The organism is Peribacillus sp. YIM B13481 (genome assembly GCF_042787985.1).
GTDB lineage: Bacteria > Bacillota > Bacilli > Bacillales > DSM-1321 > Peribacillus > Peribacillus simplex_A.
Window position 1 is genome coordinate 1 of the sequence record NZ_JBHZPE010000009.1, and the last position, 57,671, is coordinate 57,671.

Sequence of the window (57,671 nt, forward strand, 5' to 3'; positions counted from 1 at the left end):
AGTATCGAATGAGAATCGTCTTTTTTTAATTTGATTTACCGTACTAGTTAGAAAAACGTGAGTTTTTCAGCAGCCTCGTCGCAAACGCAACTGGTTTTTTTGTTTACCAATATAAATGACAAGCTACGAAATGTCCCGGTTTTTGTTCTTTCCATTCAGGTACAGCACTGGAGCATATCTCCATCGCTTTAGGGCAGCGAGTCCGGAATACACAGCCGCTCGGCGGATTTATCGGACTTGGTACATCGCCTTTAAGTACGATTCTTTCCCGTTTAATAGTGGGATCCGGAATCGGCACTGCCGAAAGCAAGGCTTGCGTGTATGGATGTAGCGGATCATTCGTTAAAGAATCACTATCCGAAAGTTCCATCATCCTTCCAAGGTACATGACTAAAATGCGATTTGAAATATACTTGACCATCGATAAATCATGTGCGATGAATAAATAGGTCAAGCCCATTTCTTTTTGTAGCTCTTTTAATAAGTTAACCACTTGAGCTTGTATCGAAACATCCAGGGCAGAAATCGGTTCATCACAAACGATGAATTTAGGATTTAATGCCAAAGCCCTTGCAATTCCAATACGCTGGCGTTGTCCACCGCTGAATTCATGCGGAAAACGAGTGATATGTTCCGGACTTAAACCAACCAGCTTTAATAGGTCTTCCACCCTTTTTCTTCTCTCTTTACCTTTTGATATCCCATGTATGGCAAGTGGTTCCCCAATCAATTCCTCCACCTTCATCCTTGGGTTCAAGGATGCGTAGGGATCTTGGAAAATCATTTGTATTTCACGGCGGATTTGTGACATTTCCCCCTGTTTGTAATCGAAAATATTTTTCCCCTGAAAAAGAACTTCGCCATCTGTCGGTTCATATAGCCTTGTGATTGTACGCCCTGCAGTCGATTTACCACAACCGCTTTCCCCAACTAGACCGACAGTTTCCCCCGGATAGATTTTGAGATCCAAACCATCTACCGCTTTCAGCGTCTGAGAACCAACGGGAAAATACTTCTTCAGATTCTTTATTTCAACAAGAGGAGAATTTTCGTTGACTGTCTTTTCTTTAACTGACTTATTTTTTAGTGAAACCATTGGTTCTCCTCCTTTATACATTAGTCGGTGCTTGTACCTGTATTGCTTTTGCCATTGGGTGGTGCAGCCAGCATGCAGCTGTCTGACCCTCTTCCACTACTTCAAGTTCCGGATCATGGTCTTTGCACACTTTCATTGCGGATTCACATCTTGGATAAAATGGGCATCCTTTTGGCGGATCCAATAAATCCGGTGGTGATCCGATAATGGGAACCAACGGAGCCGTTTTTTCCATATCCAGCCTTGGCACCGTTTTAAGCAGGCCTCTTGTATATGGATGCTGTGGGTTTGAAAATATAGCTCCTACCGTTCCCGTCTCCACAACCTTGCCTGCATACATGACGACTACCCGTTCACAAGTTTCCGCAACCACACCTAAATCATGAGTGATTAATATGATGGAAGTATCCATTCTACGTTGGATATCTTTCATCAGTTCCAAAATTTGCGCTTGTATCGTTACATCCAATGCCGTTGTTGGTTCATCCGCAATTAGCAATTTCGGTTCACAGGCTAAAGCCATTGCTATCATTGCCCTTTGGCGCATACCACCTGAAAACTCATGTGGATATTGTTGCATCCTTTTTTCAGGCTGAGGAATACCTACCAGTTTAAGCGTCTCCAACGCCCGTTCGTATGCATCTTTTCGGGACATATTTTTATTATGCTTTAAAATACCCTCCATGATTTGGCTGCCAATTTTTGTCGTTGGATTAAGCGAAGTCATTGGATCCTGAAAAATCATGCTGATTTCATTTCCGCGAATCTTCTGCATTTCCTTTTCACTCATTTTAATAAGATCTTTACCGCCAAAGTTTATAGACCCTTTTCCATACTCTGCTGGAGGTGTTTCCAATAATCTCATGATGGATTTCGCAGTAACACTTTTACCGCATCCGGACTCTCCAACAATGGCAACGGCTTCCCCTTTTTTCACTTCAAAGTTCACGCCGCGAACTGCCTGCACTTTTCCTGCATAAGTATGGAAGGTGATGTGTAAATCGTTGACTTCTAATAGGTTCTCCATCATCGTCCCTCCTATTCTAGTAATATCAAATCTTTATGTTAGGACTCTATTATTTCCGAAGTTTTGGATCCAGGGCATCCTGCAGTCCGTCACCAGCCACATTGAACGCGAACATGGTTAGGGAAATCAATATTGCCGGGATTAAAAGTTGATAGAAATTCCCTACCAAAATGCTTCCCAGGGCATCACTTGTCAATGTTCCCCAGCTTGCTTGAGGCGCTGGCACTCCAAGACCCAAAAAGCTTAGTGTAGCTTCGGCAAAAATCGCAGTGGGTACAGTCAACGTTAAATTGACCAGGATCGGTCCCATTGTATTTGGAATCATGTGTTTTCTTAAAGTCCAGCTCGTATTGGCTCCAGAGATGGTTGCTGCATGGATATATTCATTCTCTTTAAGTTGTAAAACCTGTCCCCTTACTAGTCGTGCCATGGGAATCCACCCTGTAATCGACATCGCAATGATGATCGGCAGAATACCAGGTTTTAATACGACCATCATTAAGATAACCATCAATAGGTAAGGGATTGCATAGATCACTTCAGCAAACCGCATCATGATATTATCTGTGCGTCCGCCACGAATGGCTGAAATCCCGCCATAAAGGACACCAATCAAGAAGTCAATCAGCGCAGCCATCAATCCAATGAACAACGATATCCTCGCACCATACCAAGCTCGCGTGAATAAATCCCTTCCTGAAGAATCCGTTCCAAACCAATGCTCGGCATTTGGACTAAGATTCTTTTTCTCGAAATCTTGTCCATAATAAGTATATCCGTTAATATATGGACCAAAAATCGCCAGTAAGACCAAGAGGATAATAAGTACGAATCCCGTCATTGCCAATTTATTTTCTCTAAAACGACGCCAGACGTCAGACCAATATGAAACTGTAGGTCTGGCAATTTTTTCAGCTTCCTTAAAGTTTCCTTCAGCGGGTTGGAACATATCTTCGGTTAAATGCACTTTATCTGCCATTATTTCTTCTCCCCCGTCACTTTAATTCTTGGATCAATCAACGTGTAGGCTATATCAACGATGAATATCAATAGGATAAGCACTGCACTATACACAATTGTGGAACCAAGAATGACCGGGTAGTCTCGGTTGGATATTCCCTTTACGAACATATCTCCCATGCCCGGAATACCAAAAATACGTTCAATGATGAAGCTTCCTGTAACGATATTAGCCGTCAGGATACCTAGAATCGTGATAATCGGCAATAATGCATTCCGAATAGCATGTTTGATTATGACACCGCTCCGTTTTAATCCTTTGGCCTTTGCAGTCAAAATGTAATCCTGCCCCATTACTTCAAGCATGCTTGTCCGCATCAATCTGGCGATGAAAGCAAGAGGCATCATTGACAGGGCAATGGATGGTAAAATGGTATGCTGCCATGTCGCCCATGTAGCAACTGGGAATATATGCCACTTTATTGCGAAATAATTGATTAAAATAGTCGCCAAGATAAAGTTTGGAACAGAGATCCCTACGATGGCAATGACCATTGATAAATAGTCGGGCCATTTATTTCTTTTCAGTGAAGCAACTACACCCAAAATTAGCCCAAAAAAGATGGCAATCACCAATGCTTGTGCCCCTAAGTGCAACGACACTGGAAATCCCTTCAAAATGTAATCATTCACAGAAATGGATGAGGATTTCAATGATGGACCAAAATCGAATTGTACGACTTCCAATAAATAATTCCCATACTGGGTCAACAACGGCTTGTCCAATCCATAGTGGACTTGAAGGTTTTCATAAACTGCAGGAGGCATTGCTCCTTCTTTAGCAAATGGATTTCCCGGAATCGTATGCATTATGATGAACGTTAATGTAATAACCGCCCATAAAGTAATAATCGCCCATTTAAAACGGTTTAATGTATATCTCAACATGGTAATCACCCCAATCATCGATTTTCTAAGGAGTTGAAAACGGAAATGAATTCATGAAATATTCAAATTCGCAATTGAAAAATGGGGTATGTCCTTAATCGGACATACCTCCCATTTCACTTTTATCCTTCTCTTATTTTTTATCCGCGTAAATAAAGTTCGGATAAGCGTTAATTGGAGCAAAAACTCCAGTAACATTCGATTTAACCATATATGGTTTTGTATAGAAGTAAACCGGAAGGATCGGCATTTCGTCAATCATGACTTTCTCTGCTTTATGCAAAGCAGCCATGCGTTCTTTTGGATCCATTGTAGATTTTGCTTCTTTTAATAAATTATCATATTCTTTGTTGGACCAACCTGCATCATTATAGGCGCCGTCCGTTTCCCAAAGCATGAATGTCATCGGGTCAACATAGTCACCAACCCATCCGGCACGGGAAATTTCGAAGTCGCCAGCTTTTTCACGATCAAGCTTAACTTGGAATTCTGCATTTTCAAGTGTCACTTTAACACCTAGGTTATCACGCCACATTCCTTGAACCGCTTCAGCAATTTTCTTGTGTGAATCTAACGTGTTATACAAAATTGAAAACTCAGGTAATTCTTTCATGCCTTCTTCAGCAAGTCCTTCTTTTAACAATTTTTTAGCTTCGGTAACATCTTCCTTAAATAGGTCACCTGTATTTTCCTGGAAATCTCCAGATGCATCAGGAATACCCGGAGGGACTACGCCGAATGCAGGCTTTTGTCCGCCTTGAGCAACATTTTCGGTGATTTCTTTACGTTCGATAGCCATTGAAAGCGCTTTCCTTACTTTAGCATTATTGAAAGGTTTCACTTCTGTATTAAAGTTGTAATAGTAAACGGCAAGTTCTTTGCCCATTTTGAATTCTTTATCATCAGAATTGACCATTTGACCTTGAATATCCACTGGCAGTGGATAAGCGAGATCCAATTCGCCACTCTGATACATTTGCCATGCTGTATTTTCATCTTCAATTAGAGCAAAGTTAACCGCATCCAATTTGATTTTATCTTTATCGTAGTAATTTTCATTTTTTTCGATTTTCAGGCTTTCTTTATGTTTCCACTCCGTCAACTTGAATGGACCATTCGATACGTGTGTCTTTGCATCCAAAGCCCATTTTGGATTTTCTTCCTGTACCTTTTTATCGATTGGATAGAAAGTATAGAAGGAAGTCAAGTCAAGGAAATATGGTGTAGGCTGTTCCAAAGTAACGACTAATGTATGATCGTCTGTCGCTTTAACGCCTACGTCCTCTTCCTTACCTTTCTTGCTGTTGTAGGCTTCTCCGCCTTTAAGATAATAAAGCTGGTAAGCATAATCAGCAGCAGTTTCTGGTTTCAAGGCATATTTCCAAGCATATTCGAAGTCATTAGCTGTAAGCGGGTCTCCATTTGACCATTTCAAACCATCTTTCAATTTGAATGTCCAAGTTAATCCATCCTCACTGATTTCCCATGATTCAGCAGAACCAGGTACGATTTTGCCCTCTTCTGTTTTCTTAGTCAGTCCCTCAAACGTATGTTCAAGGATCCATGATTCATGAGTACCTTGCGCATTGGCAGGGTGAAGCGAACCAGGTTCACTTGAGTTGTTTACGTTTAATACTTTTGATCCGGATGAGTCACCCGAGCCGCCTTCTTTTTCATTCGAGGTTTCCTTCGAACCGCCGTTGCATGCCGCAAGCATAAGCATGATGGCCATAAGAAGAGCAAGCACTGAAAATTTAGACTTTTTCAAAAAATATTCCCCCTCATCTTTAATCTTTCTTAGAATATTCCCATTGAAGGGATTATCCTTATACCACCTATTAATTGTTGGTATAGTACATTCTGAATATCAGCGTGGAAAGTTAGAAGCATTCATAGCAGGAATTCACCGAAAAAAACTAGCGAACCGTTTGCATAAATCTGTGAATCTCCTAAAAAAACCAATTAATGCAGTTTACAAGTTAAAAAGCACACTCTTTCCAACCTCGCTAAGGGTACTATACCTCGAATTAAAGATGTTGAATTTTAAGTATATTACGAATAAACCGAAAAATCAATAAACCAATGAGTACTTTTTCACAACATAGTAATTATTTGCTAATCAATTCGATCTAGATATTAGGTAAAAAGAATGGAAAACCTAATTAATATAAAATGACTACCGACATCTTGTGGTTTTTTCAAACTCTTTTATACCAGTATTCATATAGTTTCGCTTGTCTTTTTTTTACTAAATATTCTAACAATTATAGTTAGTCCGGTTGCTAAGACCACTTTCCTAGCAAACCGATTCCTGATCAAATAATATATTTTAGTAGGATAATACTTTTTCCATTGAGGTCTTTTCAAGAAAATCCCAAATAACGGATAATAACTATGTAGGAATAAAGTTATTCATCAGTCTCTCACCTATATGTACCCTGTAAATCCAATGATGATGACCATTCCTCATTTATGATTAAATAAATATAATGACACGAAAAGTAAACATATTCCTGCAACCTTTTTCGCATCCAATGGGATGCGAACCCCGCCGAATAAACCGAAATGGTCAATGAGGGCCCCAATCAGTATCTGGCCTGCGATAACCCCAACCAAGGCAGGAGCCACTCCAATCTGAGGGGTAACCACTATTATAACAATGACATAAATGGCCCCTAGAAGTCCGCCTATCAATTGCCATTTTGGTACAGACGCGATGGCGGAAATGTTTCCATTTCCCGCGAACAAAACAATAAATAATAAAGCGAGTGTCCCGATGCCAAACGAAATGAAAGAAGCTTCAATAACCCCCACTTTTTTCCCTAATCCACCATTGATTTGCCCTTGTATGGCAATGGTGATGCCACCTAGGACCGCAAGCAACGGAAATAATATCTTCACAATGATTATCCTCCTTTTTATGTCCAACCGGACTGATTAACTGACTCCGCTTTCTAATTTTAACATGAAGAATACGTATATTTTCCCTACAAGTGGAGAAACATTCTTTAACTTAAAAAACTGGCACTATTGGCCAGCTGCTATCTTCTGTCAACTTTTTTGAAAATGAATCCTAAACGCTTTGCTGTGGTAACTGACTATACTCTGTGCTTAACAAGGAAAATACTAGGGCATCATGCGATTGTTTACGAAGAAATATATAACTTCTGAGACTTCCTTCCTCTTTAAAACCAAATTTCTTCAAGAGGTTTCTGGATGCAAAATTATCCTTGAAAGTTAATGCAGCCATTCTGTTTAGTTTCAATTCTCCAAATGAATAGCGTAATACTTCGTTGACAGCCTCGGACGTAAAGTGTTTTCTCCAATATTCAGGATGGATTTCATACCCGATTTCAGCTCGTTTGTTGGCAAGGCTCAATTGATTCAGGCCTACGGTACCAATGAATTCACCTGAATCTTTCACAACAACTCCCCACCGTATCCCCCGTTTGTTTATATAAGCACTTTTAAACGAGTCGATTAAACGGCGGGCATCTTCAACTTGTGTTAAACTTTCTATCCCATCATATTTGGTCACTTCATCTTTAGACAAAATGTCAAACAGACTCTCAGAATGCTTGTGACCTATTTCAATTAACTGCAGCCTTTTTGTTTCCAATTCCCTAAACCCCATCGAGAAACCCCCCGTATATTCAACTGTCTACTTAATTCTATTCCTGAAGAAGAGATACCTGTTTTAAAGAACAATACTTTTTGATAAACTCCTTTCCTTTACATACAATGCCGTGTCCTTAAATCCGTCCTTTATAATTAAAACCCGAATGAATTTGTTAAAGAATGATACTGAAGGCCGTCCGGGTTTCCGCATATTCTAATAAGAAATAAGATTTAGGCTGATCAGGATAAAACTCCTGTTGTCCGTATACCATCATGGGTCCCGCCGTAGAAAACGAATCGATTCATTAAAGCCACTTATTTAATCCCGTCATCATTTTTTCTCGCTTATAAATAAGTCCGTGCCGTTTCCCAAATCATCCTATCCTCAAGCCATTTGATTTGTTGTGATGGCAAATAACTGAGAATAACAGCATTTTATCCTTAACTTCTCCCTTGGCTTCACACCCATTTGCAAAAATGATCGCCAGTGCAAGTATCATATCCGTGGTAAATGACTGAGTTTGCTTCTCTAATAAAATCTTTTCGTTTTTGAATATTCGCATACGCCTTTCAAAATGCCTTTTCAATCAATGTGCATGTACATAAGGATTGATTTCGGCATCTCAAACAGTGATCTTGATTTGAAAACGAAAACTTGTCTCAAATCTCTTTTTCAGGATAATATTTCACAGGAAAATATCCCCTATATACTTAATATCTATCCTTCCCAATACCCTCCCGGCCTTAAAATCCATAAAGCTCAACCATTAGGGCAATTTATTATCATTTCCACATTATTATAATTACTTCCATTTAAATGCTTTTCGTTTTGATGTCCATATTATTTACCCTGACAAACATATCCCGCAAACGAAAAATGATTCTTTTTTTACATGAAACAATTCTTCCCGTCTATCAAAAGGCCCTATGATTTTGGTTTACTATAACCACTCTCAGGTCATATGGACCCTCATCATGCATACTCCCATTCGCTACCTTCTGCCCATTCCAATAAAGAATGGGCATGACCTAATTTTACATACAACAATTTTTATAGGATACTAGACTTCCAATCCAGATATTCTACTAGGAGGAAACAAAATGAAGAAAATCATCCTTTTATCAGCACTTTCCCTATCCCTATTATCTCCAACAGTTGCTCAGGCAGCCAATACTTACGTGGTTGCAAAAGGGGATACCCTAACGAAAATTGCGTCTGAATATGAAGTCAGCCTTTCCGAATTACTTAAGACGAACAGTGCTATAAACAATTCAAATCAAATTCAAATCGGACAAATCATAAATCTTCCTTCAACCATCCACACAACTAATCAAGAAAAAGGTCAGTCAGTTGAGCAGCAGGTTCTTAGATTAGTTAACGAAGAACGTTCAAAATCGGGCCTCCCTTCCCTTGAAATGGATACCGCCGTTTCCAACATTGCAAATATGAAATCTGAAGATATGCGTGATAATAATTATTTCAATCATACAAGCCCAAATTATGGATCGCCCTTCGATATGATGAAATCCTTTGGGATCGGCTACAAATACGCAGGGGAAAATATCGCAGCAGGTCAACCTAGTGCGGATGCTGTCATGAAATCTTGGATGAACAGCCCTGGACACAAGGCAAACATCCTGAACAAGAACTATACCCATATTGGAATTGGGCATGCGACAGGAGGGAAATACACCCACTATTGGACTCAGCAATTCATTGGGAATTGAGATCGTAAGAGGTGGCAGATTGCCGCCTCTTTTTTTAACCTATTTCCAATTCCAAATCTAGGGCTTCCCCTCATCCGTTATCATGAATTAATATTCACCATGAATATTAATATTAATTCTCTGTCAATAAGATAGAGTGACCTTTCTCACTTAAATCGAAAAGATGTCATGCAGTTTGATAACTTCAATAAAAAATCGAACGTCATTATTTTTTTGTTGGGCGGATATACAGGAAAAACACTTAAAGTAGTTATATCATACTATTTTTCAATTATTTTACTGATAAAAATAAAATTATGTTAAAATAGAATTCTAGACATAGGTATAAAGGGGCAATTGCAATGAAAATAGAGGTTGGCTCTGTTATCAACGAGTTAAGAATCAAACAAAATCTTACAAGAGAAGAACTGGCAAAGGATATATGTGAACCTAATACCCTGTTAGATTATGAAAGGAGCATCACTTCTCCAACAATTGATGAATTGGCACTTTTTGCGGATAAACTTAAAGTTGACCTGCCGTATTTCTTCACTACCAAAAATGAACCAATATATAATTACATAGAAACCATTAAACTTTTGATAAACAAATATAAACGTACACGTAATTTTGAAGCAATCTATGAAATAGTCCAAAAAGAAATGGCAACGGCACCGGAAAAATCGATATCTTTTTATCAATTCTTGAAATGGCATGAAGGTATATCTTTTTTTTATTTGTACAATGACAAACAAAAGGCTATAGACTTATTGAATGAGGCCATTCAGATTACAATGGGTAAACGTGTCATTTTTCATCAACAGGAGATAGAAGTTTTAAATAGTATTGGAATTATCCATTTTAAAACAAAAAATTATGAAGAGGCCATCACCATCTTCAATGAAGCACTGGAATTCATCGAGAATATTCCCCATGTGAATCAAGAAGGTACAATTGTCGTGAAGATCATTCATGGATTGGCACTGACTTTGTCTGAACTTCATTACTATCAAGAATCGCTAAATTATACCCTTAAAGGGATCAACATTTGCAATTCGACAGAATCATTATATTTATATGCAGAACTCCATCTTTTAACTGGTAAGAATCTGATTCATCTTCAGCAACCTGACGAAGGACTGCAATATATAAATAAATCCAAGAGCATTTTAAGACTTCAAAAAAACGAAGAGACTATACAAATCGTCGACCATGAATTGGAAATCATTTTACAATGCTTGTGAACTTCAACTAATAAAAAGATAGAGATTGCTGTGAATCTCTATCTTTTATAAAATAGTTCGATTCGAAGGGAAATCTCTTTAAACTATGTTATACAACCTCGTCTTTACCAAAACATATATGGTTTAATGTTATCCTCGTCCCAACCAGCATGTACCATTCACTTCATTCTGAAATCCCTTCACTTACCAAGTGATTTTTGGGAATGCCTAATTGTTTTTAGGTCATTCTGAAAGGGCCATTCAAAATGACCTAAAAACAATGCATCACACTTCCAATCGCTATCCTATGTCAGCTATAATAGATGAATGTAACCCAACTGGAGGAAAAAAAATTGTCTAATAGAATAGGTTTAGTGCTAGACGTAGAAACAACTGGTTTACGTCCCTCTTCTGATGAAATTATCGAGCTTGCCCTTATACTGTTTACCTATAACAGCGAAACCGGGGAAATTATTAATCTTATTGATCAAGAATCATTTTTAAGGGAGCCTCTCTCCTATCAAGCAAGAATGAATTATGATCAAGCATACAGGATTCATGGAATTCCATATAGCACCGTGGAAGGAAAAAGTTTTCACGATGAAAAAATTAAATCCTTCATTGCCCGCACTGATTCGATTTTCGCACATAATGCTTCTTTCGATAGAAGTTTTCTCTACCAAATGTATCCGGAAATCAATGATCAAAAGTGGTTCTGTACGATGCGGAATGTTCCTTGGAAGCAATATGGGTTTGAGAATAGTAAACTCTTAACATTACTGCAGGCACATAATATTACCAATTTCCAAACACACAGGGCTTTAGACGATATTTCTTACCTAATGGAACTTATGAGGAAACCGGGTCCTTCAGGTCTTCCTTATTTAAGAGATGTCATTGCTAAAAATCCGATGAAGAAATATGCACCTGCTTCTCAAAAGACAAGGGTATAGCTGTTAACAACATATACAAGTGATTAACATGGTTTTGTCACTTTAAACGTTTTTTACATATTTCCCTTTCCATGGGAGCAGCAGTATATTTACGAGTGTGATTAACGGGGGCTTTTTTCACGCCTTTCTTGGAAGCGCTTGGCAAATAGGATATTAATGAAAAAACAGCGACCATCATGGGTCGCTGTTTTTTCATTGTTATACAGTTGCCTCGTTCTGTTTTTCATCTAATGCACCATTCAATCTTTTATACCGGTAAATAAAGTAAATGAGTGATAATATTAATGCTACAACAAGGAATATGGCCAATATGCTAAGATTATGCCACATGAAGCTATAATCTCCTGTTGAGATGACTGCCCGAAAAGCATTAATAGAATAAGTCATCGGTAAGAATGGTGTGAATCCTTGCAGGAAGCCAGGAACCAATTCATTTGGGAATGTTCCGCCACTGCTGGTCAGTTGAAGAATCAAAATTAATAATGCTATGAACCGGCCAGGATTATCAAAGGCTGAACCTAGGAACTGAATGATAGCCATGAATGTGCAGCTAGCAAGAATGCTTACTGCAAAAAATAGCGGCAGGCTCGTAACATGAATTCCAAGTCCTAAAATTAAAATCGAGTCAACCAATATGGCTTGACAGATTCCTATGACAGCCATGACGCTGTATTTACTAATAAACCAGCTAAATCCACTTGAAGGCTTAACAGCAGGATCTCTTAACGGGAAAATGATTGTCAGGACGATTGCCCCGATAAATAAACTCAATGAAATTAAATATGGTGCAAAACTAGTGCCATAATTCGGTACATTATTAATTGGCAATTTATCCAGTTTAACTGGGCTTGCAAACATGTCATATACTTCTTCATTGGATTTTATGTTGCCAGCTTCGTTTGCCCCATCCTTCAATTCGTCATGCAATTCTTCAGATCCATCTGAAAGTTTAGCGATTCCATCTTGTAACTTAATAGCCCCATTAGCCAGTTCTCCCATACCACTAGTAAGGCTGGATGAACCTTCTTTCAACTTATCCGTTCCTGTAACAAGACCTTTCGAGCCTTCCGAAAGCTGTGAGGTTCCACTTGATAATTGCTTTGAACCATCTTCAAGCTGATCAAGGCCGCTCACCAAGTTATTGCTGCCTTTGGTTAACTGTCCAAGCCCACTCTGTGCTGAATCTATACTGGCGCCAAAAGTTGTCAATCCAGACACCAATTGACCTTGACCATTTTTCAGTTCATTCGCTCCATTGGCAAGTTTATCCTGAGCTTGCTTCAATTGAGTAAAACCACCGCTTAGCGCACTTGTGCCTTCACCTACCTGATTTGCGCCATCACTAAGACTGTTTGAGCCTTTTGCAATATCAGATGCACTGGCTGATAGTTTTCCCACTCCTTCAGAAACACCTTTACTACCTTCACTGATGCGGGATAGAGAAGCAACCACTCCATCCAAACGCGCTTTCTCGGCTGGATCATCCGTAGCTTCTGATTGTTGTTTCAATCCGGAAATAACTTCTTCCAAACCTGCTGAGACTTCAGATGCCCCCGCTTTCGCTTCGCTCGATGCTGCACTCCATTCAGATAATGCACCTGACAGCTGATCAGCACCTGCAGCTACGCCATTTGCCCCCGCTGTCAAAGCGGGCAGCTTTTCTTCTATTTGATTGAAGCCCTCTAGTGACTGTTGCAGTCCAGAAGCCAATTCACCGGTTCCCGCTTCAGATTTCTTGGCCCCTTGCAAAAGCTCGGATTGGCCATCTTTCATTTGTCCAACACCTGAGCTAAACTGTTGTAACCCTTGATTGAGCTCTTTTGATCCTGCAGCTGCCGAACCGACCCCATTCGAAAAGGTTAATGATTTTTCAGCTAGTTTTTCCAGGTTTTCATGGATCTCCACGGAGCCTGAATGAACGGAATCAATCCCTTCATCCACTTTTTTGGAACCTTCTTTAGCTGAGTTGATCCCATCACCAAGTTCGCTTGTTCCGTTCTTCACTGTATCTGTTCCATCTTTCAATTCTCCAGCTCCATCACTGGCACTTTTGAGTCCGTCAGCCACTTCGTTCAAATTGTCGAACATTGACTCCGCATAGGTTTTCGTAACGGCAGACGAAACTTCCCCTTTGATTCTCTCTGAAGCTGCGTCACCTATTTTAGTAGATATATAGTTGAACCCTTCATTAGACGTGTAAATTAAATCAAGTTTTTGCGGATTGTCCTCCTGTAAGGTCGTTGCATTTTTCGAAAAGTTTTTCGGGATTTCTATTTTCATGTAATAATCTTGATTTTCCAGACCTTCATTGGCTTCTTTTTGACTGACGAAATGCCAATCGAAATCCTTTTTGTCCTTTAACTCTTTGACTAAATCTTTTCCTATTGTTAGTTCCGAATCATTGAACTCGGCTCCCTCATCCATATTGACAATGGCAACAGGCAATTGGTCCACCTTACCATATGGATCCCAAAATGCCCAAAGAAACGTACCGCTGTATAATAAGGGGATCATTATGATCCCTATTATAGAAATGAGTATCATAGGATGTTTTAGTATGGCTAAAAATTCACCCTTAAAAGATTTTAACACGCCTAACAATTCCTCCTTTACGACGAATATGCCGTTTAATTTATCTATTTCAGTGATAAATGGATTGAAGAATACATAATTAAATCATTTGCTTCTGCAATATATATTTAATGATTTTATCTTCACCATTAATATATATAACTTTCAAAACAAATAATGACTATTTTGTTCATTCGGTCATTATCACGAAAATAATATAACACTTATATATTCTTTTATCAATATTTTTTCACTGTCCCGCATCCTATATTTACTATTTTATATTCTATTCACATTGTATTTTTTTAAGAGAAGAGACTTTTATCATCAACTGAAAAAATCAGCCCTGTTATCATGCAAAAAAGAGCATCCATTATGGATACCCTTTTTTACGTGAAAATAAACTATATTTGCATAATTAATTGAAGCGCTTTCATATCATTTGGATATAATGCCTTTTAATTTTTCCGCCTGCCCGGTCAATGTCTCTAAAGATTCATGATATTCTCTTTCTAATTGTTTGATGATGCCGGCAGCGGTATCTATTTTTTTTATTGCCCCTACACCATGACCTGCCGACCAAATATCCCGCCACGCTTTAGACTCAGATGACTTCGACATGCTGTCAAAATCGACCTTATCTTTTTTTGCTAATTGATCTGGGTCCATGCCTTCCTTTCTGATGCTCGGTTTCAGCATATTACAATTAACGCCGGAAAATGCATCAGTCAAGATGATGTCATCATGATCAGAATCGACAAGCATTTCACGATATTCATCATTTGCCCTGCTCTCTTTTGCCACGATAAAACGTGTACCCATATAAGCAAGATCTGCTCCCGCAGCCTGAGCTGCCAAGATACTGTGACCAGTACTAATGGACCCGGCAAGCAAAATGATTCCGTCCCAGAACGTCCTTACGCTGTCAACGAAAGCAAAACTATTTATCTCACCCGCATGACCACCGGCTCCAGAAGCAACTAAGATCAATCCGTCCACACCTGACTCAGCAGCTTTTTTTGCAAATTCCACACTGCTTACATCTGAAAAGACCAAACCACCATAGCTATGTACGACATCCACTACGTGTTTTGGTGAACCTAATGAAGTAATGATGACGGGAGGCTGATGCTTTTTGACCAGTTCCAGCTCTTCTTCAAGACGGCTATAAGTACGGTGGACAACCATATTCATTGCCCATGGAGCAATCTTGCTGTCTGGTTTTTTAACCCTTGCAGCAATCAGTGTGTCGTTTATGTCACCCATCCATTGATCCAGTACCTCTATCGGCCGCGCATTCGGAGCTGGAAATGAGCCAATCACTCCATTTAAACAGCATTCTTTCACTAACTCAGGACCAGATATTAAAAACATGGGTGCTGAGATAACTGGTAAAGACAATTGATTCCACCAATGTTCAGGCAAACTTCTTCTCATCTATGAAACCTCCCATTTTTAATACATTACCAAAATATAACACTACTAGATTATCTTACTTCTAAAATACACAATTTTCAAGAAATTAATTCAGGAGCTAATTTTCATATCGTTCAGGCCATTTCAATAAAAAACACCCCGTAAATGTTTGGTGTCTAACATTTACGGGGCAGTTCAAAAACGTCCCATATACAGTTTCGATTTAGTTTGAAAGCACCCATTTACGAATGGCTTTGGCCACACCGTCTTCTTCGTTTGTTGCTGTAACCCAATCTGCTTTTTCTTTCACAATTTCTTGGGCATTTCCCATTGCAACTCCCACTTTTGCTTCAGAAATCATGGCAAGGTCATTAAGGCTGTCTCCTACCGCCATAACATTATCCATAGTAATATCGAGCAATGAACAAACAAGCTCTATAGCTTTCGCTTTATTAACGCCCATGGCATTCACTTCAATATTCGTTGGACTTGAATTGCTTATTTCAAAGTTTCCTTTTGATATCAATTCATCCATGATGATTTGGCGGGTGGCTTCATCATTTGTATCAAAACCGAATTTAAGCCATTGCGAATCATGGATTTTTTCAGGCATTTCAGCCCTGTAAATTTTATCGCAACTTATTGCCCAAAAATGTGTGCCATGTTTTTGGCTTAATTCCCACATCCATTGTATGGACTCACTATCAACGGTATTCCTTTCCACCAGTTTTCCTTGATTATCGTAAATTTCACTTCCGTTTACCGTTATGAGGTATGAGCGGAGTTCCATTGACTTTGCGAAATCACTGCATGTCGCATAGGATCTTCCTGTGCTCAATACAACAAAAATCCCTTGATTTTCAGCTTCTTTAATCGCTTTCCGGTTTTCTTCAGAAATCGCTCCCGCGATATTCAGAAGCGTGCCATCCATGTCAAGTGCAACTAATTTAATATCTGGTTTCTTCATCTCATTCACCCTTCCTTAATCCTTCTTTATGTATCTAAGTCCATGATAGCTTATTTTGCTTACGTAAGGAAAGAACGTGAAGAATTGAACAGAGATTCCTATGAAGGAAGGTTATGCTTTCTCCATTTTCAAATGAGATATCAGACCTTGATGTTTTTGGATCTGAAAAAGGTCACAAAAATTTTTGTGACCTTTTTCATCAGGTTCCACTGATACTAATCAATCATATATATCCTAATCCGAACACTTTATATTTTACCAGTCAATCACCTGCTACTCCCTTTCCTTTTCCTTTTCAATCTGACCTTCCCATTTTGGGACACCATCATTTTCATCAAATTCTATAATGACATCCGTTACTCCTCTTTCCTTGAATATCTCATCAAACAGCCGGTCTTTAATGTCATCAGCCTGGGCAATTGAAATATTGGGATCAAGTTCCACTTCAAGTTCTACATGAAAGTCTTCCCCTTCTTTTAATACTGCCAGTTTCTGTATATCTCTTACATCTGGGTCATCCATGACCAAAGTTCCAATCTTTTGACGCATTTCTATATCCGCTTCCCCAAGAGCACCCGCAGCATTGTCAAGGAACACCCTTCCAACTACATAGAACATACCGAGACCAATCATGACAGAAGCAACACCTTCCGCTTGAATGAAGGGCGTAAAGTTTGCTAATAAAATGGCAATTATCGCAAGCACCCCACCCCCAGTTGCCACCATATCTTCCATGAATACTAATTTCGTAGCTGGTTTTGCCCGTTTTAAACCATTAAAACTCTTAAAGATGACGGCTACTCCTTTTGCTTCAATTCCAGTCTCATGTAACACTTCTTTCATAGCTTTAAATAAAACATATGATTCCAACACAACCGCTAAGGAAAGGATGGACAAATTAATAATGATTCCAGTTGATTCTACAGGGTGGAATATGTGATGAAACCCTTCTTTAATCGTTTCATAAGACATGATCCCGACAACCAATACCGCACCTAATAATACGAGGTTTACTAAACGCCCAAAGCCATCGGGGAATCGATCAGTTGGTGACTTTTTACTTAGTGCTGAACCAATGAAGACGAAAAACTGATTCGCAGCATCACCCAAAGTATGTAATGTTTCAGCAAACATAGCGACATTCCCTGTCATGAAATAAGCAATCCCCTTAAGTACTGCGACGATACTATTCACACAGGCAGCAATGAACGCCGATTTATTTCCTTGTTTTAATAACTGAAATAACTCTTTCAAATAAAAGCCCCCCCTTATCTTTATAATTATCTTAATGTATTATCCCCAACACTGGAATATATGAAACCACAAAAGGGAAAAACCCCGAACGATACGAATGGAGAATGATCTGGCATTACTTTGGTGTTTACATGTTGTACCTACCACACACGAATATATTCCAGATCACAAAAACCTATTTGAAACTGATTAATGCAATGAGATATGCATACAAAAAAGGGAGTCAGCAGCGGCTTACTCCCTTTTTTGTATAACTTCATGCATTTTAAGCGTCCATCCCCTTTTTCACTAACTTGGATGGATTATTTACTTTATATCGTATTTCTTTATTGTATTTTTTATCGACCACTTTTCCATCAAATTCGATTTCGTCCCCTTCTTCGAGCTCAGCTTTTTTTAATGTCTTGCTATATCCACACCATGCATCACCGATTGTAAGTTCAGGTTCCGTTGTCACTTTGACATTCTCCAAGAGTATGACTTCATCTTCTTCACCAGTGAAATGGTTCATTTTCGCCGTGAACTCCTTGACGGTTGCGGTGAAATGAACTTTTTCTCCAGGTAACTCCAATTTAGGTTTTGCTGTGGTCCTTTTACTTTTGGTTTTTGCCTTTTTTGGTTCTTCACTTAGCTGATCGGAAGTTTCCGTTATTGGAGCATCTATTACCTGTTCCTTTTCACTTGGTACTGCGGATGTCTCGGAAACCGGTCCACTCAACAACTCTTTTCCGAAACTGGAACTTTGCATTTCCTTTAAATAGGAAGGGTGAATGCAACTAAGCTTACCATTTTCAAATTCAACGACTACCGTGTCTAGACCGTTGCCATATTGTTCATACCCTGCTAATTTGACTTTTCCTTGAAAGCTACCGCTTTTATATAATAGTTCCCTTTTTACCGAACGGGCAGTGAATAATTTCCATTCCAATCCTTTAGCGATATAGTCCGTATCATCTAAAAAAGGGATATACTCTCCTTTTGGTGCGATATAATGAATCAAATCTTCAGCTGGAGTTTCAGCCACAGTAACCACTCCTAATCTTTTCTATAGATTATATTCTAGCAAAGGATTTCAAAGTTGCAAATGAATGAGTATCATAATCACCGTCTGCACTAAAAATCAGCCAGAAATGAAGTGATAGAAAACCGTTTATATCCAAATTTCCAACAAGTTTTTCTTCGGTATAATTACCATCCTTTTGGACCTATCAATAAAGTAGGGAAACCACTCTCGTGTCTTTCCCCTTATCAAACCGTACGTGCCCTATTAAGGCATACGGCTTACCCATATGTTATAAGTGTTTATCAAGAGGATGCGTTCCAGGCATTTTGCAACTTTTGGAGTCGGTGAGGAGTATAATATTTCTCACCTTTTACTTTTATTCGCTTAATTTCATTTTGCACTTTACGTTTAGATTTACTTATCATCTCATTTAGGTATTGCTCTTTTGTGTATCCATAGACTTTATTTAAGTAAAGCCAGTAAGAAGGAATCAATTGAATCTTCAAGAAGAACGAGTTGTTCCATAAATTACGCATCTTTAACTCTTTCCTTTGTGACGGATGTTTATGGATAAAGGCCACCCTCAATCTCTTCCTTGTATATCCATCTATGTCAGACAGTGTTCTATGAACCCATCTCGGTAGACAATGGTTGGGGCTTCCTAATTCTGTATTTGCTTTTATGGCTTCAACCACTGTCACATAGTAGTTGCCCTTTCCTCTTATGATTGGATTCACACGATCTATCCACTCATCTTTACTTAGAGTGAACGTTTTCCTCGTTTTTTTCTTAATCTATAGTCGAAAATCCTTTATAGGTTCTTTCTTTGGCGTCACATGAAAAACCGACTTTTTGTCTTTCCTTCCTTCTCTCCAGTGATGAAACGTAAATCCCAGAAAATCAAGGTTATCCTTTTGAAAGTTGATGACTTTCGTCTTTTCCTTTGAAACTTCTAACCCTAGTTCTTTTAGCTTTTCTTTTGTGATATAGGCTGCTTCTTTGATATGCTTCTGATTTGGCAAAAAGTAGAAAGTCATCCGCATAACGAACAAAGCGTATTCCATGCAAATCCCATTCCCAATCCATTTCATTAGATACACGTTGGCAAGTAACGGAGAAATGACCCCTCCTTGGGAATGGACTTTCACCATCTGGGATTCAATTTCTTCCTTCTTTTTCCAGTCGATTCATCGAAATGACGTCTCTGTCGAATAAAGAAAAAATGAGGGACGCTGACAGTGTCAGCATCCCTTACGACTGCCCGTCGCACAAAAAGCTGCCCACTAAGAGCAGCATTTTATTAGAATAGTCAATCTTTTCTTTCTATAATTACACAAAATCGACTACATCCGTTACCCTTCCTTAACGTGAATTTTTTTTAGTGTTGCTTCTTGTTCAGGAGTTATTACCTTTTTCTTATGATAAAACAGAAAGTATGACCCAATTACTAGAATCGTGAGAAGGGTTGTAAGAAAGAATTGCAATCTCATGGAATCAATAAACGCCTGAGCAACAAATATAATAAATAATACGGCAATAGTCGCGTAGGTTAAATAAGGGAATAGCCACATTTTCACTTTGAGTGTTCCGGGATTTTCTTTTTCCGTCTTTTTCCGTAAATATAGATGAGAAAAGGCGATAAAGATATACATGATCATAGTGACTCCTCCAGAGCTGTTTGCGAGAAAAGCAAACAATTTATCAGGAGATACAAATTTAAATGTCGTGCACACATAAGCAAAGAAAACACTTGCCATTAACGCCCAAATCGGGATTCCCCTCTTATTCACACGAGAAAGGATTTTCGGTGCATCACCTTTTTTTGATAAAGAATATAACATACGAGAGCTTGTATATAACCCTGAATTCAAAACAGAAAGCAATGAAGTGAAGATTACGATATTCATGACTTGACCCGCTGCTGGGAGACCTGCCATATCAAATACGGTGGCATAGGGGGTTTTTAGTAAATCTTCAGCCCCCTGGGGGATTACGAGAACCAACACGGTCACTGAACCAACAAAGAAAAGAAGGAGACGCCATACAACACTGTTTATGGCTATAATAATATTTTTTTCAGGGTTTTCAGACTCTCCTGCAGCAATGGCAGCTACCTCACTTCCCGATAAAGAGAAAGTAATGAATATCACACTAAGGAGGACAGGCAGAAAACCTTTTGGAAAAAATCCTCCATCCCCAGTAATGTTTGAAAGGCCTGGTGAATCAAATCCCGGAACAAATCCAAAAATCATGGCGGCACCCAGGAAGAGGAATATTACAATGGCAGCCACTTTCATGAAAGCTAGCCAGTATTCAAATTCCCCGTAAGCTTTTACTGAATAGATATTAGTAATCGTCATTAATATAGGGAAAGATAGACTAGCAGCCCACATAGGTATACCAGGAAACCAATCATGAATCATAGTACCCAATAACGTAGTTTCAATAGCAATGATGATAACCCAGTTGAACCAGTATAACCAGCCGATCGTGTATCCGGCCCAGGGACCAAATGCTTGATGCGCATATGTTGAAAAGGATCCACTATCAGGATTTACTACAGCCATTTCACCCAGCATGCGCATTATAAGCACTATCATCAATCCTGCGATTATATACGATAAAATAGCACCAGGTCCTGCTGAATCTATTATTGTTCCGCTTCCGATAAATAGTCCTGCCCCAATTACCCCGCCAATAGAAATCATTGTGACATGCCTGGTCTTGAGACCATGTTTCAATTCATTTGTTTGAAGTGCCACTATCGTCACCTTCCTTTAATACTGTCTATTTACCGTTTTGTAAGCAGTAAACCACTGCCCATGGGTACCCTAGTAGAAATCTCTCATTCAAAAAATGTTACAGTCTTATCCCGTTTCATCATTAGTTTTAATAAGGCCAAATTCACAATCGATATATGTATATTGCACAGCATATACTCTATTAACTGTATCCGCTTTCTTTTTATATTTTATACTCCTTCTTTACTACCATCAGCCCCTCAACGAAATACACGGAAAGTATAATGTTCCTGGGTGATTTTGCACTTTTTGCTTTTTGTTGAGTGAAGTCCTTTTATGTAAAAATATAGTTAGCCAGCTCTATTATTCCTTCCTATCTCTTCTTTTTTTTATAAAGGCACCCTTTCTCACTAAAATTTTATACTTATATAAATAAAAGCAATATCCATGCCAAAAAAAGGATAGTCATTTTAGTAGGGTTTAACGCTTTTATAAATTTAAAACGATTCGATACTGAATCATAAATTCAATTTTCGATTCACATATTAATTATTGACCCTTTTTGATTCACAATCGAATTAAAAAATGACAATTTAATTGTTTTCTTTTAAAATTCGACACACATATATACTGAAAAATAACAGGGATAAAAAAAAGATGCTAAAATCCAAATTATGATTTCTTGGCATCTTCCAAATAGATTTATTTCACTGAGAATGATTTTATGTAATATACCGGCAAACCCGGAATGCCCTTCCGCTATTAATCAAAGATCTATGTACAAGCGTCGAAAATATCGGTATGTATATAATGCTGTATGTAAAGTCACTATATGATATGTATTAACCCCTAATAAATTCAGTTCTGAACATTGGGGAAATGGATGCTGAATGTGGTTAAATTTTCATTAGAGACACAATTCATATACCCATCATTCCTTTCAATGATCTTTTTACATACATATAATCCAATTCCCGTTCCTAACTCTTTTGTTGTGACAAAGGGCTCAAAAATTGATTCGATCAATTCACTGGCAATGGCCGGTCCATTATTAGAAATTCGAATTATTTTCTCATTCGCCTCAATTAAAGAGTCTATCTTCAAAATTCTAGGGTGTTCCTTATCCTTTAATGCATCAATGGAATTTATAAAAAGATTCAAGAACACTTGTTTCAACCCATCCTTGTTCGCTGTCATGACTAAGTTTGGATAAATATCTAATTCCACGTTTACGCTGGCATCCACAATATTCGCGTATGTCAGTTCTTGTATTTCTTCAATTAACTTTAACACGGAAATTTCTTCTCGTTGTTCCTCATTAAAATCAGATTTAGAGGTGTGCAGGAATTGGGTTATCCTGAAATTCAACTGATTTAATTCATAATCAATGATATCCAAATACTTTAAGCCTGGATTCTCCCTCTTCAATAATTTATTGAACCCCATGATAGCTGTAAGCGGGTTTCGGAACTCATGTACAAAGCTTGATGATATCTGTCCCAGTACCGCTAATTTATCTTTATGGTTTTCACTGATATAAGACTTTTTTTCCTCAATCACTTCATTTGTAAGATTCGTATATCTCGTTACGGCATGATAACTGAACGTATCAAAGTGCAAATTGATATCATTAATGAATTTCTGCATATAATAAATGGGGATATTGGCACCAAAAACATTCCTGATTATGATATTTCGCCCTAAATTAATATTATAAAGAAAATCCCCGATGTTGATATTAGCTTCAAGGCGTTCTTTCGCAACCTGGTAAGCTAATTTAATCAACACATCTTCAAACAATTCCTCCTTAAACGTTTGGATGACCAGCGAGTACATGCCATATCCATTTTCTTTAATTCTTTCTTTGTAGGGGTCTATTTCATCGATTTTAATGGTCTTGTTCCATTCATTTAAAAACAAAGATTCATTTTCTTCCAGATATTGAATCAATACATTTTTATACTTCATATGTTCAAATGACAATTCCATACTTTTGACCACCACATCCCCTTGCGGAATTTTAGATACTATATCAATAACATCATTCTATATGAGATTTTGATTTTCTGCACTTCATAAATTATTGTTTTTGAGGTTGAAATGTAGCTTGTTTTGGTAGTGCTTGCGATAACAAAGAACCAACAAATCAGGCGGGGATCAGAAATGGCAATAAAAGGAAACCGCTTCATTCCCGCTTTTTATATCCTATGAAACTCTTACTTTTGAAAGGCGATTCCATATTTTTTCATTTTTCTATAAAGTGTATTTCGGCCGATGTCAAGTTGTTTTGCGGCGGTACTAATATTTCCATTTGTTCTTTCCAACGCTTTTCTAATAAGTTGGGTTTCATGTTCTTGAAAGTTTCTTGGTCCCCGATCGGCATCTGCCCTTTCTTCCAGTGTAGTTGAAACAGGGCAAAGTGCCCTAAGCATGCCCCTTGTAATCGGGCCATTATCAGCTAGGAATACTGCCTGCCCGAGCACGTTTTGTAATTCGCGGAAATTTCCTGGCCAAGAATATTCCAAAATGAATGATTTAGCATCGTCCGTTAGTTCGGTATATTCATTCTTATAAGGTATTTCAGCTAAAATATATTCTGCTAACAGTAATAAATCTTTACGACTCCTTAAATTTGGAAGTTTTAAAGATAATCCACACAGTCGGAAAAATAGATCGGCACGGAATTCTCCCGCTTCCATTTCTTTTTGTAAGTCTTTGTTGGTGGCGGCGATGATCCTTACATTGATTGGAATGGAAGCATGTCCGCCGACACGCGTCACACATCGTTCCTGAAGCACGCGAAGCAGAGTCGCTTGAGCTGAAAGCGGCATGTCCCCGATTTCATCCAAAAATAGGGTTCCGCCATCAGCAGCTTCGAATTTCCCCTTATGTCCGCCGCTTTTTGCGCCAGTATAGGCACCCTTTTCATACCCGAATAACTCACTTTCCAATAAGTTTTCGGGTATTGCGCTGCAGTTGATCGCGATGAACGGTTTATCACTTCTTAAGCTAACCCCATGAATGGATTGAGCGAACAGCTCTTTTCCCGTTCCACTTTCTCCTGTAATTAGCAGGCTGATATCAAGCATTGCAGCTCTTTTAGCAATGGATATGGTTTGATTCATTTGTGGATCATTACTGATCATATCGGTAAATTGATATCGATTAGTTAAACCATCATTTAATTTTTGTTTTTTTAACCGTAGGATCACGGAGGATTGATGTTCTATGTTTTCACCAAGGGTTTGAACTGCGAATTCCTGGTCTTTTATTGAAATCCTTTTTCCTAAAACAAGTGGGTCTAATCCTGATATTATATTCGATATGGGTTTTTTCAATGTGCCAATAATATTTGACGCCGCAATATTGAGATTTGTAACTTTGCCCTCTTTATCAATGGTAATTAGAGGATCAGGGTATTGATCATATATAAAATAAAGGTTTTTCTCCCTTTTCTGAGTATGGGACAATTGGAGTGCCTGTTTGATACTATCAGCCACCCTCTGAACTAAACTAATGGAAAAAGGATGATAATTCTGTTGATGACTGCTTAAGTTCAAAACACCTAGTAGATGCCCATCAGGGTGATAAATGGGGGAAGCGGCACAAGTAAGGAAATGGTTATCCTGATGAAAGTGTTGATTGCCGTGAATCAATACAGGTTTTTTCTCTACTATGGCCGTTCCGATTGCATTTGTCCCTTTTGATTCCTCTAGCCAATTGGCCCCTTTTCTGAGGGAAACATTATCTGCATGCCGTATGAAAGCTGGATCGCCAACTGTTTCAATGATATATCCTTCAGGAGCAGCAAGTAATAAAATCGACTCCATGCCATTGATCGAACTATAAACTTCTTCTAAAAGGGGGGAAGAATGGTACAGGAGTTCTGCGTATTGATCGTGATATTCAGCCAACTCAAATTCGCCAAGCATATCTTCCTTATCCATCATGCTTGGCTGAAGTCCTTTTGAATGGCACCGCTTCCATGATTCTTGAATAAATGCCGGAATGGTTTCTTTACCTGCGTTAATATTAACAGACATTGAATAAGTCCTCCCATATGTAAAATCCAATAAACGGCAACGGTTATTTTGATTCAATTTTTCATTAAGGTCACTATAAGCTCTCTTCAGTTTCAGAGCATTAAAGGTTCATCCATATAATTTAATCATAACAGAAAATTCAGATATTAACCAAAGTGAAAACTGAGTTATACCAAATATTATACTTTTTTGTTCCAAAATGGAACACATAACTTTTCCATTTTGGAACAGTTATATGCCTTCCTTCGCTCCACTTCGATTGATTTCATTGTTTTTTTGTTATTGGCATATGACTTGCATAATTACAAGACGAGAAATTTATTCCTTTTTGATGAGGAGGGAAAGAATTCCAAAAAATCGAGAACCTTAGATTCCAATGACTAAAGAAATTCATGCATGCCACAGATAGCCAAAGATAAATTGAAGACATAAACATATGCCTGATCCTTATACTTAGGGAACGCCATGTCCAAACAGATTTACATGATCGAACTTTACTTTGAAAAGGGGTATTATACATGGAACAAACTATTAAACTTAATCCGCGAGTGCAAGATTTCTTAAAAGGCACTAAAAAGCTTTTGATTAATGGGGAATTGGTGGAAGCTGCTTCAGGAAAAACCTTTAAGACCCTCGATCCTTCAAACGGCAAGGTTCTGGCCATTGTGAGTGAAGCAGGACCAGAAGATGTAGATAAAGCCGTCCAATCAGCCCGTAAGGCTTTCGACAACGGTCCTTGGAAAAAAATGAGTGCATCAGAACGCAGTCGCCTCATTAATAAATTAGCGGATCTTATGGAGGATCATAAAGAGGCGTTAGCACAATTAGATACCCTGGATAATGGTAAGCCAATTGGCGAAACCACAAATGCAGACGTCCCACTTGCAATCGATCACTTTCGTTATTACGCTGGATGGACCACTAAAATAGTAGGTCAAACAATACCTGTTGCAGGGAATTACTTTAATTATACCCGTCATGAAGCAGTTGGAGTGGTAGGACAGATCATCCCTTGGAATTTCCCTCTACTTATGGCCGCATGGAAATTAGGTGCAGCCCTTGCAACCGGATGTACGATCGTTTTAAAACCAGCGGAGCAAACGCCGCTTTCAGCATTATATTTAGGGCAATTGGCGCTTGAAGCAGGTTTTCCTCCTGGCGTACTTAATGTGATACCTGGATTTGGTGAGACAGCAGGGTCACCGCTTGTAGACCATCCTGATGTCGATAAAATTGCGTTTACAGGTTCAACCTCAGTAGGGAAAATGATCATGCGCCAAGCATCGGGTACCGTGAAAAAAATCTCGTTGGAATTAGGCGGGAAATCACCTAATATCATTTTACCGGATGCAGATATGAGTAAAGCCATTCCTGGTGCTTTAATGGGCATCATGTTTAATCAAGGACAAGTTTGCTGTGCCGGTTCCCGCCTGTATATTCAGAAGAAATCCTATGATAACGTAGTAGCTGACTTAGTGTCCCACGCAAAAAATATTAAACAAGGGGCCGGTCTTGATCCATCTACCCAGATAGGGCCTTTGGTATCCAGTGAACAATTGGAAAGAGTGGGCAGTTATATCGAAAAAGGGAAGTCTGAAGGAGCTGAAGTGGTTACAGGGGGCAATTACGGACAAGGAGAGGGTTATTTTGTAGCACCTACAATATTTGCTGGTGTTGAAGATGATATGACAATCGCTAAAGAAGAAATTTTCGGTCCTGTTGTAGCTGCCATGCCTTTTGACGATTTGGACGATGTGATAAACCGTGCAAATAACTCTGAATACGGATTGGCTGCTGGTTTATGGACACAAGATGTAAAAAAAGCCCATTATGTGGCTAATGAATTAAAAGCAGGTACAGTATGGGTAAACTGCTATAACGCCTTTGATGCAGCATCTCCATTTGGTGGTTATAAACAAAGTGGAATCGGTCGGGAAATGGGCAGTTATGCATTGGATAATTATACGGAAGTTAAAAGTGTATGGATTAACTTAAACTAATAAATACGCACTATATAAAACAGGGATCAATTGACCCAGATAGATATAGTAATCTGAATGCAGCTGGAATTTTTAAGATTAATCATATTCTTTTCATGGATTAAGACAAAAGAGCATATCATCGTTTCCTTAAATAGTTGCAAAAGGGTGTACCAAAGTCCTGACTTTGGTACACCCTTTCCTTGTTTTGGTAACTTATATCAATTCGGGCTTAGACAAAAAGATGAGACCTTTCATTTACGAAAGGTCTCTTGGTCCCCATTATCCATTACGTTCAATTTGCATTTTATCGCTGTTTGCTTTCTCTTTTTCTATCTTTTGCTGTCTTGAAGTCCCAGCAACCAGGATTCCAATCACGACAATTGCTTCAAATCCATATTTGATGAAGGGATTTACAAAGTAGTCGTGCATGAACGGTTCAGCTACAATCATTTTAGAAGCTGTCCAGCCTAGAATTCCCGCACCAATTATTATGATGAATTGGAAGCGTTCAATCAGTTTCAAGATCAAAGTGCTTCCATACATCACTACTGGAATGGATACAAGTAAACCGATTACCACTAAAGTGAAGTTACCATGAGAAGCTCCTGCAACCGCTAGGACATTATCCAATCCCATCAAAGCATCTGCAATAATAATGGTTTTTATGGCAGCCCACATGGAGTCTGCAGGCTTCAAATCGTGTTCTTCTTCATCGATAAGGAGCTTATAAGCGATCCATACCAGAAGTAATCCCCCTATTAAATGCAGTCCAGGCACCTTTAAGATTACGACAACCAGCAGCGTTGCAATGATCCTTATCACGATTGCCCCGACTGCTCCCCATATTATCACCTTTTTTTGCTGATCTTTTGGAAGCTTTCTTGCAGCCAATCCAATAAGGATCGCATTATCACCAGCAAGAACCAAATCTATCATAATGATCGCTAAAAGTCCTGAAATAAATTCACCTGATAAAAAATCCAATACATTTTCCTCCTTTATACAAAAATAAAGAGACCTCTGCCATAAATGGCAAAGGTCTCGCTAAGCACTAAATGAATTAGGCCAATAAAGCCGGTGGAATTCCCACGTAATGACGACTTTATTTCAGGTTATACCTGACGCTACTCCCCTTCACGGGAATAAAGTATATGTAATTCTTTTGATATCTTTCCATTAGGAAACTACCAATAAAATTTATCACTAATCAATTATACCAAAAATACAAATAAAATAAAGTAAAAAATAAGGAATGTTAGTGCACATTCATTTTGGAAAACATATGTTCATTTCACTTTTACTGATCTTTCAAGTGCAAACATTCACCGCTGACGGGCTATAATATAAGAGATTGGAAGGTTATTCATCAACTTTACCTACCCAACAACTATAATTTCAGTCCATCACCCCTTCCAAATATCGACATAATTCGTTTCCTAGGTTCGTGATATCGCTCAAATCCTTCCCCCATAGATATTGATTACTTAAGGTGGCCTCTATCAATTGTCTAAGTAAAATTTCTCCCATCACATAGCGAACCAAAGCTTTTACCTATATAATTCCCTTCACTTCTTGAACCTTATAAAATCGAATCTGGCCCGAAAAACCTCGTCTGATACAGTCAGGCCTGCAATTTCGCCTGTGTTGCCACAGTATTCGCCTAGGACAATTTTGTTCATAGTAACCTCAAGGGTTTACAGTCCAATTCTTACAACTTTATTATCATTATTATTGGGTTTATCACTTTATGACGAGTGAAATTAAATATCTTATTTTATATTTGAACTAAATTTATAACGGTATTATGCGAGTATGAAACTTCAAAACTAAACGACTTTATTGTTGCTGGACCGTTTTTGCATGCTGAACTCTAATTTCTGTCCAAAAATATTGCTTTAAGGATTTGGCCTCTATACTATCATAAGTGATATGAGTTTTTACCATTATAAAAAGGAAAATTTAGGTAGTTTATTTAACCTTGCATACAAATTAACTAAAAAAGGCCACTCCCTTAGTGCTTATAGAAGTGGCTGGTACACATTATTATTTATCCAATATCTTTTATCTGTTTCATTTTAGGTACCGCTCTTTGCTTATTGCCTCGGACTCTTTATTTTGGGTTCTAATGACATAATCCACATAAGCACTATTCTTTGCTGTAAATTCAACTTCTGCACTAGATAGCATAACAGAACCGCTTAGTGATACCTCATAAAATATAGACCTTAGTAACCTTAGTACCATTTGGTATTTGTGTCTTAGCTTCAGCGATATTGAATGTTACAGATTTATCCTCATTAGCAACATCTAGTACATAAATCTTTCTAGCCTCATCATATGCTTTGTCTTGATTTTATTTTTATTTCACCTTTTTCCGAGACATCTTTAAGCTAACCAACGATGAAAACCATATTACGGAAAACGGAAGGGACTTTAAATTGATTAGCGGTTTCTGATTTTTCATCTTAGGACTTTTATTTCAAATTTTACTCTTTGCTATTAATTTGGAGAAAGTTGTATAATGTATTGTTAAATAAGTTTGAAAGGTTGTTTTGAATGAGCTATGTGAAAATTTACATCTTACTTTCCGGAATTATGATCACATGGGGATTAAACGTTTCAGTTATTAAAATTTTAGTTGCGAATACACAGCCAATAACAATAACTTCTTTGAGAATTTTTACAGCTTCCCTTGTAGTAATTCTTATCCTTATCATTCTTGGACTAATACGTCTTCCTAAAAAAAGTGAACTTTTTTACGTTTTTGGTGGAGCACTTTTGAGTGTCGTTTTTCATCATTATTTTTTAGCTGAGGGATTAACGAAAACTTCCGCGTCGAATGCTGGGCTGATTTTGGGCATGGGACCTATTTTGACTGTCATCTTGACTATGATATTCTTTCGAAAAAAGCCCACTTTAATCAGGCTTCTTGGCTTTATTTGCGGTGCGCTAGGTGTGAGTTTTACCGTCATGGCAGGAAGTGGAGGAATTCATGCTATTAATCTGGGGGATGTGGATATTTTGCTATCCATTCTTTCACAGGCGTTAAGTTTCATACTCATAAATAAAGCCTCAAAAACAATGGACCCACGATTATTAACCGGCTACATGATGCTGATCGGGTCTTTCATTCTATTTGCCATTAGCTTATGGAAGGAACCTGATGGCTTATCTTCCCTGGCAACTGCACCGCCTTCCACCTGGGGAGCGTTCTTTTTCTCAGCTATTTTGGCCACTGCCCTTGGACACATGAGCTATAATTATGCAATTGGTCAGGTAGGCGCAGCCGAATCATCCATATTTCTTAACTTAAACACCTTATTCTCTCTGTTAGGGGCAGCATTTTTTCTTAATGAAGCCATTGTGCCTGCACATTTCATTGGTCTGATCTTCATTGTTTCAGGTGTATTGCTTGGCTCCGGGGCAATGGAAATTTGGATTCTTCAAAGGAAAAATAAAGGTATATCTGCCTAGCGCAACAGCATTACCTGATTCCATATCTTTATACACTAATACTATAGTGGATCATCGAAAAAAATAAGAGATGCTAAGACACTACTACTATTTCTATTAAAACATGAATTGTAGTGTCTTAGCTTCTTAAATGCTGGTACTTTAAGGTATTTCACTATGGTACCTGCCAAACCATCCTCCATCTACAGATAATAATCAATCTTTAATATTATTTCAGCCTCATTAATTAGAGCTTCATTCATATCCGTTGGAATATAATCCGGAATGAAGGATTTTCTCTGTTTCACAATAGCTGTATACAAGAGAAACTTTAGTTTAAATAGGAATTTGTTATTTCATTAAGGTTTTACTGTTATTAAAGAGTATAGATTAGTATCAAATGAAACATCATTTTGGTACATATAATTTCTCAATATCCCTTCTTTTTTGAAACCTAAATTTGTCAACAACTTATTGGATGCTTTATTTTCAATAAAAACAATTGCTCCAATACGCGTTAGGTCAATCTCTTTAAAACCATAAGAAATCACCTCACTGGCAGCTTCTGTTGCATAACCGTTACCCCAATCACTTGGGAAAAGTGCATAGCTCAGTTCTGCTCTCTTATGTTCATGAGACCACTCTTGAAATCCAATTGTTCCAATGATGCCATCCTTCCCTTTCAATTCAATTCCCCATTTAATCCCACGTTTTTCATCGAAATTCTTTGAAAAATTCCTAATAATTTGCTTCACCTGATCTGTATTTGTTAATGGAGTTTGACCATAATACCGTAATACATCTGGATTGGAAAAACATTTTAATATATCCCATGCATCACCTTCGACCAATTCTCTCAAGACCAACCGTTCAGTTCTTAATATAGGAAACATTTCTCCACTCCTTAAAACTAGATTCCTCTTAGCCATTCAAATTAGTTTAAACTTGGATAAATCCTTGAGAAAAACCATCTTTATTTGTTTATGAACATTTATATAAATAACCGCCCCAGGCCCTTGAAATTACTTTCGATACACGTCCCTTCGCATTGCCCTACTTAGATATGCATGAATTTTTGTGCATCCCCATTTTTTTATGTCCCATTAATTTTGATCAACTACCTTTAGGCCTCCATAAATTTGTAGCGCAACACCCGCACGTACTACCCTAGCTACTGATATATCAGACTTCCATTCAAAAAAAGGTCAACCAGTATAAAAATCCGGCTAACCCTATAAAAAGAACGCAAACTTTAGCTTTATAAGGGCTTGATATCATAGTTTCCCAATCCATAAACAGATTACATGATATATAGACATTCAATGAATACATTAATTGAATATCCTCTGCCCTAATTAGGATTTGCTGTTATGTTCCACAGTTATTACGACATTTCCCTTCTTGTGTCCTTTCTCGACATATCTATGGGCTTCAACTATCTCTTCAAACGCATAATATCTGTCAATGACCACTTTTAACTTCCCCGCTTCAACAAGTTCTTTAAGTAAGTTTAGAGCTTCGGGGGTTTCAGGTGAATTCCGACTCAATATTAGCTTCTTGCCGCTTGTCAATTTAGTCCATAGCATTCGAACACCTGGTAACGGTACAGTGACATTTAGATAAGTTCCGTCCTTTTTCAGCAATTTCATACAAGCTGAAAACGAACTCTTATCTACCGCTTCAAATATAACATCATAGGTCTCATCCATTCTGGATAAATCTTCTTTAGTGTAGTCGATTACTTTATCGGCTCCCAGAGATTTTACCAATTCTAAATTTGTGGTACTGCAAACCCCTGTAACTCTTGCTCCGAGATACTTGGCAATCTGAACTGCATAACTTCCGACACTTCCTGAAGCACCATAAACAAGAACCTTTTGACCACTCTCTATGTTAGCTTTTCTAAGATAAAACAATGCTGTACGTGCCCCTATTGGAATGGCTGCGGATTCCTCAAATGATAAATTATTGGGCTTAATGGCTACTGATCCGTCTTCAGGCAGACACTTATACTCGGCATAAGCACCAAAACCCACTTGGGAAGCTGCAAATACATGGTCACCTGCTTTAAACAGCTTGACATCCTTACCTACTGACTCAACTTCCCCAGATAACTCCAAGCCTAATATGGATTTTTTTGGACGTCTTAAACCAATTATGACCCGAGCAGGCAGCCAAACAGAGAGAGGAACTTTAAAGCTACGTGACCGAATATCCCCCATTGTTACCGTTGTCGCTTTTACTTTTACCAGTATTTCATTATCTTTAGGAGTAGGTTTTTCTACCTCTTTTAGTTGAAGAACGTGGGGGGGACCGTACTTTGTGTATACAATTGCTTTCATTTACCCTCCTCCAATTCGATATATTCACTTAATATCTACGAATCGTCAAAAACTGTTCTTAAACCATCCTGCTCCGTTATTTTAATAAAGAATAACCCAAACCCTAAATTTTGGCAATCCAAACTAAAGTGAGAGCCATTTTTATAGGAATGATGTTAACAGGATTCTTGAATGTTATGCTTTGCACTTTCATTGCCTTATTCCGGATCCTATCCAAGAAGCGAGTAACTGTTGAATAATCTCTAAAGGCGTTTACAATAGCTTACTCACCTTCATTTCTCTTCATGCCTCTAATAAGTACCTCAGCCACCTCAGGACGCGTAAATTCAAGTGGCGGGATAAGTCCCTTCCGAAGCATTTCCCTGACTTTGGTCCCACTTAATATAAACCTGTCTTCATCTTTATGGGGACAGGTTTTCATGGAAGCCATGTTCAAGCATTTTTTGCAGAAAAAGCTATGTTCAAAGAACAGGGGTTTTATCCCTATTTTCAGAGGGTCAAACTGGTTAAAGATTTCTTGGGCATCATATGTGCCGTAATAGTCGCCTACACCTGCATGATCTCGGCCGACAATAAAATGTGTGCACCCATAATTCTTACGAGCAATTGCATGAAATACTGCTTCCCTTGGCCCTGCATAGCGCATTGCCGCTGGGTATATGGCAAGCAAGACCCTATCCAATGGGTAGTATCCTTTTAGTAAAGCTTGATAACTTTCCATTCGAACATCGGCAGGTATATCATCTTTTTTCGTTTCACCGACAAGAGGATGCAATAATAGTCCATCAACAGTTTCCAAAGCTGTTTTTTGCAGGTATTCATGGGCCCGGTGTACAGGGTTCCTCGTTTGAAACCCAACCACAGTATTCCAACCTAAATCCTTGAATATCTTTCTCGTTTCGGAAGGGTTCAAATGAAATTTTTCGAATGGCTCATGTGATGCCCCATTTATTAAATAAATAGGTCCTGCGACATATATATCCCCTTGTCCAAACAGCTTTTTAACCCCAGGATGGTTGGGATCTGCTGTTTTATATACGAGTTCGGCTTCCTCCCGTTTATCGTATTCAAACTTCTCTTCCACCTGAATGATACCAATAAGTTCCCCTTCATCACTGTATAAAGCAACTTCATCCCCAATGTTCAGCCGACTTGCCTCCTCCTTCGTGACAGGAAGAGTGATCGGTATCGTCCATGGTAAACCATTTGCCAGATGCATATCTTTGATGACGCTCCGGTAATCCTCTTTTCCCATGAATCCCACAAGCGGGCTGAATCCGCCGTTTGAAATCATTTCCAGATCGGAAACATTCCATTTCGAGATGCTCAGGGACGATAAGGATTTACACTTTTCCAAGTACTCTTGACGGTCAGTTCCTGATAATTCACGTTGAATCAATATCCCGCCATGTGGATCGATAATGTTCCTTTGTGCCTGCATTTATAACCCCTCAATCATTAGATTTGGTTTGTTTCATATTCTCCTTTTTCAAATTCGGACATGTACATGTTAAAGACCATTATCCTTTAAATATTTCATGACCTGCTGCACGCATTCTTCAATGGTGTAATGATTGGTTTCTATAAGAATATCTGGATTTCCAGGTTCTTCATAAGGATCCGAAACGCCTGTGAAGTGAGTGATTTCCCCATTTCTAGCTTTTTTGTACAATCCTTTTGGATCCCGTTTTTCGCAGGCTTCGATGGGACACTTTACATAAATTTCAATAAACTCATCTTGTTGTACCTTTTTTCTTACTTTCTCCCTGTCACTGGCATAAGGCGAAATGAAAGTGGCCAACACAACGATTCCGCTATCCACAAAAATTTTGGAGACTTCACCGATTCTCCTTATATTCTCTTTACGGTCATCCGAGCTGAAACCAAGGTCTTCATTCAATCCATTGCGTAGATTATCTCCATCTAAAATATATGTCGAAATTCCCATCGCATACAGTCTTCCTTCAACCATATTTGCGATGGTAGACTTACCCGACCCTGATAACCCTGTAAACCAAAGAATATAGCTTTTATGTCCGTGCAGAGTTTGCCTTAGCTCTTTCGTAATGGAAAAAGGATGTTGATGGATATTCTCTTGTTGACTCACACTATCTCCCCTTTATTCTTTATGGGACCCCTTTTTGTTGTTCCTGATGACAAAGACTAAAGAACCTGCCCACGCAATTAAAATAATCATATATATATAGGGTGTCCAATGATCATGGTTGGTCCAAGTGGCAATCAACGTCCGGGCATTCGTCAAGATGATAAAACCCCCAACAAGGACGCCCAATAAATAAGATGGCAATTTCGTAACGATCCATGCAGCAATCGGGGCAGCAATAATCCCGCCTACCATCAGGGAGATTACCCAAAACCAGTTGACTTCCTGCCAACCTAATGCAATGAGGAACCCTAAGGTTGCGGAAACAGCAATAGCAAACTCGCTTGTGTCAACGGTACCAACAACTTTTCTGGCAGGAACACCTTCTTGGGATAATAGGACAGGAGTTGTGATGGGACCCCAACCTCCCCCACCGGTTGCATCTGCGAAACCGGCTATCAATCCTAATGCTATCGATTTTTTTCTGGATAGATTAATTGATTTCTTTTCATTTATTTTCTGAGACGTTTTTAAAAAGCGAAAAAGTACATACACGCCAAGAAACAGCAAAAATATTGAAATGTATGGTTTTATCACATCTCCTGGTAAATTACTTAAAAAACACGCTCCTGCAAATGCCCCAACAGATCCTGGGATGATTAATTTGAAAAGGGCTTGACGGTCCACATTTCCGAATTTCAAATGAGAAATGCCTGATGCCGCAGTTGTCACGACTTCTGCCAAATGAACGGATGCCGAGGCCACTGCCGGTGCGATTCCGAATGTCAGCAACAATGATGTGGATGTAACCCCATATGCCATACCTAATGACCCATCGATCAGCTGAGCCAGAAATCCGATAAACGCGAATATAATGAGCTTTCTCATTTTCTCCTCCTACATGAGCATTCCCTTATTTTTATAACCTACATGTTGCCAAGTTTCTGTAACTTACCAATGAATTACGCTCGTCCAATGTCGATTATCAGTATTAAGTCTTGCTAACAAAAGCTTTTTCCAAATGGCGACAATCCCCTATTATTAAGGAAAAATGAATGATTTCTATAAGATATGCAAAGAGCTTTATGTATGTTAATTGACTTAAGAGGAAGTTGGAAAATTAATTTGGGCACTCTCGAGGTCTGGTGATGATATCCAAGCTTAAGAAGCCCCTGTTTTATAAACAAGGACCTTCACTATCCATCATGTTCATCTATTGTTTCCTAAGTTCATTTACCAATAATTGCTTCATTTTGGCATGATGTCGATTAACCACAAGCCTATTTTCCAATTTGATGCTACCTTCATGTTTTTTAGAGCCCATTTCTGTATGAATCCTATAAAGTAATAGGGGTTGAGGCACAAAGTGAAATTTGAAGTTTTGCAAGATACGCAACCATAAATCATAATCATGTGTGTATTGAAGCGTTTCATCAAAAACTCCGATGAGCTCGAAAACCTTCCTGTGAATCATGACCGAGCAGCCGTTAATAATGTTTCCTCTGATCATTGCTTTAAAAAGTTCAAGTTGATTAGACGGGTATATCCCTATTATGGGAGAAATGATCTCTCCATCATCATCCATGCAGTAATAACTGGTATAACTAAAATAGGCATTCTTCCTTTTCATTAGATCCAACTGGACTTCCGTTTTTTCTGGGTAAAAGATGTCATCAGAACTAAGCCAGCATAAATAATCACCTGTTGCTTTTTCGATGCCGGTATTCAAGGCACTGGCCGTCCCGCCATTTTCCTTTTTAATGTAAATGATTTTATCTAGAAACGGATCGATTTTTTCTGAATATAATGTAGAGCCGTCATTGACTACGATAATTTCAATATTTTTGTAGGTTTGATTGACCAAACTCTCCAAAGCTTTATCGATATATGGACAATTATAAAATGGAACAACAATCGACACTTTAGACATTTATGAACCGCCTTTCAAATAATCACCATTTATTTCATGAACATCCGGACTATCTGTTTATAAATAATGATTCATTTTCATTCTTATATTTATTCACACCTAGTAAGAAATGTACTATTCCCGATGAAGTCATCACAAATTAAAACGGCTATAAATCCGAATAGTTAGTCATACGTATATTACATGGCTATTTGTCACATCCATTCAAAATGGAAGGATCTATTGTAACTGTTTCCTTGATAAGTAGGGTCGAGCCTAAATATGAGACCTGTTGCTCCATTATTAATGAGGAGGGGAAAAATGAATATATTGTTTGTTTTTTATGTTCCAAGTGGTGGAGTGGAGACATTAAATCGACAACGATTTGCCGCTCTGAAAAAATACGGTATCGATGCTCATTTTCTTTATTATGAAAATAGAAGGAATTTCTTGAATGACCACAGTGCCCCAACATTTATTACCAACGATGATGCTGAAATCAAAAAAGTATTGGAAGATGGAGATTATTCCGCGGTTGTTGTCGTTTCAGACTTCAAAACTTTACCTAGATTCAGGTCTATGGGTTATAAAGGAAAGATGATTATAGAAATTCAGGGATACGGACCGAAAAAAGTTGCAAGAGAGGCACTAACAAATGCAATCCCACTTGTCAATTCCCATGCCGACGGATTCCTTAACCCAAAGACTCCTCACATCATGCAATTAATGGATGAACTTTACCCTTCGTTTCCAAAGTTCAGTTTTAATAATTGTTTTGATACAAGTCAATTCTCTTACAAACCTTCACCATTAGATGGCTTTAGAAAAGTGGCCTGGATAGGAAGGGTCGAAGATAATAAAAATTGGAGCGAATTTCTCAAGATAGGTTATCAACTAATTAACAATTATAATCCGAATATACAATTGCTTATGTTCGAAGATCCCACGTTAAGTGACCCTAAAGAAAGAATTAAATTCAATAAATTAATAAATCGATTAAATTTAAGTCCCAATCTCACTCTGCACTCAAATGTCCCTAATTCCGAAATGGCCGGTTTTTTCTCTGAAATTGGCGATTCCGGAGGCTTTTTATGTTCTACTTCAAAAGTGGAAGGAGCCCCTTACGCACTTCTTGAAGCAATGAGTTGTAGATGCCCTGTGCTGACGACGGATTCCGACGGTGTAAGAAGCTCAATCATTCATAATCAAACAGGAAAGTTTTACTCTTTAGGAAACATTGATAATGCAATTAAAGAGGCAAAGGAATTAATGGATAACCAGACCATAAGGGAAAGTATACGGTCAAATGCCCTAGAACACGTCAAAACCCATTTTAGTCCTGATTTGTACGCTCAAAATTTCATCAAAATGCTGGAATCCTTAGGAATAAACCCATAGTGATAAGAAACAGCCGGAATTTTTCATTCCGGCTGTTTCTTATTTTATAGGGAATAGTCCACCTAGGAACCTAGTTTAAGGCGCTCTGTTCTAGTTTGAACTTTTCTAATTGCTTTTGCTCATCTACCGTAAGTGATTTAAGTTTTTTATAAAGAAGTTCCTTAGCAAGATTATAGAGTTCCATATCCATTGCGTTATATTTTTTAATCAAATTTATTATGTCCGATGGCACTTCCTCTTTTGCCAAACGGTTTTTTGTAATATTTTTTCTAGTGTAATGGATATCTCCCCATGCATATTCCTTTTTTAGGCAAAAAAGTGTTTCATTGAACAACTCAGTGACACCAACCACTGAAAATGTCTTTAGATTTTCTTTGGCTTTTTTAATATCTGGATAATCTGGATCACCACTTACTAACATGGTTTGTAAATTTTGGGCTTCGGGATCCCTTAATACAAATTCCTCTAGGGTCATTTCTCTAACTCTCTCATATCCTGGTTGATTTTTCAAAAAGAAATATAAGGATATAACACGGTCTACTGGATCACGTAACATCGTAAAGTAATTGGAGGGTTTTGAAAAATGCTGATGTATTCCATAATAGTAATGCCCCGCTACAGCTTTGATTTTTTTCTTTTCCTCTTCCTCTAATTGATCAACTTTTTTAATCTTATATTCGTAAGAATCATGATCGAATATTTCATTAACTTCATATTGTTTTCTCAAGATTTCACTTAAGGTCGTTCCCCCTGTTTTGGGGACATGCATAAATATATCGAGAAGTTCTTCAGACATAATGATTTCCTCCATTTCTTGTTATTAAAAAAGTTTGCTTATAAATTCTTTAAATTTTTTTTAAGAATCGGCCGGTAATGGCTTTCAATCGTGATAATGTCTTTTAACATTTCAGGTTGGAATCTGCTTGTACCCGATTCTTCATGTATCCTGAACTTTGTTAAGACTTCATCCAAATAATACATTTTAAAACCATTTACCAATATACGAAGCCACATTTCATAATCATGTGTATAACGATGATATGGATTGAAATAACCAACCACATCGAATACTTCTTTCTTCAAAACCACTGTACAGCCATTCACGGCATTACGAAGTAAAAAAGCATGGTACACCCCGTTTTCAATATCGGAAAAGCGTTCTCCGGTCCAAGGAAGAGTGACATCATCATTTTTATCAATACAATCAAAATTCGTAAAACTCACATCTGCGTTATGTTCGAGCATAAACGAAATTTGCAAAGACACCTTTTCTGACAAGAAATAATCATCCGAGCTTAACCAAGCGACATATTCTCCCGTAGCAGCACTTATCCCATGATTCAAAGCTGTCGCAGTTCCCCCGTTCTCTTTTCTTAAGTAACGGACCTTCTCCAAGAACGGCTCGATTTTTTCAGTAAAAATTGTCGAACCGTCATCTACGACAATTACCTCTATATTCTTATAGGTTTGATCAAGCGCACTTTGAATGGCTTGATCTATATAGGGACAATTATAAAATGGAATAATGATTGATACTTTCGGCTCCATTGCCTTCCCTCCTGAGAAACATTTTATATAAAGTATTTTTCTAACTGCATCCATTTGATTTCAGCACTTTTCCTTTAATTCGCGATGAAAGGCAAGAATGTCCATTAAAGATAATTCAAGTGGGATACTTGGCTTCCAACCCAAATTCACGAGCTTAATAGGATTGATTGCCATTTTATTTTCGATTAAATCATTTCGTTGGGAGTTCACCTTAATTTCACCTGTTGTTACCGTCCTATAGCCTTCAATGATGTCTTCTAAAGAACGATTAGTACCTGAAACAACATCGTATGTTTCTCCAGACTGTCCCCTTCTCAAAAGAAGGTCATAAGCTCTCACTGCATCTCTTACATCCAGGAAATCACGTTGAACATTCGGATTATCGACCTCAAGGACCTTTTCCATTCCCATCTTTTCCATCTCTGCAATTTTTTTTGCGAAAATGGAACAAACCCCATTGGATAGTCCAGGTCCAATTAGATTGGATGGTTTTGCAATGATGATATCCATGTTATATAAAACGGCCCATGATTTTGCTATAAGTACTTGAAGTGTTTTACTTAAACTATAAGGATGGGGAATAGAGGAAATGGAAATGGGATCAATTTGAAGAGCTGAGCCGACTATCACGATTTTACAAGCTGGACTTTGTTTACGAATGGCATCGATTAAATATGCAGTGGACATGGTGTTTGCCTCCAAAGTTGAAACGGGTTCCAACCATGATTCTCCAACGTGGTTTTGTCCAGCTAAATGGAGAAGGTACTGAGGTTTGGTCCTTTTGATGAGGTTGTTTACATCGTTTCCATTTGTCAGATTACAACATTCTGCAGTTATCTTACCTTCGATATTCAGCTTTTTTCTTGAAACCGCCGTAATATCAAATCCTGATTTCAGGAAGTGTGCGCATGCATGCCGACCTGTAAACCCATTAGCCCCTGTGATTATTAATTTTCCTTGTTGATTCATCGATTTCTCATCCAATCACTATTGATGTTAATATTCACACTTTTACCAACTTAATGGTCTCGTTTATTTTCGAAATCCTTATTAAACTCATAATTTATATTTTAGTAATCATCATTTAGAGTCATGATTAATGAGACCTATTTCATTGCTCACACAGACTCCTTATTACATTATGCCTTTATCCTTCATTTGCTATAGGTTACTCTCTCCATTTTAAGAACAAATGGACAAAAACTTATGTTTTTCAATATTACTCCTGAACCTCAAACGTTTCATTTCGAATGGAACATTAATTATAAAGATGAATTTAACATCTTTGTTTTCTTGAAATTCTAAAAGAATATTTTTTTAGAAAAGGTAACTTGTCCACACGAATATATAATCTTATTTATATACTGGAATATACCATTTAGAAAAGAGGTGATATATATTGGGAACATTTTTAGACGCTCAAGTTTCGCAAAACATTAGTTTTAGTGGAGGAATTTCCATTCCGCTTTCCTCAACGCCCGCACTTTTTGCAACACTTGGTCTTAACACAGCGAATGCTGGACCGAATCTTCGTATTCAATTCACTGCAACCACCGCCATTAGCTCTATAGCAACTGTCGCCGTACCTATTACCATCCAAATTTATAGAGGTGTAGGACCTGGACGGGTCCTTGTCTATTCAGCAGTAGAAACCTCACCGGCTATCGGTGTATTAGAAGTTGCTGCTAGAAGAATAATAACTGTAACCGGTTGTGACTATGCACCACCTAACCCTGGATTTTTAGTGTATCAAGCGTTCGTTAGCATACCAGGAGGAATAGTAATCGCACCAACTCGGACTGGCCCAGAAAGCCTTAACGCAGCTGCATATTCCAGCTAGTAATAAATAGTGAGGAATACTAAACTCATAAAAGATGTCTTACCCTAGAACCCTTTTATGTATAGAGTAATATCAAACCACTTTATAGCAAGTGTGTAACAGTTTTGCTCGCTTGTTTTTTTGTATCATTTTTAGTTTTAATAATTTATTATTTCAATCCCTTGGGAAGCGCAAAAAAAGGCTTTGTTCAAAAAAATATTGTAACTTGCAGAACTAACATCGAATGGCAGAGCAGTCACTCATTGTTAGTTCTTTTTTTAATTTTTTTAAAAGTGGTTTCAGAAAAATTGTTCATAATGACACCCATCTATAACACAAGTTTATCTTCTGAATACTTATATAAAAACGAATATGAAATCATTAGTTTCTAAGTACTAAGAGATGGGAGAAATATTCATGAAAATCCTGCTTGCCACTTTTTGGGTAGCACCACATGTGGGTGGTGTTTGGAACTATATGCAACAATTAAAAAAAAAGCTCGAATCTCTAGGACATGAGGTAGATTTACTAAGCTATGGTGAGGCCCATAACTATGTTCACATTATCAATGAAAATCGCAGGATATATAGGGATGCACTGCTGCCAGAAGAAATCTCGATATTGATGGACCAACATAATTCACCCATTCATAGCGATCCAGTGATCCATTATTATGAAACAAGGTGTAACTTTTTCCAGTTAGGAGCAAAACATTTAGGTTTGGAACAATATGATGTCATTCATACACAAGATATATTTTCAACCGTCTGCATTAACAGAATAAGATCCGAAAAAACTGCTCTAGTCGCCACCCTCCATGGTTGTGTTGCTCACGAACTTAAGAGCGCTTATTACACCTCCAAAACGGAAAATAAAAGCAGCGTAAAAAAAGGGCAATATTATTTTAATCAATTTGAATATGATGGTGCGACTTCTGCTGATAATACGATTGTAGCCAATGAATGGATGAGAAATATTTTAACGGGTGAATTTAAAGTTCCAGATGAACAACTTAGTGTTTTTCATTATGGATATGATACCGAATCATTCCTGAAGCGAGTGGAAGAAAAATCCGATATTAAACGTCCAGCCGATAGGAAAGTGATTATTTATACGGGTCGATTGAATGAGTTTAAAGGAGTGCATCATTTAATAGGGGCACTTATGCAATTAAAGGAAATCAGAAATGATTGGGTTTGTTGGATAGTTGGGGACGGTCCCCAGGAAATGGAGTTGAAAATTAAAAGCAAGGCCATGGGCTTGGAAACTGACGTGATCTTCTTGGGGAGACGGGATGATATTCCTTATTTGTTATCCATTTCGGATATCTTCGTTCTTCCAACCTTGATGGAAAACCAGCCTTTGTCAGTAATAGAAGCACAAATTACTGGAAAGGCTGTAATCGCCAGTGATGTGGGAGGAGTACCTGAAATCATTGAACATGGAATTACAGGTGTATTAACACCTGTAGGGGATGAAAAAATGTTAACCATCCATATAGATTATTTATTAGAGCATGAGCCCTATATGAAAAACCTTGGAGAAAATGCCAAAAAATGGGGACTAAATCACTGGTCTCTGGATAAAGGTGTTCAAAATGTGCTAGGTGTATATGAAAGCGCAATTACCAAAAGGAAGAATAAATAATGACAACTAAGAAGGTGCTGACCACTCCGATTGCGTCAGCATCTTTTCTTTTCCCTTTCTTTTTTAGATAAAGCTAGGTACCTGTTTAAGCGAGTAGTGGCCGTATAACATACAATACTGAAAACATATAAAAGGAGTATGATGTATGAAGGCTATCGTGACAGGAGGGGCTGGGTTCATTGGTTCCCATCTCGTTGAAGAACTTATCTTAAATGGTGCCGAGGTCCATGTATTGGATAACATGATTTCCGGACACACAGAATATGTACATCCCAATGCCATCATCCATACTGTAGATATATGCAGCGAGGTAGCTGGGCAAATCATTGTGAGGGAAAAGCCAGATGTCGTTTTCCATTTGGCTGCACAGGCGGATGTGAGTCGTTCCATTCTTGAACCCCAATATGATGCCGATGTGAATATCAATGGAACAATAAATATTCTTAAGGCCTGTCATGAATCTTCTTCTGTAAGTAAACTGATCTTTTCCTCTACATCAGGTGTTTATGGTAATTTACAGAAAGACTTGATTTCCGAGGATGATCTGACAGGACCGATTTCTTATTATGGATTATCAAAACTGACTGCCGAAGCATATATCCGATTATTTCATCAGCTTTATGGGCTCCCGTATACGATTCTCCGTTATGGGAACGTTTATGGGCCCAGACAAACAGCAAAAGGAGAAGGCGGAGTCGTCGCAGTCTTTTTAGAAAAACTCAAAAAAGGGATGCCATTAAGCATTCACGGTGATGGCGAACAAACTCGTGATTTTATATATGTGAAAGATATAGTACATGCCAACATCGCTTCGGTGGATCGAGGTAATCAAGAAACGATCCAGGTAAGCACGGCACAGAAAACATCAGTAAATCAACTATTGAAAATGCTAACACAAATTCATGGCTCCAAAGTGAATACAGTCCATTCAGCCGGAAGAACTGGAGATATCAAACACAGCTGCCTTGACAACAGGAAAGCACGGCAATCGCTGAATTGGTATCCAAAGACTGATATTTTTAATGGGTTATCAGAAACCTATACATTTTCATGTATGAAATAGTTTCAGTTTCAATTTAGCCTATTAACTTAAGAGGCGGGATAATGCTATTATCCTTAACCTTTCCTTACTAATTTACATGTGATTCGATAAAAATTGTTTAGTTTCAATAGTGTTTTGATTTTTGCCGTCTCACATTACATCGCTACTACATTTAATATAGTAACCGGGATGAAGAAGGATAAAGGTTTTTTTCATCACGACTCTAGCAGAAAACCACATCCTTCCATTCCTTTTCTACCGAAAATAAAACAATTCGGAAGAAACCTGTAACATAAAAGGAGATGAAAAAATGAGTTTAAGTTTAAAAGATATTAGCGGAAGTTACGATGCTTTCTTTAGTTTGGGAGATCTTTGTTTGGCCTCCATTCAGCTGAGAAAAAACAATTTAAGACCATATGCAGGAGTGCTGGATTGGGTGGGTTCTCCCACTTTACCTAAAGTGAACCTTCTTCTGCAAAATCAGTTTTCCGATTTCTTGGATCCCAGTCATTTAAAACCAATAAAATACCTTTCGCAGTTGGACCTTTACGTATTAGACGAGCATTACAATATAGGCTTCAATCATGACTTTAAAACAGATAAGAATTCGCTGACCCATTTAGGCGGTTATCCTGAGGTCAAAGAGAAATATGACAGAAGAATTCAAAGATTCCTAGAAAAAATGTCAACGAGTCAAAAAATCCTTTTTGTAAGAACGGAGGGTTCATTCGAAGATGTTAAGGAACTCGAGTCCATTTTATCCGGATTGGTGAAGCATGACTTTCGGATCCTCGTTATCAAACATACGAATGTAAACGGCATTGTTGAAAACGATTGGCCCCTAGAGAAAGTCTGTGTTATTGAACTTCCTAACCATGATATTTGGAACTCGAATGATCATCATTGGAAAACGATACTGAGTGGCATTAGCATCAATATTTAGTTTATGACACCACAGCTTAGATAAAATAAAAATAAGAACCAACATTTCATTATTGGTTTCATAGAACCTTTCATGGATAAGAAAGATTGTCCATCACGTTATAGTACCCATACCATAAGTTTGGACAGGTTATAATTCAGAATCCTAAATACTCTATTCTAACTAAGATCCCCTTCTAGTAACGATTGAAAAACAAAGTAAAGCAAGATATGTTTTAAGCCGTTTCTTTACTAGGAGGCGGTTTTTTCTATTGTTCCACCCATAAACCAAAAATTTTATTTAGATTGGAATGAAACTAATCGAACTATTTATTAAAAGTCTAGATATCGCCCGTGGTAGAACGAATTTTCCTTCTTATATTCGTTTTATCTTTGAGACCTATATTTTTACGTCCCCGCCTAACTCTACATACAACTTTCATTTACTTCATCCTAAAGTAATTTTTTTAGCATTTGATCACTAATATATGTAATATACTAATGGTCATAAGCATATTTTCTTTCTTGACCATTAATATTTAATATTGTTTTTTTTCAGATATCCTCAAAGAAATCACCTTATGACAAAATAAATAGATTCTCTACATTATTTATTTAATCATTCGGTTCTTCCGTTTAAGCCTTTCAGGCACTAAAAAGTGGTTAATACTTACATTAACCATTTTGTCTGTTTGTTTCTTGCTTTCTTATCCAATCTTTTAAATCTGCTAACATCTTTTCATAGGTTGGAACTTGGTATTTAAAATCGGACCGACCATTCTTTATGGTGCGATCCAGAACTATATTTGAATCCGGGATAATTTCTACATCATTTTTCTCAAAGACTTCTGCAATCAATTTCAATAAGGATAACTTTGAGACTTTTTCCTCCGAGCCTAAATGATATAACCCAGTAATATTCTTCTGGATCATCGTGTCTATCGCTCTAGCCAATTCAAGTGTTGTTACACCATTCCAAAGCACTTTTTCATACCCTTTTATTTCACCTTTTTGTTTCATGAACCAAAGGAATAAACCAATTCCATCATTTTTTAGTTCTGGGCCAATTATGGAGGTCCGTATCGTCAAATGTTTTTCGCTAATAATTTCTCCTAAGTGTTTAGACTGACCATAAATCGTGGTACTATCAGGGAAATCGTTCTCGGTATAATCTCCTTTTCTACCTGAAAATACACAATCTGTACTGATATGAATCAATTTCCCATTATTGCGTTCGCTCAATTTGACAAGTTGATGGGGAAACACACTATTAACCTGAAAAGCGAGTTTCGTATTATCACTTGCATGATCATTTAATATCCCAATACAATTGATCGTAATGTCGGGTTTTACTTTATCCATAATTTCTTCTAGACTCGTTAAATCGGTTACATCCAGATATAAGCCCTTTTTATCATTCGGATCCCTTGACGTATAGGTTACCTGATATCTGGGGTCCCCTGTGAAATAATCTTTTATTACATGGCCTGCCATTCCTTGTCCACCAAGGACTAGTACCTTCATGTTAAATGAAGCCACCTTTCTTTAACATTTCCTTAATCTGGGCTTTACCCATTAGTCCTGTGCCAGAGTTATAATCTTCTAAACTAACAGACTGGTATTTAGAGTAATGTTCCTTTATGCCCTCTATGTGAATGGCTGGCAGTATTACATAATATTCTTCATCATAGGTAATTGCCGTCGTGCTTTCATATTCTGAAAGTAAGATCTCATGGAGTTTTTCACCAGGACGGATACCTAGGACTTCCACATCAACATTTCCTTTATTGGACGCTTGTATTAAAACTTCAGCGAGGTCAATAATTTTACAGGATGGCATTTTCATCACGAATATTTCTCCGCCAATGCTTTCAAAGGTTGCCTTAAATACCAATTTAATCGCTTCTTCAATGGTTAAAAAAAACCTTGTCATATTTAAATCCGTGATACCTATTTTTCCCTTTTCTTTGATTTGCTTTTTGAATACGTGGATGACACTTCCGTTCGTTCCCAAAACATTTCCGCCGCGGATACATACAAATCTAGTTTTCGTGTTTAATGTATTAGCGTGAATGATCAACCTTTCGGCCATTGCTTTTGATAAACCATAAAAATTGGATGGATTCGAAGCCTTGTCTGTAGAAATGTTCACAACTGAATGCACATTACAGCTTATAGCTGCTTCTATAACATTCTGTGTACCAATTACGTTCGTCTTTAATGCTTCTATGGGTTGATCTTCACATACAGGAACATGCTTTAATGCGGCCAAATGAAAGATATAATCAACGCCTTGGCATGCTTCCAATAACGCATCCTTCTCTTTTATGTCTCCGATAATGAAATGCAATTTCGGATTGTTATCAAACTCTTGTTTCATTGTGAATTGATTAGACTCATTCCTTGAAAAAATCCGTATTTCACTCGGTTCAAAATCCAGTAGCTGCCTTACCAATTCATATCCCCATGAGCCTGTACCGCCTGTTACCAAGATTTTTCGATTCTTAATCAATTTCATGGCCTCCCAATATTATTTTAAGCACTTTATCCGAAACATTTTTATGGTCGTAGCCTTCTGGAATTGTCCAGTTTTTTTGCTGGTTAACCATAATCTTTACGCAATTGACGATTTGTTTAGCGTTAATTCCCGATAACATATTGCTGCCCGACTCAATGGTTTCTGGCCTTTCCGTTGTTTTTCGTATCGTCACGGTCGGTACATGGAACAAGCAGCATTCCTCTTGAACGGTGCCACTATCGGTCAGCACACAAAAAGCATTTTTTTCAAGCTTTACGAAGTCAAAGAAACCAAATGGCTCATGGAATTCAATTAATGGGTGCACTTCTAATTTGGGGCTGAGTTCTATGCGGGATTTTGTCCGGGGATGTAAACTGCATATGATTCTTTTTTGATAGGTTTCGGCGACCATATTAATGCCCTTCATAATTTCGATCAATCGATCTTCATAGTCAACATTTTCGGCACGATGGGCGGTTACGAGGAAATAATCCTCCTTATTCAGATTCAATTTGTCCAAAATTACACTTTGCTCAATCTCATTGTTGTAATGGTTCAAAACTTCGAAAATGGGGTTCCCCGATAAAAAGATTCTTTTACTGGGAATACCCTCATTCAAAAGATTCACTTTACTTTGAGGTGTATAAGGTAAATTCAAGCTTGAAACAGCATCAATGATCCGGCGATTTTTCTCTTCAGGCACTTCCAGGTCAAAGCAACGGTTACCCGCTTCCATATGAATGACCGGGATGCCCAGTCTTTCTGCTAAGATGGAGCTGAGCCCGGAGTTCGTATCCCCCAACACTAATACTTTGTCTGGTTTTTCATTTAATAGGATGGTCTCTAAATTCTTAAAAATGGCCGCTAACTGTTCGCCGAGGGATTTCTGTTGACTCAGCAAGACATAATCAGGTTTCCTTACCTGTAACTGCTGGAAGAATATTTCGCTTAAGGATGTAGTGAAATTTTGTCCAGTGTGCACTAGAATATGTGAATCGGCATACTGATCCAACTTCTTTATAATAAGACTTAATCTGATGATTTCAGGTCGGGTCCCTAAAATGGTCATTACTTTCACGATTTTCACTCCTTACTCTTTTCTGGTTTATGGCCTCTCCGTCTACCCTTTATTGTATGCACAGCCAATCCTATTGATATAGGCGGACCTATTAGATTTCGCCTTAATTTGAACGTCTAACCGACTAAACACCCCCTCGCAACCTAGAGTGTTAAAAGACTAAACCGAATTCCTATTTTTCTTTTTTGGGAAAATTTAAATAATGGCAAAGTTTCTACCATTTTTCGATTTCTTCATTAAAAGGGAGCTGTAATTTGTTGGATTCCTTTTGTAATATCAATTTAATATTGTGTTTTATCGAAATCATGATTGATTGAACTCCATTCCATTCTATTAAAAAAGCTATATATCCTCGTAAGGACATATAGCTTTTTATCATTTTTGGTATTGTAATTGATGCAGATTGGAAAAAATGCCCCCCTGTTTAAGTAAGTCATCATGACCGCCTTCTTCAACAATTCCTTCTTCAGTAACAACTACGATTTTGTCAGCATTACGAATGGTTGCCAATCGGTGTGCGATGATTAACGTAGTTCTGTTTTCGGCAAGTTCAGTAAGGGCCTCCTGAATTATTCGTTCCGTCTCAGTATCGAGTGCAGAGGTTGCCTCATCGAGAATTAATATTGGCGGATTCTTCAAAAACATCCTTGCTATTGCAATTCGTTGTTTCTGTCCCCCCGATAATTTCAAACCACGTTCACCTATTTGAGTCACATAGCCTTTTGGAAGTCCTTCAATGAAAGTCTCTAAATGGGCCTTCCTTGCTGCTTCCATAATTTGTTCATCTGATGCATTTAGCATTCCGTACGCAATGTTTTCTTTAACAGTTCCTGTAAATAGGAAAACATCTTGCTGGACAATGCCAATTTGTGACCGCAATGACTTTTTCAGCATCTCACGAATATCAATTCCATCAATGGTAATCGAACCGGCATTTACATCATAAAATCGTGGGATTAATGAACATATTGTAGTTTTACCTGCTCCAGATGGCCCGACAAAAGCGATAGTATCACCCGCTTTAATAGTAAGATCAATACCTTTTAAAACGGATTTTTTGTCTTCATAGTTGAAAGAAACGTCATTAAAGGAAATATTCCCCAAAAGGGAAGAAACCGCTATTGCATCCTTTTTATCCACGACATCAGGTGCGACATCAAGAAGTTCCGTAAAACGCTTAAAGCCGGCCATCCCTTTTGGATAGAGTTCCATCAACGCACTGATTTTGTCGATTGGCTTAAATAATACGTTTACATATAAGACGAATGCAACCAGTTCACCATAAGAGAGCTGCCCATGAAAAGTTAGCCAAGCTCCCATTACCAACACGGCAAGGGTCATAAACCTCGTCATCATGTAAATGCCTGATAAGCTAAAGGACATTACCTTATATCCAAGAAGTTTCGCTTTACGGAATCTGCGATTATTAGTAGAAAATCTATTCATTTCATATGTTTCATTAGTAAAAGATTGGACAACCCTCACTCCTGAGACGCTATCTTCTACGCGGGCATTTACATCAGCAACTTCGGTATACATTTTTCTCCAGGCTTTATTCATCTTTAAATTACTAATGACAATCAATAAAACGAGGAACGGTAATATACATACAGATATGAGTGCCAGTTTCACATTGATTGTCAGCATAATCCAAAATGCACCTATAAAAGTCATGAAGGCGATGAATAAATCTTCGGGACCATGGTGAGCAAGTTCACCAATATCGAACAGATCATTGGTTATACGGCTCATGATATGGCCGGTTTTCGTGTTATCAAAAAAACGAAAAGATTGTTTTTGCACATGTTCAAATAATTCTTCACGCATATCAGTCTCAATATTGATACCCAATTTGTGACCCCAATACCCTACGATGAACTGTAAGAAGGTACTAATGATATAGAGAAGGAACAAACCGGCACTTACTGAAACAATTGCAGACCAATCATCGCCAGGCAGCAGTGTATCGATAAACCACTGAACTGCGAGCGGAAATGCAAGTTCAAGTACCGCAACGACCACTGCACTGAAGAAGTCAATAATGAATAACCGCTTATGTGGCAGGTAATATGTAGCAAAGCGTCGAATCATCAAATTTTTCTCCTTTTTAACATATATTAAGGAGTATAATTCTATATTCAATAATCAGCAAGCATTTCATAACCTATATATTCATATTATGGTAAAATCATCTATATAAAACAACCCAACCCGGCTCTTTCAATCTATTAAATGAAGGAGTGAATCCAGTGTAAATAAAAAACCATTCTAATTATCAATGGACTTTATTCTCGTAAAAGGATGGTACTCATGAAAAACAAATCGTTTCGATGCCTTTGGATCAGTCAGGCGTTTGCAAATCTAGGGGATATATTTTATGTAGTCGGGTTGATTTCACTATTATATACCTTAACGGGATCGGCCTTTTATTTGAGTCTGCTCCCTTTCACTACAACGATTTTTCGGTTTATCAGTAGTCTGCTTGCCCCCCTTGTCATCGACAGGTTTCCTTTAAAAGGAATACTTGTACAATCTCAATGGTGGAAGACTATCTTACTCGTTGTCTTAGGAATCTATATAACAAATTTCAATCATGGTTTTGCTGTTGCCGTCATATTCTTCATTGCCATGATTTCATTATTGGATGGAGTCGCTGCCCCGGTTAGCGCAGCTTTGGTTCCTCAATTAGTGCCAAAAGAAGAATGGATGAAGGCGAATGGTTTCTTGAATATGATCACCCAGACCATCTTTGTAGCAGGATGGCCTCTCGGTTCCGTCTTATTAATAAGTACCAACAGCAGTATCATTATCTGGCTTACGGTCATACTGTTTGCCGTTTCAACCCTCTATACAGTAAAAATTGAAGTCTCAGAACAAACAACGAACACCGTTCGTCCGTCAAACCGGGATTCGATTAAATCCGGATGGATAGCGATTCGCCATCTCCCAACTATCCGTACACTCATTTCCATTGATTTTATCACAACGTTAGCTTCAAGCGTTTGGGTAGCTGCCGTTATTTATGTATATGTTGATGAGAACTTGCAATTAGGTGAGGAGTGGTGGGGATACATTAACACAAGCTACTTTATCGGCATGATTTTCAGTGGATTGATTGTCATCCGTTTTGCCAAGTTACTAGAAAAACATATAGGATTCTTCATCATTTTCGGACTATTTCTCAGTGCAATGCTGATCCTGCTTTTTGGATCTACCAGTATTCCAGCATTCGCATTGCTGCTGGCATGTCTGTATGGTCTCCCTGAACAAATCCGGGAAGTGATTTACACCAAGCTATTCCAAGACCATGCTTCGGAAAAGACGCTTGCGAAAATTTATGCAGCTTGGGGAGCGGTCATCAATCTTACATTTGCCGGTTCTGTCTTGCTGTTAGGCTATATAACAGAAACATATAGTGTCGAAACAACGTTCCGATTTTCTTCCACCATGATTTTCCTAGCCTTTCTTTATGCGATTTTTAAAAGGAAGGACTTACATGGGAAAGAAACGTGATCAACCACTGTCTAGATCTAATATGCCTAGCCGATCCTTCATTCCTTTCGATTCACCGTTAAAGAAAAAGGAGCCTTGGTTTTTGAAGTAAACCCAAAAAGTTGACACTTTATTTAATTAGACAGCCTTGAGGGCAGGGATTTAATTTCTGTGTATTTATCCTCACGACCGAAGGCGTTTGCCCGTGCCATGTTAGAAATGGATTGAAGCAGATTTAAATCAATTTGTTTCCTTAGTTCATGGACTACTTTCGCTTTGTCTTTCTTTGTAGGGTTTTCTTTTCTTGAACTAAGGCATTCAACTTTTTTAAATGGTCATTCTCTGTACGTAAGTATTATCATTCGGCAAGAAGTGCTTCTTGAGAGCCTTTAGATGGCGGTGTTTTCTTGGTTTCTTTTTTTCATGGATAGACGCCCTTTTTTAAAAGAATTTAAGGGCGTCTATACATCCTTCCTGTAGAATCGAAGGAAGGTTATAGTGTACAACGGTCTCGCTGATCGATGTCTCATATTCATTTATATATTTAAGTACCTCTAGTTTAAAGGGCAGAGTGTAATTTGTATAGGATGCAGCAAGTCCTTCCATCACATGTTCAAGATAGCGAGCGACCCATCCTTTCAGAGGGGATAAACCACATTTCTTTCTTATGCAATGGATTTATAGGATTTTTCCCCTTCCAGTTACGCTAAAACTGCATGTATTTTTTCGTCTATCGTAGATTTAGTCAAAAAAATGGCACCTCCAATTGTTAGACAACATCTAACAATTGGAGGTGCCGTTCATTTTCCATGGCTCCCTTTCTTTTTAGCGATTAGAAGGCCACGAACACGATAGACTCACTTTAAAATCCCGGTGTGATTGTCTTGGTCCTGATGAAAGTCACACAAATAAACAGACAAAAAAATAAATTCTCCTCCTCTTTTCCCAAATTCGTTTTATTTTATTATCAAGATATTCTGTTCCATAAACGCCCAATTCTGAGGGAATTGCAAACCAATCTGCCAATAAGTAGCCCCTATCAGTTCATATGCATCAATCAATGCATATTTAGCGCTTATCGAACGAATATCTTCTAACCAAACGACATGTTTCGAATTCTCTCTTCTATAAGAATAGGTAGGTGATGCCGCGGAAGTATCGAAAGTGATTTCAGAACTAGTTGCAATCGCAAGATTTTGGGCATTTTGCGCTGATAAAGCCTTAGTCTCATGGCTAGGCACTATCCAATCGTATCCATACATAGGAAATGCAGACTGTAATTTACTTCCTGGTATATTCACCAAAGCATAACGGATAACCTCGCCCATCCACCAAAGAGGGGAAATGGGTTCAGGTGGGCCAGTTGGATACCCATAATCAATGGTCATCACGGCAACAAGGTCGGCTGCCTCTCCAATCCCCCGATAATCATGACCGCCTACAATTCGATTATCGGGATTATCTGCTGTTTTTGCATGTACGTTCACATGCAGGATCAGTTCGTTCAACCCCGCCTTTAATTCTTTTAAAAAAAGCACATAATCTGAACGTCGTGCAGGAGGGATGAATTCGATATCCATACTGACTCCCCCATAGCCCTTCTCCCTTACGAAATTCAGCATACTATTGATTAAATTCGCTCTGAATACTGAATTAGTGAGAACATCACCAGCCAAGTCAGCATTAAAATCCCCCTCTTGGAAATTCCGGATCATCAATAGCGGCGTCACCCCGGCTTGCTTGCATTTCGCGATTAGGGGGAGGTCATCACCGTCAACGAATGCAAAGCCTTCCTCGGTAAAGGAATAAGCTACAATGGCTAAGTAGGATAATTTATCACCATTCTCCTCAAGTGTTTCAAATACTACCCCACCAGAAATCGGGAAGGCAAACCCCAGCGTAATCAATTGATTTTTGTAAGGAGACGGAATCGAAATTTCTGTGCCGACCTTAAGCGAGCTCGCAACAATTCCTGGATTGGCCTTCATGATTGCCGAAGCACTCGTTCCAAAACGACTGCCTATTTCAGAAAGGTTATCCTGATTTTTAATAAGATACCTTCGATTCACCACATTTTGATTAGGTATATACAATGCCAGACCAGGAACCAAAGCTGCTGATTCCAATCCGTTGACTTCAATTATCCTCGATGGGTCAACTTTATTTTTCGTGGCGATTTCCCAAAGACTGTCACCTTTTTTCACAACAATGATCGTCATTCAAAACCCTCCAAACCCCCTCCAAAAAGTTTATGTTATTCAGGTTAATAGATAGAACGAATTATCTCATTTCCATAATGATGGTATCCCATGCGATATTTAAATGATGGGGTTTTTACGAAGTAGAATAAAGGAATGCTTAATAAAAAAGAGGATGTCCAAAAGGACACCCCTCAATATGAGCCATCAATTGATTTTCCGTTTTACCCATTCTTACATACATCAAAGTAAATTCTTAATATCGTAAAACTTCCCATTCTCCAAATCTTCCACTTCAATTAGCTGCAATAGTTTTTCTGCCACAAATTCGGGACTCCTTAACATACCCTTCTCTTTATATTCATGGAATTTGTCTCGATTGGAAAAGTCCCGTTCGTCCGCTGACCGGATTGTTCCCTGCATCTCCGTATCCATTACACCTGGTGAAAAAGATATGAGAGACGTAGGGAAAGGTAATTTACCCTGTTCCGACCCTGCAACCCGCGTGAACATTTCTAGCCCTGCCTTAGTACTGCAGTAGGCAGCCCAGCCATGATAGGGATTTTTTGCTGCACCTGAAGATATGTTCACCATTACCTTCTTTCTATTCCAGTCCCGGGTTAGTTTAACGAATTCATCGGTCAATACGATGGGTGCCATGAAATTCACCCGCATGCTTGTTTCCAAATTTACCTGACCAAGGTTCCCTACCGGCTTTATCGGTTCTATGACACCTGCATTATTAATGAAGTAAATGTCACTTGTTTCATCGACCGCAGCAAGAATCTCAAGGATTAAGGAAGGTAACTTATCAGTCTCATTCAAGTCCATCGAAATGAATGTAAGTTTCGTCCCGAATTCTCCAGCCAGCCTCTCCATTTCAGGATGGGCTGTACGGGAAACTAAAATGCAATGATCACTCGTCCGCATACATCGCTTGGCAATGGCAGCACCTAAACCTTTAGAAGCTCCTGTGATTATAAAAGTTTTCACGGCATTCCCCCCTTTAATTGATCATTTTCTATTGTACCAAAAGAAGCGGCCTACATAGTAATGGGCCGCTTCTTTTTAAATTATAAAATGGGCGATACCAGTCTTGCAATGGACTCCTTAAAACGAATCCATCTTGATCGCTTTTCAAACTCTTCAATTGTAAGCTGCCTGCAGACTTGGATATCCTTATAAAAAATGCTTGTCAGTGTTTCGGCCATTCCTTCATCATAAATGAAGGCATTGACTTCAAAATTCAATTTAAAACTTCGGACATCAATGTTAGCTGTCCCCACCGAAGAGACCTCTTCATCCACGACGATCATCTTCGCATGTATAAAGCCGTTATCATAGATGTATATTTTAGCTCCCGCTCTTAATAATTGCCCTGCATTGAAAGTTGTTGCCCAATAAACGAAAAGGTGATCCGGTTTATTCGGAATCATGATTTTTACATCCAATCCAGACAAGCTGGCAATCCTGAGTGCATCCAATAAACTTGCATCCGGTATGAAGTAAGGTGTTTGAATGAGAATCGATTTCTTTGCTGAAGAAATTATTTTAATATAGCCATTTTTAATTTGTTCCCATTCAGAATCCGGCCCACTTGTCACAATTTGCAAATCTATATTGCCTTGAGGCTCTAAAGTAGGGAAATAATGAGGCTGATATGTTATATCATGGTGCTTTGATGCCTGATTCCAATCCAGGATAAAACGGGTTTGAATGGCTTTTACAGCTGAACCCCTTATTCGAAGGTGTGTATCACGCCAATAACCGAATTTTGGGTTAAGCCCTAAATATTCATCCCCTACATTAAAGCCGCCAACATACCCTACCTTTCCATCTATGATGACAAGCTTTCGATGATTACGGAAATTCAACCGTAAATTTATAAATTTTAACTTGGATGGAAAGAATGCCTCCACTAGTCCTCCTGCCTGCCTAAATTCCCTGAAGAAACTTTTAGTCATTCCCCTAGATCCCAACTCGTCATAAAGAATTCGCACTTTGACGCCTTCATTAGCTTTTTTAGTCAAAGCCTCAATGAATCGCTTACCAAGGCCGTCCCTTTGGATGATGTAATATTGTATATGTATATGGTTTTCAGCCTCTTCAATATCTTTAAAAAGCTGGTCAAACTTCTTTTTTCCTTCCGTAAAAATATCGACTTGATTATCTTCCGTAAGAACGGCATCATTGTTCCGGAGGTGCATATAAATCAAATCACGATAATTACTCGAAGAAGCATTTCGAAAGGGAAAATGATTTGTAGAAAGCTCTTCCATCTGTTTATCAAGGATTTCTTCAATCCCGACCTTCTTCTTGTCCTCCCATTGGAACAAATGGGCGTGCCTTAAACTCGTTCCAAAAAGGAGATATAAAATAAAACCAACTACAGGCAGAAAATATAACACCAATAACCAAGCCCAGGTCGTGCTCGCTTCCCTTCTTTCGAAAAATATGACAATCGTGGCAAATAATATATTAAGAATGATAACAAGGCCGAGCAAAACCGATGTAACATGCGTAAATTCCATAGCATACCCTCACTCAATTTTTATCCCCTTAAGGATAACATGCAAATTCTTTATATCAAAGGATTTGCTTATTATAAAAGGAAAACAGAGAATTCACAAAAATAGGCCTCCTCCTGTAGAGACCCATTTAATAAAAATATCCACTTCCCCACCAACATTTCC

Annotated in this window: 44 protein-coding genes; 11 read left to right on the top strand and 33 right to left on the bottom strand. The window is 38.2% G+C overall.

The window, feature by feature from the left end:
• Nucleotides 1-103: 103 nt before the first annotated feature.
• From ACFX4X_RS07890 to ACFX4X_RS07920, 7 genes are all read right to left on the bottom strand, one after another.
• Nucleotides 104-1,096, bottom strand: a complete 993-nt coding sequence (locus ACFX4X_RS07890) for an ABC transporter ATP-binding protein (protein WP_061463421.1) — start codon at nucleotides 1,094-1,096, stop codon at nucleotides 104-106.
• Between the two features lie 13 nt (nucleotides 1,097-1,109).
• Nucleotides 1,110-2,123 (bottom strand): ABC transporter ATP-binding protein, encoded by a 1,014-nt coding sequence (locus tag ACFX4X_RS07895; RefSeq protein ID WP_377382810.1) that lies wholly within the window; start codon nucleotides 2,121-2,123, stop codon nucleotides 1,110-1,112.
• Between the two features lie 49 nt (nucleotides 2,124-2,172).
• The gene (locus tag ACFX4X_RS07900; protein ID WP_061463423.1) at nucleotides 2,173-3,102 is read right to left on the bottom strand and encodes an ABC transporter permease; all 930 of its coding nucleotides are present in this window, start codon (nucleotides 3,100-3,102) and stop codon (nucleotides 2,173-2,175) included.
• Nucleotides 3,102-4,031 carry an ABC transporter permease gene (locus ACFX4X_RS07905; RefSeq protein WP_053346403.1) on the bottom strand — a complete coding sequence of 310 codons (930 nt, stop codon included), beginning with the start codon at nucleotides 4,029-4,031 and terminating at the stop codon, nucleotides 3,102-3,104. The genes ACFX4X_RS07900 and ACFX4X_RS07905 overlap by 1 nt, the downstream gene beginning before the upstream one ends.
• A gap of 133 nt (nucleotides 4,032-4,164) precedes the next feature.
• Nucleotides 4,165-5,799 carry a peptide ABC transporter substrate-binding protein gene (locus ACFX4X_RS07910; protein ID WP_284470598.1) on the bottom strand — a complete coding sequence of 545 codons (1,635 nt, stop codon included), beginning with the start codon at nucleotides 5,797-5,799 and terminating at the stop codon, nucleotides 4,165-4,167.
• A 698-nt stretch (nucleotides 5,800-6,497) separates the two neighbouring features.
• Complete coding sequence (locus ACFX4X_RS07915) at nucleotides 6,498-6,932, bottom strand: DMT family transporter (protein WP_377382813.1); 435 nt, start codon at nucleotides 6,930-6,932, stop codon at nucleotides 6,498-6,500.
• A 172-nt stretch (nucleotides 6,933-7,104) separates the two neighbouring features.
• The gene (locus ACFX4X_RS07920; RefSeq protein WP_284470597.1) at nucleotides 7,105-7,665 is read right to left on the bottom strand and encodes a GNAT family N-acetyltransferase; all 561 of its coding nucleotides are present in this window, start codon (nucleotides 7,663-7,665) and stop codon (nucleotides 7,105-7,107) included.
• A 1,085-nt stretch (nucleotides 7,666-8,750) separates the two neighbouring features.
• Between ACFX4X_RS07920 and ACFX4X_RS07925 the strand changes: the two genes are divergently transcribed.
• From ACFX4X_RS07925 to ACFX4X_RS07935, 3 genes are all read left to right on the top strand, one after another.
• Nucleotides 8,751-9,377: a CAP domain-containing protein gene (locus tag ACFX4X_RS07925; RefSeq protein WP_284470596.1), complete on the top strand. Its 627-nt coding sequence runs from the start codon at nucleotides 8,751-8,753 to the stop codon at nucleotides 9,375-9,377.
• 341 nt (nucleotides 9,378-9,718) lie between these two features.
• The gene (locus ACFX4X_RS07930) at nucleotides 9,719-10,600 is read left to right on the top strand and encodes a tetratricopeptide repeat protein (RefSeq protein WP_061463427.1); all 882 of its coding nucleotides are present in this window, start codon (nucleotides 9,719-9,721) and stop codon (nucleotides 10,598-10,600) included.
• Nucleotides 10,601-10,932: 332 nt separating this feature from the next.
• Nucleotides 10,933-11,532, top strand: coding sequence for an exonuclease domain-containing protein (locus ACFX4X_RS07935; RefSeq protein ID WP_377382816.1), 600 nt, complete (start codon nucleotides 10,933-10,935; stop codon nucleotides 11,530-11,532).
• A gap of 198 nt (nucleotides 11,533-11,730) precedes the next feature.
• On the opposite strand, the gene ACFX4X_RS07940 is transcribed toward ACFX4X_RS07935, so the two are convergent.
• From ACFX4X_RS07940 to ACFX4X_RS07980, 9 genes are all read right to left on the bottom strand, one after another.
• Nucleotides 11,731-14,124, bottom strand: a complete 2,394-nt coding sequence (locus ACFX4X_RS07940) for a YhgE/Pip family protein (protein WP_377382818.1) — start codon at nucleotides 14,122-14,124, stop codon at nucleotides 11,731-11,733.
• A 417-nt stretch (nucleotides 14,125-14,541) separates the two neighbouring features.
• Nucleotides 14,542-15,540: an NAD(P)H-dependent flavin oxidoreductase gene (locus tag ACFX4X_RS07945; RefSeq protein WP_284470593.1), complete on the bottom strand. Its 999-nt coding sequence runs from the start codon at nucleotides 15,538-15,540 to the stop codon at nucleotides 14,542-14,544.
• A 202-nt stretch (nucleotides 15,541-15,742) separates the two neighbouring features.
• Nucleotides 15,743-16,486, bottom strand: coding sequence for a Cof-type HAD-IIB family hydrolase (locus ACFX4X_RS07950; protein WP_377382820.1), 744 nt, complete (start codon nucleotides 16,484-16,486; stop codon nucleotides 15,743-15,745).
• A 273-nt stretch (nucleotides 16,487-16,759) separates the two neighbouring features.
• Entirely contained in the window at nucleotides 16,760-17,740 is a 981-nt protein-coding gene (locus tag ACFX4X_RS07955) for a cation diffusion facilitator family transporter (RefSeq protein ID WP_377382822.1), read from the bottom strand.
• Nucleotides 17,741-18,005: 265 nt separating this feature from the next.
• The gene (locus ACFX4X_RS07960; protein ID WP_155727324.1) at nucleotides 18,006-18,764 is read right to left on the bottom strand and encodes a hypothetical protein; all 759 of its coding nucleotides are present in this window, start codon (nucleotides 18,762-18,764) and stop codon (nucleotides 18,006-18,008) included.
• A 773-nt stretch (nucleotides 18,765-19,537) separates the two neighbouring features.
• The gene (locus tag ACFX4X_RS07965) at nucleotides 19,538-19,894 is read right to left on the bottom strand and encodes a reverse transcriptase domain-containing protein (protein WP_377382824.1); all 357 of its coding nucleotides are present in this window, start codon (nucleotides 19,892-19,894) and stop codon (nucleotides 19,538-19,540) included.
• Nucleotides 19,895-20,095: 201 nt separating this feature from the next.
• Entirely contained in the window at nucleotides 20,096-21,505 is a 1,410-nt protein-coding gene (locus ACFX4X_RS07970) for an amino acid permease (RefSeq protein WP_377382826.1), read from the bottom strand.
• 837 nt (nucleotides 21,506-22,342) lie between these two features.
• A complete protein-coding gene (locus ACFX4X_RS07975) occupies nucleotides 22,343-23,473 on the bottom strand; it encodes a histidine kinase N-terminal domain-containing protein (protein WP_377382828.1) in 1,131 nt (376 codons plus the stop codon).
• Between the two features lie 227 nt (nucleotides 23,474-23,700).
• Nucleotides 23,701-25,527, bottom strand: coding sequence for a sigma-54-dependent Fis family transcriptional regulator (locus ACFX4X_RS07980; protein ID WP_377382829.1), 1,827 nt, complete (start codon nucleotides 25,525-25,527; stop codon nucleotides 23,701-23,703).
• A 518-nt stretch (nucleotides 25,528-26,045) separates the two neighbouring features.
• Here ACFX4X_RS07980 and ACFX4X_RS07985 point away from each other — a divergent pair.
• Nucleotides 26,046-27,527, top strand: a complete 1,482-nt coding sequence (locus ACFX4X_RS07985) for an aldehyde dehydrogenase family protein (RefSeq protein ID WP_377382831.1) — start codon at nucleotides 26,046-26,048, stop codon at nucleotides 27,525-27,527.
• Nucleotides 27,528-27,788: 261 nt separating this feature from the next.
• Here ACFX4X_RS07985 and ACFX4X_RS07990 read toward each other — a convergent pair whose 3' ends face one another.
• Complete coding sequence (locus tag ACFX4X_RS07990; protein WP_377382832.1) at nucleotides 27,789-28,493, bottom strand: TerC family protein; 705 nt, start codon at nucleotides 28,491-28,493, stop codon at nucleotides 27,789-27,791.
• A gap of 1,572 nt (nucleotides 28,494-30,065) precedes the next feature.
• Here ACFX4X_RS07990 and ACFX4X_RS07995 point away from each other — a divergent pair.
• Nucleotides 30,066-30,983 carry a DMT family transporter gene (locus ACFX4X_RS07995; RefSeq protein ID WP_377382834.1) on the top strand — a complete coding sequence of 306 codons (918 nt, stop codon included), beginning with the start codon at nucleotides 30,066-30,068 and terminating at the stop codon, nucleotides 30,981-30,983.
• Nucleotides 30,984-31,321: 338 nt separating this feature from the next.
• Here the strand turns inward: ACFX4X_RS07995 and ACFX4X_RS08000 are convergent, their stop codons facing one another.
• The 6 genes from ACFX4X_RS08000 to ACFX4X_RS08025 all read right to left on the bottom strand — a co-directional run bounded on the left by ACFX4X_RS08000 (nucleotide 31,322) and on the right by ACFX4X_RS08025 (nucleotide 37,338).
• On the bottom strand, nucleotides 31,322-31,855 hold the full coding sequence (locus ACFX4X_RS08000; protein WP_377382836.1) for a GNAT family N-acetyltransferase: 534 nt from the start codon (nucleotides 31,853-31,855) through the stop codon (nucleotides 31,322-31,324).
• A 462-nt stretch (nucleotides 31,856-32,317) separates the two neighbouring features.
• Nucleotides 32,318-33,304, bottom strand: coding sequence for an NAD(P)-dependent alcohol dehydrogenase (locus ACFX4X_RS08005; RefSeq protein ID WP_377382838.1), 987 nt, complete (start codon nucleotides 33,302-33,304; stop codon nucleotides 32,318-32,320).
• 262 nt (nucleotides 33,305-33,566) lie between these two features.
• Nucleotides 33,567-34,745, bottom strand: coding sequence for a sulfate adenylyltransferase (gene sat / locus ACFX4X_RS08010; protein WP_377382840.1), 1,179 nt, complete (start codon nucleotides 34,743-34,745; stop codon nucleotides 33,567-33,569).
• A gap of 69 nt (nucleotides 34,746-34,814) precedes the next feature.
• The gene (cysC, locus tag ACFX4X_RS08015; RefSeq protein WP_377382842.1) at nucleotides 34,815-35,411 is read right to left on the bottom strand and encodes an adenylyl-sulfate kinase; all 597 of its coding nucleotides are present in this window, start codon (nucleotides 35,409-35,411) and stop codon (nucleotides 34,815-34,817) included.
• A gap of 12 nt (nucleotides 35,412-35,423) precedes the next feature.
• Nucleotides 35,424-36,296: a sulfite exporter TauE/SafE family protein gene (locus tag ACFX4X_RS08020; RefSeq protein WP_377382844.1), complete on the bottom strand. Its 873-nt coding sequence runs from the start codon at nucleotides 36,294-36,296 to the stop codon at nucleotides 35,424-35,426.
• Between the two features lie 325 nt (nucleotides 36,297-36,621).
• Nucleotides 36,622-37,338, bottom strand: coding sequence for a glycosyltransferase family 2 protein (locus tag ACFX4X_RS08025; protein ID WP_377382845.1), 717 nt, complete (start codon nucleotides 37,336-37,338; stop codon nucleotides 36,622-36,624).
• 300 nt (nucleotides 37,339-37,638) lie between these two features.
• Between ACFX4X_RS08025 and ACFX4X_RS08030 the strand changes: the two genes are divergently transcribed.
• A complete protein-coding gene (locus ACFX4X_RS08030) occupies nucleotides 37,639-38,715 on the top strand; it encodes a glycosyltransferase family 4 protein (protein ID WP_377382847.1) in 1,077 nt (358 codons plus the stop codon).
• 70 nt (nucleotides 38,716-38,785) lie between these two features.
• Here ACFX4X_RS08030 and ACFX4X_RS08035 read toward each other — a convergent pair whose 3' ends face one another.
• Genes ACFX4X_RS08035 through ACFX4X_RS08045 form a run of 3 tightly spaced genes read right to left on the bottom strand, consistent with a single transcriptional unit; the run spans nucleotide 38,786 to nucleotide 41,232 of the window.
• Nucleotides 38,786-39,511, bottom strand: a complete 726-nt coding sequence (locus tag ACFX4X_RS08035; protein ID WP_289337483.1) for a sulfotransferase family 2 domain-containing protein — start codon at nucleotides 39,509-39,511, stop codon at nucleotides 38,786-38,788.
• Nucleotides 39,512-39,549: 38 nt separating this feature from the next.
• Complete coding sequence (locus ACFX4X_RS08040; protein WP_377382849.1) at nucleotides 39,550-40,263, bottom strand: glycosyltransferase family 2 protein; 714 nt, start codon at nucleotides 40,261-40,263, stop codon at nucleotides 39,550-39,552.
• 60 nt (nucleotides 40,264-40,323) lie between these two features.
• Nucleotides 40,324-41,232, bottom strand: coding sequence for an NAD-dependent epimerase/dehydratase family protein (locus ACFX4X_RS08045; RefSeq protein ID WP_377382851.1), 909 nt, complete (start codon nucleotides 41,230-41,232; stop codon nucleotides 40,324-40,326).
• Between the two features lie 430 nt (nucleotides 41,233-41,662).
• Here ACFX4X_RS08045 and ACFX4X_RS08050 point away from each other — a divergent pair, with 430 nt between their 5' ends.
• The 4 genes from ACFX4X_RS08050 (at nucleotide 41,663) to ACFX4X_RS08065 (ending at nucleotide 45,714) form a co-directional block, all read left to right on the top strand.
• Entirely contained in the window at nucleotides 41,663-42,103 is a 441-nt protein-coding gene (locus ACFX4X_RS08050) for a hypothetical protein (RefSeq protein WP_377382853.1), read from the top strand.
• 396 nt (nucleotides 42,104-42,499) lie between these two features.
• A complete protein-coding gene (locus ACFX4X_RS08055) occupies nucleotides 42,500-43,729 on the top strand; it encodes a glycosyltransferase family 4 protein (protein WP_377382855.1) in 1,230 nt (409 codons plus the stop codon).
• A gap of 145 nt (nucleotides 43,730-43,874) precedes the next feature.
• Nucleotides 43,875-44,792: an NAD-dependent epimerase/dehydratase family protein gene (locus ACFX4X_RS08060; protein WP_289337479.1), complete on the top strand. Its 918-nt coding sequence runs from the start codon at nucleotides 43,875-43,877 to the stop codon at nucleotides 44,790-44,792.
• A 289-nt stretch (nucleotides 44,793-45,081) separates the two neighbouring features.
• Nucleotides 45,082-45,714 carry a DUF1796 family putative cysteine peptidase gene (locus ACFX4X_RS08065; protein ID WP_377382857.1) on the top strand — a complete coding sequence of 211 codons (633 nt, stop codon included), beginning with the start codon at nucleotides 45,082-45,084 and terminating at the stop codon, nucleotides 45,712-45,714.
• Between the two features lie 653 nt (nucleotides 45,715-46,367).
• On the opposite strand, the gene ACFX4X_RS08070 is transcribed toward ACFX4X_RS08065, so the two are convergent.
• The 4 genes from ACFX4X_RS08070 to ACFX4X_RS08085 form a co-directional block, all read right to left on the bottom strand.
• Nucleotides 46,368-47,216, bottom strand: a complete 849-nt coding sequence (locus tag ACFX4X_RS08070) for a dTDP-4-dehydrorhamnose reductase family protein (protein ID WP_377382858.1) — start codon at nucleotides 47,214-47,216, stop codon at nucleotides 46,368-46,370.
• A gap of 1 nt (nucleotide 47,217) precedes the next feature.
• The gene (locus tag ACFX4X_RS08075) at nucleotides 47,218-48,210 is read right to left on the bottom strand and encodes a polysaccharide biosynthesis protein (protein ID WP_377382860.1); all 993 of its coding nucleotides are present in this window, start codon (nucleotides 48,208-48,210) and stop codon (nucleotides 47,218-47,220) included.
• Entirely contained in the window at nucleotides 48,197-49,288 is a 1,092-nt protein-coding gene (gene wecB / locus ACFX4X_RS08080; protein WP_377382862.1) for a non-hydrolyzing UDP-N-acetylglucosamine 2-epimerase, read from the bottom strand. Before wecB ends, ACFX4X_RS08075 begins: the two co-directional genes overlap by 14 nt.
• 375 nt (nucleotides 49,289-49,663) lie before the next feature.
• Nucleotides 49,664-51,379 (bottom strand): ABC transporter ATP-binding protein, encoded by a 1,716-nt coding sequence (locus ACFX4X_RS08085; protein ID WP_377382863.1) that lies wholly within the window; start codon nucleotides 51,377-51,379, stop codon nucleotides 49,664-49,666.
• 219 nt (nucleotides 51,380-51,598) lie between these two features.
• On the opposite strand from ACFX4X_RS08085, the gene ACFX4X_RS08090 reads away from it, so the two are divergent.
• On the top strand, nucleotides 51,599-52,801 hold the full coding sequence (locus tag ACFX4X_RS08090; protein ID WP_377382865.1) for an MFS transporter: 1,203 nt from the start codon (nucleotides 51,599-51,601) through the stop codon (nucleotides 52,799-52,801).
• Nucleotides 52,802-53,736: 935 nt separating this feature from the next.
• Here the strand turns inward: ACFX4X_RS08090 and ACFX4X_RS08095 are convergent.
• The 3 genes from ACFX4X_RS08095 to cls all read right to left on the bottom strand — a co-directional run bounded on the left by ACFX4X_RS08095 (nucleotide 53,737) and on the right by cls (nucleotide 57,509).
• Complete coding sequence (locus ACFX4X_RS08095; RefSeq protein WP_377382867.1) at nucleotides 53,737-54,999, bottom strand: glycosyl hydrolase family 18 protein; 1,263 nt, start codon at nucleotides 54,997-54,999, stop codon at nucleotides 53,737-53,739.
• A 222-nt stretch (nucleotides 55,000-55,221) separates the two neighbouring features.
• Nucleotides 55,222-55,971 carry a (S)-benzoin forming benzil reductase gene (locus ACFX4X_RS08100; protein ID WP_377382868.1) on the bottom strand — a complete coding sequence of 250 codons (750 nt, stop codon included), beginning with the start codon at nucleotides 55,969-55,971 and terminating at the stop codon, nucleotides 55,222-55,224.
• Between the two features lie 80 nt (nucleotides 55,972-56,051).
• On the bottom strand, nucleotides 56,052-57,509 hold the full coding sequence (cls, locus tag ACFX4X_RS08105; protein WP_284470559.1) for a cardiolipin synthase: 1,458 nt from the start codon (nucleotides 57,507-57,509) through the stop codon (nucleotides 56,052-56,054).
• Nucleotides 57,510-57,671: the final 162 nt, after the last annotated feature.

Coding starts and splice junctions, on each gene's coding strand:
- ACFX4X_RS07890 (WP_061463421.1), bottom strand. CDS start 1,096: ATGGTTTCACTAAAAAATAAGTCAGTTAAAGAAAAGACAGTCAACGAA.
- ACFX4X_RS07895 (WP_377382810.1), bottom strand. CDS start 2,123: ATGGAGAACCTATTAGAAGTCAACGATTTACACATCACCTTCCATACT.
- ACFX4X_RS07900 (WP_061463423.1), bottom strand. CDS start 3,102: ATGGCAGATAAAGTGCATTTAACCGAAGATATGTTCCAACCCGCTGAA.
- ACFX4X_RS07905 (WP_053346403.1), bottom strand. CDS start 4,031: ATGTTGAGATATACATTAAACCGTTTTAAATGGGCGATTATTACTTTA.
- ACFX4X_RS07920 (WP_284470597.1), bottom strand. CDS start 7,665: ATGGGGTTTAGGGAATTGGAAACAAAAAGGCTGCAGTTAATTGAAATA.
- ACFX4X_RS07925 (WP_284470596.1), top strand. CDS start 8,751: ATGAAGAAAATCATCCTTTTATCAGCACTTTCCCTATCCCTATTATCT.
- ACFX4X_RS07930 (WP_061463427.1), top strand. CDS start 9,719: ATGAAAATAGAGGTTGGCTCTGTTATCAACGAGTTAAGAATCAAACAA.
- ACFX4X_RS07945 (WP_284470593.1), bottom strand. CDS start 15,540: ATGAGAAGAAGTTTGCCTGAACATTGGTGGAATCAATTGTCTTTACCA.
- ACFX4X_RS07950 (WP_377382820.1), bottom strand. CDS start 16,486: ATGAAGAAACCAGATATTAAATTAGTTGCACTTGACATGGATGGCACG.
- ACFX4X_RS07965 (WP_377382824.1), bottom strand. CDS start 19,894: ATGGTGAAAGTCCATTCCCAAGGAGGGGTCATTTCTCCGTTACTTGCC.
- ACFX4X_RS07975 (WP_377382828.1), bottom strand. CDS start 23,473: ATGGAATTGTCATTTGAACATATGAAGTATAAAAATGTATTGATTCAA.
- ACFX4X_RS07980 (WP_377382829.1), bottom strand. CDS start 25,527: ATGTCTGTTAATATTAACGCAGGTAAAGAAACCATTCCGGCATTTATT.
- ACFX4X_RS07985 (WP_377382831.1), top strand. CDS start 26,046: ATGGAACAAACTATTAAACTTAATCCGCGAGTGCAAGATTTCTTAAAA.
- ACFX4X_RS07995 (WP_377382834.1), top strand. CDS start 30,066: ATGAGCTATGTGAAAATTTACATCTTACTTTCCGGAATTATGATCACA.
- ACFX4X_RS08000 (WP_377382836.1), bottom strand. CDS start 31,855: ATGTTTCCTATATTAAGAACTGAACGGTTGGTCTTGAGAGAATTGGTC.
- ACFX4X_RS08005 (WP_377382838.1), bottom strand. CDS start 33,304: ATGAAAGCAATTGTATACACAAAGTACGGTCCCCCCCACGTTCTTCAA.
- sat (WP_377382840.1), bottom strand. CDS start 34,745: ATGCAGGCACAAAGGAACATTATCGATCCACATGGCGGGATATTGATT.
- ACFX4X_RS08020 (WP_377382844.1), bottom strand. CDS start 36,296: ATGAGAAAGCTCATTATATTCGCGTTTATCGGATTTCTGGCTCAGCTG.
- ACFX4X_RS08025 (WP_377382845.1), bottom strand. CDS start 37,338: ATGTCTAAAGTGTCGATTGTTGTTCCATTTTATAATTGTCCATATATC.
- ACFX4X_RS08030 (WP_377382847.1), top strand. CDS start 37,639: ATGAATATATTGTTTGTTTTTTATGTTCCAAGTGGTGGAGTGGAGACA.
- ACFX4X_RS08035 (WP_289337483.1), bottom strand. CDS start 39,511: ATGTCTGAAGAACTTCTCGATATATTTATGCATGTCCCCAAAACAGGG.
- ACFX4X_RS08040 (WP_377382849.1), bottom strand. CDS start 40,263: ATGGAGCCGAAAGTATCAATCATTATTCCATTTTATAATTGTCCCTAT.
- ACFX4X_RS08045 (WP_377382851.1), bottom strand. CDS start 41,232: ATGAATCAACAAGGAAAATTAATAATCACAGGGGCTAATGGGTTTACA.
- ACFX4X_RS08055 (WP_377382855.1), top strand. CDS start 42,500: ATGAAAATCCTGCTTGCCACTTTTTGGGTAGCACCACATGTGGGTGGT.
- ACFX4X_RS08060 (WP_289337479.1), top strand. CDS start 43,875: ATGAAGGCTATCGTGACAGGAGGGGCTGGGTTCATTGGTTCCCATCTC.
- ACFX4X_RS08065 (WP_377382857.1), top strand. CDS start 45,082: ATGAGTTTAAGTTTAAAAGATATTAGCGGAAGTTACGATGCTTTCTTT.
- ACFX4X_RS08070 (WP_377382858.1), bottom strand. CDS start 47,216: ATGAAGGTACTAGTCCTTGGTGGACAAGGAATGGCAGGCCATGTAATA.
- ACFX4X_RS08075 (WP_377382860.1), bottom strand. CDS start 48,210: ATGAAATTGATTAAGAATCGAAAAATCTTGGTAACAGGCGGTACAGGC.
- ACFX4X_RS08085 (WP_377382863.1), bottom strand. CDS start 51,379: ATGATTCGACGCTTTGCTACATATTACCTGCCACATAAGCGGTTATTC.
- ACFX4X_RS08090 (WP_377382865.1), top strand. CDS start 51,599: ATGAAAAACAAATCGTTTCGATGCCTTTGGATCAGTCAGGCGTTTGCA.
- ACFX4X_RS08095 (WP_377382867.1), bottom strand. CDS start 54,999: ATGACGATCATTGTTGTGAAAAAAGGTGACAGTCTTTGGGAAATCGCC.
- cls (WP_284470559.1), bottom strand. CDS start 57,509: ATGGAATTTACGCATGTTACATCGGTTTTGCTCGGCCTTGTTATCATT.